Source organism: Faecalibacterium sp. I3-3-89 (assembly GCF_023347275.1).
Taxonomy (GTDB): domain Bacteria; phylum Bacillota; class Clostridia; order Oscillospirales; family Ruminococcaceae; genus Faecalibacterium; species Faecalibacterium butyricigenerans.
Genome location: NZ_CP094468.1, coordinates 2334269 through 2391139, shown reverse-complemented (window position 1 = coordinate 2391139; position 56871 = coordinate 2334269). Strand labels below are relative to the sequence as shown.

Genomic DNA, 56871 nt, shown 5'->3' with positions numbered 1-56871 from the left:
GGTCTGGGCAAGACGACGCTGGCCGGCATCATCGCCAACGAGATGGGGGTGCAGATCCGCATCACCAGCGGCCCGGCCATCGAGAAGCCCGGCGACCTCGCCGCCCTGCTGACCAATCTGCAGGAGGGCGACGTCCTCTTTATCGACGAGATCCACCGCCTTTCCCGGCAGGTGGAAGAGGTGCTCTACCCGGCGCTGGAGGATTACGCGCTGGACATCATGATCGGAAAAGGCCCCAGCGCCCAGAGCATCCGCATCAATCTGCCCCGCTTCACGCTGGTGGGCGCGACCACCCGCGCGGGCCAGATCACCGGCCCGCTGCGGGACCGCTTCGGCGTGCTGCTCAAGCTGGAGCTTTACAGCCCCGATGAGTTGAGCCGCATCATCATCCGGTCGGCAGGCATCCTTGACCAGCCCATCACCCCCGAGGGCGCTTACGAGCTGGCAAAGTGCAGCCGGGGCACGCCCCGCGTGGCGAACCGCTTCCTGAAGCGGGTCCGCGACTTTGCCACGGTGCTGGGCGACGGCGTCATCGATCAGGAAGTGGCGCTGCTGAGCCTCAAGCGGATGGACGTGGACACACTGGGTCTGGACGAACTGGACCGCAGCCTGCTGCGCGCCATCATCGAGATGTACAGCGGCGGGCCGGTGGGTCTGGAAACGCTGGCCGCTGCCCTCGGCGAGGAGGCTGTGACGCTGGAAGACCTGTGCGAGCCGTATCTGATGCAGATGGGCTTCCTGACCCGGACGCCGCGGGGCCGCTGCGCCACCCGGCTTGCTTACGAACACCTCGGCCTGAAAGCGCCTGAGAGCGGCAGCGCCGAGGACAATGGACAACAGAGCTTATTTTAAGCGAGGTATTTACTATGGGAAAGTATTTTGGTACCGATGGTGTGCGCGGCGTGGCCGGTGCAGATCTGACCTGTGAGATGGCGATGCTCATCGGACGCGGCGCTGCCGCCGTGCTGACCAGCAGCACCGGCCACAAGCCCCACATCCTCATCGGCAAGGACACCCGCCAGTCCGGCGATATGCTGGAAGCTGCCCTGACGGCCGGCCTGTGCAGTGTGGGCGCGGACGTCGAGAGTCTGGGCGTCGTGCCCACCCCCGCCGTAGCCTATCTGGTGCGCAAGTACAACGCCGACGCCGGTGTCGTCATCTCGGCCTCCCACAACCCGATGGAGTTCAACGGCATCAAGATCTTCGCCGGGACCGGCTACAAGCTGCCGGACGATGTGGAAGAGGAGATCGAGGCACACATCGACGACAAGTGTGCGGGCATCCCGCTGGCCACCGGCGACGGTGTGGGCCGTGTGACCTGCCGCATCGACGGCATCAAGGACTACGTCGAGCATCTGTATGAGTCCATCGGCGGCGACCTGTCGGGCCTGAACGTCTGTATCGACTGCGCCAACGGCGCGTCCGCCGAGGTGGCCCGGCAGCTGTTCCCCCGTCTGGGCGCAAAGTGCACCTTCCTCGGCGTCAGCCCCGACGGCAGGAACATCAACGCCGGTGTGGGCAGCACCCATCTGGACAATCTGGAAAAGGCTGTCGTCGAGGGCGGCTTCGACTGCGGCATCGCCTTTGACGGCGACGCCGACCGCTGCCTCGCCTGCGACGAGAAGGGGCAGGAGCTTGACGGCGACAAGATCATCGCCCTGCTGGCGATGGCGATGAAGGATAAGGGCCGTCTGGACGGCAACACCGCTGTCGTTACGGTCATGTCCAACCTCGGCTTCGTCAAGTATATGGAGTCTCAGGGCATCAACACCGAAAAGACCGCCGTAGGCGACCGCTACGTCCTCGAGAATATGCGGGAGAACGGCTACGCCATCGGCGGCGAGCAGAGCGGCCACGTCATCCTGCTCCACCACGCCACCACCGGCGACGGCGAGCTGACCGCAGGCAAGCTGCTCAGGCTGCTGGCCGAGAGCGGCAAGAAGATGAGCGAGCTGAACGGCATCTATGCCCAGTACCCGCAGGTGCTGGTGAATGTCGTGGCCAATGCTGCCCAGAAGGCTGCCTACAAGGCGGACGAGGTGCTGGCCGGTTTCATCGAGAACGAGGAGCAGAAGCTGATGGGCATGGGCCGCGTGCTGGTGCGGGTGTCCGGCACCGAACCGAAGATCCGCGTCATGGTGGAGGGTCAGGACCTCGAGGCCATCGATTGCTGCGCCAAGCGCATCGTGGAGAAGATCAACAAGCGCATCCTCGAGGGGCTCGAGGGTTAAGCTACAGACAAAAAGCAGGAAGGAGGACGCATATGCGCCCTGCAGATACATGGAAAGACTACGAGCTGCTGGATGCCACCGACGGCAACCGGCTGGAACGCTGGGGTGAGACGCTGCTGGTCCGGCCTGACCCGCAGGTGGTGTGGAAGACGCCCCAGCAAAGTCCTCTCTGGGCCAAGGCAGACGCCGTCTACCACCGCTCCAATCAGGGCGGTGGTGAGTGGGAGTATCGCCGCCGTCTGCCCGAGAAGTGGAAGATCAGCTGCGGCGAAGGGGAGGATAAGCTGACCCTCATCGTCAGCCCCACCGGCTTCAAGCACACCGGCGTCTTCCCCGAACAGGCCGTCAACTGGGCGTGGTACGCAAAGAAGATCCGCGCCGCAGGCCGCCCCATCAAGGTGCTGAACCTCTTCGGCTACACCGGCGGTGCCACGCTGGCCTGTGCGGCTGCCGGGGCCACCGTCTGCCATGTGGACGCCTCCAAGGGCATCGTGGCATGGGGCAAGGACAACGCCGCCGCCAGCGGCCTTGCAGACCGTCCCATCCGCTGGCTGGTGGACGACTGCGCCAAATTCGTCGCCCGCGAGAAGCGGCGGGGCAACACCTACGACGGCATCATCATGGACCCGCCCAGCTATGGCCGCGGCCCCGGCGGCGAGATCTGGAAGCTGGAAGACTGCATCTACGACCTTATCAGCCAGTGCGAGGAGGTCCTGAGCGATCAGCCGCTCTTCTTTGCCGTCAACAGCTACACCACCGGTCTGTCGCCCGCCGTCATGGAATATATGCTCAAGACGACGCTGGTGCCCCGCTTCGGCGGGCAGACCTCCTGCGACGAGATCGGCCTGCCCGTCTCCGCTACCGGCGGCGTCGTGCCCTGCGGCGCGACGGCGATCTGGGAGGAATAAAATTTTCAAACCGTAAGGGCAGGGGCCTTTGGGTCAGGCTGTCCTTCCATACAACCTCTCAGGCGCTTCGCGCCAGCTCCCCTAGTAGGGGAGCCTCTGGCGAAGAGGCGGAACTTTCCGGAATGCCAAGGCCTCTCCTCGATAGGAGAGGTGGCACGGCGTCAGCCGTGACGGAGAGGTTGACCACCTTATAGTATGGGGTACAGCCCCTTTCGGAGGGGCGCACCACCAGAAAGAGAAAACAAATGAGTGAAACGATACTGACAGCAGAAAATTTAAAGTTCCGCTATGACTCGGAGCAGCCGGGCTACGCGCTCAACGGCGTCTCCATGCAGGTCCGGCGGGGCGAGTTCGTGGCCGTGCTGGGCGCGAACGGCTGCGGCAAGTCTACCCTTGCCAAGCATTTCAATGCCATCCTCCTGCCGGAGGAGGGCAAGGTGTACGTCGAGGGGATGGACACCGCCGACGAGGACAAGCTCTACGACATTCGCCAGACCGTGGGCATGGTGTTCCAAAGCCCCGACAACCAGATCGTGGCGACGGTGGTGGAAGAGGACGTGGCCTTTGCGCTGGAAAACCTCGGCGTCCCGCCGGAGGAGATGCGCCGCCGCGTCGATGACGCCATGAAGATGGCGGGCATCTACGAGTTCCGGGAGCGGGCGCCCCACAACCTCTCAGGCGGCCAGAAGCAGCGCGTGGCCATCGCAGGCGTCGTTGCCATGCGGCCCGACTGCCTCATCCTCGACGAGGCCACCGCCATGCTCGACCCCCGGGGCCGTGAGCAGGTGATGCAGACCATCCACCACCTCAACAAGGACATGGGCATTACCGTGGTGTCCATCACCCACTACATGGAGGAGGCCGCACAGGCCGACCGTGTGCTGGTGATGAGCGGGGGCAAAGTGGTGATGGAGGGCACGCCGAAAGAGGTGTTCAGCCAGACCGAGAAGGTCCGCGCCCTCCGCCTCGATGTGCCGCAGGCCGCAGAGCTGCGGGATGAGCTGGTCAAGGCCGGCATCCCCCTGCCCGAGGGCATCATCGACACCGGCGAATGCGCACAGGCTCTGTATGAGCTGCTGAAATAAGGGGGGCGGAAGCATGGCAAGCATCATCAAAGTAGAACACCTGAGCTATGTCTACAATCCCGGTATGCCGAATGCGGTCACTGCGCTGGACGACGTGAGCTTTGAGGTGGAAGAGGGCGATTTCGTGGGCATCATCGGAGCCACCGGCTCCGGCAAGAGCACCCTCATCACCCATATGAACGGACTGAACAAGCCCACCAGCGGTAAGATCATCATTGATGGCCGCGACCTCTGGGCCGAGCCGGAAAAGATAAGAGATTTCCGTTTCCTGACGGGTCTGGTGTTCCAGTACCCGGAGTACCAGCTGTTTGAGGAGACCTGCTACAAGGACATCGCCTTTGGCCCCAAGAACATGGGGCTGGACGAGGCAGAGATCGACGCGCGCGTCCATGAGGCGGCCCGGTTCGTCGGCCTCGATGAAGCGCTTTTGGAGCGCAGCCCCTTCGAGCTGTCCGGCGGTCAGAAGCGCCGTGTGGCCGTGGCCGGCGTCATGGCCATGAAGCCCCGCATCCTCGTGCTGGACGAGCCTGCGGCGGGCCTCGACCCCGAGGGCAGAGATGAGATCCTCTCGGAAGTGAAGGACTACCACAAAAAGACCGGCACCACCGTGCTTCTCGTCTCCCACAGCATGGAGGACATCGCCAAGTACGCCGACAAGGTGCTGGTGATGAGCCGGAAGAAGATCGCCATGTACGATACGGTGGAAAAGGTCTTTGCCCGTGCGCCGGAGCTGCTGGAACTGGGCCTCTCCGTCCCGCAGGTGACGAAGATCTTCCTCAAGCTGCGGGAGATGGGGGTGGATGTCCCGGCGGACGTCTACACCATCCCCTACGCCGTCAAGACCATTCTGGCGGCAAAGGCCCGGCGGGATGCGGGAGAGACTCTCGTCCTGCCCCGGAATGAAAATACGCAGGAAGGGGGTGCAGCCGGATGCTGAGAGATATTACCATCGGCCAGCACTTCCCGGGCAACAGCCTCGTCCACCGGTTTGACCCCCGGCTCAAGCTGGTGCTGACCATCCTGTATATCGTGCTGCTCTTTGCGGCGTCGAACCCGCTGGGCCTTGCGCTTTCGCTGATCTTCCTCGCTGTGATGTATGCGGTGGCAAAGATCCCCTTCCGGCTCATCGTCAAGAGCCTGAAGCCCATCTTCCCCATCATCGTCTTTACGGCGGTGCTGAACCTCTTTTTCGTTTCAGGCGAGGGCGACCCGGTGTTTCAGTTCGGTTTTCTGACCGTTTACGCGGAGGGCATCCGGTATGCTGTGCTGATGGCCGTCCGTGTCATGGCCCTTATCGCAGGCACCAGCCTGCTGACCTACACCACCAGCCCCATCGTCCTGACGGATGCCATCGAGCAGCTGCTGAAGCCCCTCGGGAAGCTCCACTTCCCGGTGCACGAGCTGGCGATGATGATGAGCATTGCGCTGCGGTTCATCCCCACCCTCATCGAGGAGACCGATAAGATCATGAACGCCCAGAAGGCCCGCGGCGCACAGCTGGACAACGGCAAGATGACGGAGCGCATCAAGGCGCTGGTGCCGGTGCTGGTGCCCCTGTTCATCTCGGCTTTCCGCCGCGCTGACGAGCTGGCCATGGCCATGGAGTGCCGCTGCTACCGCGGCGGCGATGGCCGCACCCGCCTCAAGGTGCTGCGCTGCACGAGACAGGATTACATCGACCTCGCGGTCTGCCTCGCCTGCTTTGCAGTGATCCTGGCGTCGAGGCTGGTGTTCCCGAACTTCTAAAGAGCGAGGAATTTGTTCTCTTTTGGTGTCAAAAGAGAACCAGAAAACCACCAGCGATTTCGACGCGCTGGATCCACGAGAAAGGGGCTGCTCGCCCCTTTCAGACCCCAAAGAGGAAGTCGAAACGGAAAAAAGCTAAGCCGCTCCGCTAAAAGCTTTTTTCTCGTTTCTCCGATTTTGAATGATACGAACGGGAAAGTTGTAATTTCGTAGATGAACTATCTTCTTACTTTAGCCTACGATGGCACCAACTACTGCGGGTTTCAGGTGCAGCCCAACGGGCGGAGCGTGGCCGCTGCGTTTCAGGACGCCTTGGAGGCGGTGCTGGGCAGCCGCCCCGACATCAAGGGCTGCAGCCGCACCGACGCAGGCGTCCACGCGCTGGGCTTCATGCTCAACTTCCACGCCGACACCCGCATCCCGGCGGCAAAGCTGCCGCTGGCCCTCAATCAGCATCTTCCCCCGGACATCCGGGTGTTGGAGGCGCGGGTGGTGCCCGACGACTTCCACGCCCGCTATGCGGCCCACACAAAGACCTACCTCTACCGCATCCACAACAGTCCGATCGACTCGCCCTTCGCCTCCCGCTATTACACCAAGGTGCCGGGGCGGCTGGACGCCGACCGGATGCAGCAGGCGGCACAGTATTTTGTGGGGACGCACGATTTCCTTGCCCTCTGCGCCTCGGGCAGCTCGGCAGCCGCCCACGGCGACACCGTGCGCACCATCACGGCCTGTGAGGTCGAGCGCCGGGGCGACGACATCGACATCACGGTGACGGCAGATGGCTACCTCTACAACATGGTGCGCATCCTCGCGGGCACCCTCTGCGAGGCGGGCGCAGGCCGTCTTGCGCCCGAGGCGGTGCCGGGCATCCTCGCCAGCTGCGACCGGAAAAACGCCGGCCCGACGCTGGCGGCAAAGGGGCTTTTCCTCAAGAGCGTGGACTACAATTAACACAAACACGACCGGTGCTCCCGGAGGGGGAATGCCCCCTTTGGGAGCACTGTCGTTGCAGGAAGGGGACAGGAACGTATGAGAAAGAAGCATCGAGGCTTCCGGCCCGCGTCGGACGAGCCGCTTTCGGAGGGCCGGGTCGAGTACCTCGAGCAGGCCCGCGCCCGGGTGCGGAACCGGCGCATCCGGCGCACCGCGCTCATCGTCGCGGCGCTGACGCTGGTGGTGCTGTTCGCCACTGGCTTTGTGGGCAGCTCGGTGGCAATGGCCAAGGACTGGGCCGACACTGCCCGCATCCTGCTCTTTCCGGGGACGGGCTGGCCCCAGCAGACCGGCGTCATGGAGGTAGAGCAGCTTGCCGCCCTGAACGGAAGCTTTGTGGAGCTGGGCGAAGAGGGGTGCGTGGTCTGGTCCCGCACCGGCACCCGCCTCAACGCCATCCAGAGCGGCTACGCCCGGCCAGCGTTGGCGGCGGGCAAGAACCGCTTCGTGCTCTACAACCGCTCGGGCAATGAGCTGCGGGTGGAGAGCCGCACCCAGAACCTCTACACCAAGACGATGGAGAACAGCATCACCCTCTGCGCGATGGCCGACAACGGCACGCTGGCCGTCGTCACCGAAGACCCCGGCAGCGCCGCCAGACTGCGAATCTACTCCTCCTCGATGGAGGAGCAGCTGAGCTGGAGCCTCACCACCACCGACGGCACGCCGCTGCGGATGGCCTTTTCGCCGGATGGGCGGCGGCTGGCGGTGGCGGCGGTGACGGTCAGCGGCGGGCAGATGGTGACGAATTTCTACATCGTCACGCTGGCGCAGGGCGACCCTGTCCTTGTGGGCAGCGGCAGCGGTGCGGCCCAGTGGCTGAGCTGGCCCAGCGCCCAGAGTGTACTGGCCCTCTGCGACAGCCGCGCCGTCCTCTACAACGCATCGGGCGGCGAAAAAGCTGCCTACGACTTCACCGGCCAGACCCTCCGGGACATCTCGGTGGATGCCTCGGGCAATGCCGCCCTGCTGCTGGCCTCCGGCCAGCTCTGTCAGGCGGTGATGCTGGACCGTGAGCTGAACGTGGAGGGCACAGCGCAGGTGCAGGCGGCCAACCGCATCGTCCGGGCCGGGCAGAGCTTCTATCTGCTCACCGACAGCGGCGTGGAGTGTCTCTCCACCGACGGTGCCTCCCAGTGGCAGCAGAGCCTTTCCTCCCGGCCGCAGGGCCTGCTGGCCGACCGGAAGCAGCTGCTGGTCTTCTGCGGCAACACCGTGCAGGTGCTGACTCCTCCCGAGGCGGAGACCAGTGCCTCGGGCAATCCATGATAGAATAAGGAAAATAAGGTATGTTCAAGAATCCGTCATTTCTTTTTGATATAGTATGTACCGTGGTCTGGCTGCTGCTGGCCGTGCGCTACGCCCGCAAGGGCTTCCTCGCGGCCAGCGTCCAGCTGGGTGGGAACGTCTTCAGCCTCGTGGGTGCCCGGGTCTTTTCGGGCTGGGCTGCCGTCGAGGTGTTCCAGCGGTTTCTGGCCGGGAGCTTCCGCACCCAGATCGCCGAGAGCATCTCTGCCGGAGGGGTCGTTGACCTGACCGGCATCGCGGACAAGTACGCGGGCTTTCTGCCCGAGAGCTTCCGCGCCTCCATCGTGGAGGCCTGCGAGCGCTCCATCTCAGCCGTGCTCAGCGACAACGCCGTGGTGCTGGCGGACGTCATCGTCCAGAAGGTGCTGGCCCCGCTGCTGACGCCGGTCATCTCGGTGGTGCTCTTTTTCGTGACCTTTGCCCTGCTGCGGATGCTGGTGAGTATGCTGGTCACTGTGCTGGGCCTCGTCAACCGGCTGCCGGTCATCGGCACCGTCAACCGCTGGCTGGGCTGGCTCACCGGCTGCATCGCCAGCACGATGGACATCTACCTTGTGCTGTGCGTGGTGTGGGCCATCATCGTCATCACGGGCGGCAATCTGACCGTCCTGAACGACACGGTCATGAGCAGCAGCCTTTACTATAAAGCATTCAATCTGTTCAACCCCTTCCTGTAAAGGGGAGCTTAGGAGGAACCTATATGGTCTGCAGTCGCTGTCAGAAACGTCCGGCCATCATCTTCGTCCAGCGGATGGAGAACGGCCAGATGAAAAATGAAGGCTTTTGCCTGCACTGTGCCCGTGAACTGCACATCAAGCCCGTCGAGGACCTGATGAAGCAGTTCGGGATGTCCGACGAGGACATGGACAACATGGAAAACCGGATGGAGAGCATGATGGACGAGATGGGAGACGCGAACCCCCTCTCCCTCATGATGAATATGGGCCAGCCGACGGAGGGCGAGGAGAGCGAGGGAGATGACGACCTCGTGCCCGGCTCCAGCGCGACCTTCCCGCTGGGCGTCAAGGCGGAGGGCGAAGCCGGAAACGGCAAAAAGGCCCAGAAAAACGGCAAGAAGCCGCCCCGCCGCAAATTCCTCGATACCTATTGTGAGAATCTGACCCGCAAGGCCCGGGAGGGCAGGCTGGACGACATCGTGGGCCGCGACCGCGAAATTTATCGCACGATTCAGATTCTGAGCCGCCGCCAGAAGAACAACCCCTGCCTCATCGGCGAGGCGGGCGTCGGCAAGACGGCCATCGCTGAGGGCATCGCGGAGCGGATCGCCAAGGGCGATGTTCCCGTGGGCCTGAAGGACAAGGAAATTTTCCTGCTCGATCTGACCAGCCTCGTGGCCGGCACCCAGTTCCGGGGCCAGTTCGAACAGCGGGTCAAGGGCCTGCTCAGTGAGGTCAAGGCCGCGGGCAACATCATCCTCTTTATTGATGAGATCCACACCATCACCTCGGCGGGCGAGAGCGAGGGCGCGATGAACGCGGGCAACATCCTCAAGCCTGCCCTGTCCAGAGGCGAAATTCAGGTCATCGGCGCCACCACCTTCAACGAGTACCGCAAGTATATCGAGAAGGATCAGGCCCTTGAGCGCCGCTTCCAGCCCGTCCGGGTGGAGGAACCCAGCGTGGCCGATACGCTGGCCGTCATGAACGGCATCAAGAAGTATTACGAGGAGCACCACCATGTGCAGGTGGAGGCGGATGTCCTCTCGGCCATCGTCACCCTCAGTGAGCGGTACATCACCGACCGCTACCTCCCCGATAAGGCCATCGACCTGCTGGACGAGGCCTGCGCCTGCTGCAACCTTGCCCACCCGGTCATCTCGGAATACCTCGAGATGCAGAAGGAGCTGGACGGCCTGAAGCAGGAGGAGGCGGAGATGGAGTCTGCCGACGTCAACGAGGCCATCGACTATGAGCAGGTGGCCCAGCGGAAGACCCGCATCGCAAAGCTGGAAGCTGAGCTGCCCGCAAAGCAGGCCGCAGCCAGCGAGATCAGGGTCACGATGGATGATGTGGCCAAGGTCATCGAGCTGTGGACGGGCATCCCGGCAGTAAAAATTCAGGAGACGGAGTTCGCAAAGCTGGCCGGGCTGGAAGCGGAGCTGAAAAAGAAGATCATCGGTCAGGACGAGGCTGTCCATCTCGTGGCACAGGCCGTCAAGCGGAGCCGTGCCGACCTGTCGGGACGCCGTCGCCCGGCCAGTTTCATCTTCGTCGGCCCCACCGGCGTCGGCAAGACCGAGCTGGTCAAGCAGCTGGCAAACCAGCTCTTTGACGGCCCTGATCCCCTCATCCGCCTCGATATGAGCGAGTATATGGAGAAGTATGCGGTGTCCCGCATGATCGGCTCGCCTCCGGGCTATGTGGGCTACGAGGAGGCCGGTCAGCTCACCGAAAAGGTGCGCCGCCGCCCCTACAGCGTCGTCCTCTTCGATGAGATCGAAAAGGCCCACCCCGACGTCATGAACATCCTGCTCCAAATTCTGGACGAGGGAAAGATCAACGATGCACAGGGCCGGACGGTGGATTTCTCCAACACGGTCATCTGCATGACCTCCAACGCCGGAAGCGGCGACAAGAGCACCTCCGGACTCGGCTTCAACAAGAGCGAGGAGCAGCTGAGCGAGGAAAAGACCCGCAAGGCTCTGAGCCAGTTCCTGCGGCCCGAGTTCCTTGGCCGCGTGGATGAGGTCATCGCCTTCAAGCCCCTGAGCCAGCAGACGCTGGAGGGCATCGCGGCCCTCATGCTGGACGAGTACAAGCCCAGCATGGAATCGAAGGGCATCGCCTACCGCTACACCCCGGCGGCGCTGTCCGCCCTCGTGGCCAAGAGTCAGGGCGGCAAGTTCGGTGCCCGCGACCTCCGCCGCGTCATCCGCAAGGCGGTGGAAGACCCTGCCGCCGAGCGCATCATCGACGGCACCCTGAAGGCAGGCGGGAGCCTGACCGTGGACGCCGAGAACGGCGAAGTCATCCTGAAGTAAAGCACAAACGAAAAGGCACTCCGAAGCGCTTCGGAGTGCCTTTTATAGTACGCGGAAAACTCAGTCGAGGGATACCGGAACTTCGGGCTTGTTGGCGGTGCGGGCGCTGGTGCGGCCCTCGGGGATGATCTCCCCGGCGGCGGTCAGCGCCAGCTTGGTGAGGGTGGGGCCTACCAGCTCATACACCAGCACCGAGAAGAGCACCACGTTGCGCACCATGTGGCCGTCGGAAAGCTCGGCGGCCTCGGCGGCCATGCCCAGCGCCACCTGTGTGATGAGGGAAAGGCTGTCCACCTGTTCCAGCGTGCCGAAGCCGATGCCGAACACGCTCAGGCCCAGCCGTCCCAGAAAGAAGGGGCCGAGCAGCAGGCCCGCCAGCAGGTAGGACGTGACCGCTGGCAAATGGACTGCCTTTGCCAGACGCGACATCAGCAGACCTGCGATGAGCGCCGTGGAAAGGCAGATGAGAAGCTGTTCCATACGATATTGCGGGCAGCGGACGCACCGAGGCCGCCGCCCTTTCCTCCTTTTTCTCAGTCAGGCGTGTTCCCGGGCTGCTTGCCAAAACCCCTGAAAACACAGCACAATAAAGGATTATACTATCTCATCGCTTAAAAAGCAACATCTTTTCAGGCGGAATGATTGAAGAATCCTTAACAAATGACCGAAAAAAGCGAAAAACAGGGCCGCTGCCTGCGCAGCGGCCCTGTTGTATGCAACAATTGTGAATTTAGTTGAACTTAAAGATCTTCCGTGCGATGCGGTAGCCGCCCAGCACGATATCGTCGCCTTTGGGGAAGGGCAGGTTGGTCACGCCGCCGAAACCGAAGCGGATGGAGCGGTAGACCGCAGCGCTGGTGTGCTCGCGCAGGTACTGCCACAGGCCCTTCTGCTTCTCCTTGGCCTCGGCGCTGCCGTCCAGCAGCAGGAAGATGTCGCTGACCGCCATCATCATCGAGAGGTAGTGGAGCATATAGGCCCGAAGCTTCTTTTCGCCCTTGAGGGCGTCGAGGTCCTGACAGTCGATCATGTGCCGGGTGACGCGGAGCTGCTGATCCACGCGCTTGACCATGACGCTCTCATTGACGCTCTGGTCGGAGCGGCCGATGAAGTAGCGGTAGAGGTCGAGGTCCATATAATACATGGTCTTGACGAAGGGCAGGGGCTGGTAGACGAAGATGTTGTCCACATAGAAGGTGTGCTTGGGCAGCACCATGCCGCACTGGCGCAGCACCTCGGTGCGGTACAGGACCGAGTGCATCAGCAGGTTCTGGTCGGGGCGGAAGCGGCCCACGTGCATCCATGTGAAGAGCCGCTCCTGCGGGAAGACGTTGGTGTACCGCACGGTGTGGCTGGTGCCGTCCTCGGTGTGCTCATAGACGTAGTTGCAGATCATGAGGTCGGGGGCGGTGCCGCGGGTCACGAGGGCGTGCAGGCGGGAGAGCACCTTCTTGAGGGCGTCGGTGTCCAGCCAGTCGTCGCTGTCCACGACCTTGTAGTAGAGGCCGGTGGCGTTGCGGATGCCCTGATTGACGCCCTCACCATGGCCGCCGTTCTCCTGATGGATGGCTTTGACGATAGTGGGGTACTTGGCGGCGTACTCGTCGCAGATGGCTGGGGTCTCGTCTTTCACGGAACCGTCGTCCACAAGGATGATCTCGGCCTGCTCCCCGGCGGAGAGCAGGGTCTCGATGCAATGGCGCATATAGGCCGCCGAGTTGTAGCACGGGACGGCAAAGGTAATGAGTTTCTGCTGCATAATAATAAGCTCCTTATCGTGCTTGCCCGGCCTTGCGCAGAGCAAAAAATGGCCGGAGATGGAGATATGTACTCTTATTATATCATTTTCGCGCACAAAAAGCTAGGAAGACCAGCAAATACCTTCAAAAAACGACAGCAGAAAAGCATTTTGGTACCATTTCGGGCCGGGCTGTGCTATAATAGTACAGTTACAGGAACCAAAAAGCAGGAGGAGCACATGGCAGACCCGCATTCTATCTTAAAAAAAGTTTTTGGCTACGACAGCTTCCGCCCCGGGCAGGAGGAGATCGTCCGGCGGTTGCTGGACGGGCAGGATGTGCTGGCCGTGATGCCCACCGGCGCGGGCAAATCCATCTGCTATCAGGTGCCGGCCCTGCTGCTGCCCGGCATCACCATCGTGGTGTCGCCGCTGGTCAGCCTGATGAAGGATCAGGTGGGCGCGCTGGTGCAGGCCGGTGTGGCGGCGGCCTTCCTCAACAACAGCCTCACCGACAACCAGAAAGCCCTCATGCTCCACCGCGCCCGGGAGGGCTGGTATAAGATCATCTATGTCGCCCCGGAGCGGCTGGAGATGCCGGGCTTCCAGCGGTTCGCGCAGGAAAAACTTATCAGCATGGTCACGGTGGATGAGGCCCACTGCATCAGCCAGTGGGGACAGGACTTCCGCCCCAGCTATCTGCGGATCAAGGCGTTCGTGGACAGCCTGCCCAGCCGCCCGGTGGTGGGCGCGTTCACGGCCACCGCCACGGCCCGGGTGCGGGACGACATCCGCAGCCACCTCGACCTCCATCAGCCCTACGAAGTGACTACAGGTTTTGACCGGCCCAACCTCTACTTCGAGACCCGCCGCGCCCTGCCCAGCCAGAAACCGAAGGAGCTGCTGGACCTCGTGCTGCGGGAGGGAGACAACGCGGGCATCGTCTATTGCAGCACCACCAAGCAGGTGGACGAGACGGCCCGCCTGCTTCAGAGCCGGGGCATCCGGGCGGCGGCGTATCACGCCAAGCTGGACGCCGAGGTGCGGCGGAAGAATCAGGACGACTTCCTCTACGACCGGGTCCAGATCATGGTGGCGACGAATGCCTTCGGCATGGGCATCGACAAGCCCAATGTCCGGTTCGTCATCCACTACAATATGCCCAAGGACCTTGAGAGCTACTATCAGGAGGCGGGCCGTGCAGGCCGCGATGGTCTGCCGTCCCGCTGCATCCTGCTCTACTCCGGTACGGACGTGCGGACCATCCGCTTTTTCATCGACAAGGAGATGGAGGCCGACAACGGCCTGCCCGCCGACGTCAAGGCCGAAGCTGCCCGCAAGGCGGAGGAACGGCTCAAATATATGACCTTCTACTCCACCACCTCAAAATGTCTGCGGCGGTTCATGCTGAACTACTTCGGGGAGGCTGCACCCGAGAAGTGCGGCAACTGCTCCTGCTGCCTCTTTGCCGAGCAGAATGCGCAGGAGGTGGAAGAGCGGGCCGCTGCCGCGAAGCAGCGCGCTGCGGCCAACTCCCGGCGGCTGTCTGCCCGCCGTGCTGCCGCCAACACCGACCTCAGTGAGGCCGACGAAAAGCTTCTGGCGGCGCTCTACGCTCTGCGCAAGCGTCTCGCTGCAAAGCAGAACGTCCCGGCGTATATGGTGTTCAGCGACGCCACCCTCCGGGAGATGGTCCAGAGCAAGCCTCTGAGCATGGACGAATTCCTGAACATCACCGGCGTCGGCGAGAAGAAGGCCGCGCGGTATGGCATGGCTTTCCTGCGGGTCATCGAGGAGATGGTCAACTCGCGGTGAGCAGGGCCGGAACTGTAAATTTTCTGCGTTCTGCTTGACTTTTCCGGGATTTTGCATATACTGAAGATAGTGAATGTGGTAATTCACACATAGGACTCACGAAGAAAGAACAACCCCCCTCAGAGAGCTGCAATCTCTCAAAAGGGGGGTCATTCTTTTAGTGCTTGCTGTCCTTGAACCAGCCGCCAAGCCACTTGTAGACGAAGTTTGCGACAACGCCTGCTGCGACGGACAGGATGAATGTGGTAATATCCATAGGAACTCACCTCCTTCCAACTGGACGGAGAAGGCCAGCGTCTTTAGTATATCATAAGCCTCGACAAAAAGATAGAAAAAGAGCGCGAATCTTCCACGATGAGCCACTCGGCTCATGGAAAGGTCTGCGCTCTTTTTGTCATTCCATCGTATGGGTGGAGAAGACCTTTTCGTCCTGCCACCAAACCGGCTGCCCGGCGGCGAGGGACTTGGGCACATCCAGCAGACGCTGGTTCCGGCTGCCCCGGAAACGGAGGGAGATGTCGTGCTCAGCCTCCACGAAGCGGCCATCCACCAGCACGTCCAGCAGACGCAGCAGCTCGTCGGTGACTTCACACCGTGCGTGACAGGGAACCTTGCCGGTCAGCTGTTCCCATGTGTAGCCGGAGTAGCACCAGACGGTCTTCTTCGGGTAGAGGGCCTTGAAGTTCTGGACGAAAGTCACCAGTTCCCGCTGGTTCTCCGGCTCCATCGGTTCGCCGCCCAGCAGGGAGAGGCCCGCGATATAATCCGGCTTGCAGGAGGCGAATACCTCGTTGCGGACGGGCTTGTCGAAGGGGGAACCGTAACCGAAGTCCCATGCCACCTCGTTGAAGCAGCCGGGGCAGTGGTGGCGGCACCCGGAGACGAAGACGCTGGTGCGAACCCCCGGCCCGTTGGCGATGTCATAATATTTAATGGTTGCGTAGTTCATTACAAGTGTAACACCCGATCCTTGATCTCCTGCGTCCGGCCCTGATTCCAGAACTGGGTGCCGATATAGCCGCAGGTACGGCGGGCGACATTCAGCTTGTTCTGGTCACGGTTGCCGCACTTGGGGCACTCCCACACCAGCTTGCCGTCGTCTTCGACGATCTTGATCTCGCCGTCGTAGCCGCAGCACTGGCAGTAATCCGACTTGGTATTCAACTCGGCGTACATGATGTTGTCGTAGATGAACTGCAGCACGCTCATCACGGCCTCAAGATTGTCCTGCATATTGGGGACTTCCACATAGCTGATGGCACCGCCCGGGGACAGCTTCTGGAACTCGCTCTCGAACTTCAGCTTGGTGAACGCATCGATCGTCTCCGAAACATGGACGTGATAGCTGTTGGTGATATAGTTCTTGTCGGTGATGCCGGGCACGATGCCAAACCGCTTCTGCAGGCACTTGGCGAATTTGTAGGTGGTGGATTCCAGCGGAGTGCCGTAGAGGGAATAGTCCATGTTTTCGGCCTTCTTCCACTCGTTGCACTTGTCGTTCATATGCTGCATCACACTGAGGGCGAAGGGCTTTGCACCGGCGTCAGTGTGGCTCTTGCCGGTCATATACTTCACGCACTCATACAGGCCGGCGTAGCCGAGACTGATGGTGGAGTAGCCGCCAAAGAGGAGTTTGTCGATCTTCTCGCCTTTCTTGAGGCGGGCCAGTGCGCCATACTGCCACAGAATGGGGGCGGCATCGCTGGGGGTGCCCAGCAGGCGCTTGTGGCGGGCCTGCAGAGCGCGGTGGCAGAGCGCCAGACGCTCGTCGAAGATCTTCCAGAACTTGTCGAAGTTGCCGCCGGAGCTGAGGGCCACATCCACCAGATTGATGGTCACGACGCCCTGATTGAAGCGGCCGTAATACTTGGGCTTGCCGGTCTCGGGGTCCACATAAGGGGTGAGGAAGCTGCGGCAGCCCATGCAGGTGTAGCAGTGGCCCTCGCCGTTCTTGTCTACCTTCAGCTCGAGCATCTTCTTCTCGGAGATATAGTCGGGTACCATCCGCTTGGCGGTGCACTTGGCAGCCAGCTCAGTCAGATAGTAGTAGGGGTCGCCGGGGTGGATGTTGTCCTCCTCCAGCACATAGATGAGCTTGGGGAAGGCGGGGGTGATCCAGACACCGGCCTCATTCTTCACGCCCTGATAGCGCTGGCGGATGGTCTCCTCGATGATGATGGCAAGGTCGGCCTTCTCCTGCGCGTTGCGGGCCTCACCCAGATACATGAAGACGGTGATGAAGGGAGCCTGACCGTTGGTGGTCATAAGGGTGACGACCTGATACTGGATGGTCTGGACGCCGCGGTTGATCTCATTGCGCAGGCGGCGCTCCACGATCTCGCGCTTGCGCTCGGCAGAAACATCCAGACCCTCCATCTCAGCCTCGACCTCAGCGGCGATCTTCTTGCGGGAGACGTCTACGAAGGGGGCAAGGTGGGTCAGGCTGATGCTCTGGCCGCCGTACTGGTTGGAGGCCACCTGCGCGATGATCTGGGTGGCGATGTTGCAGGCGGTGGAGAAACTGTGGGGCTTCTCGATATAGGTGCCCGAGATGACCGTGCCATTCTGGAGCATATCGTCCAGATTGATGAGGTCGCAGTTGTGCATATGCTGGGCAAAGTAGTCGGAGTCGTGGAAGTGGATGAGACCCTCCTGATGAGCCTTGACGATCTCGGGGTCCAGCAGCAGGCGGGCGGTCAGATCCTTGGAGATCTCACCGGCCATGTAGTCGCGCTGGACGCTGTTGACGGTGGGGTTCTTGTTGGCGTTCTCCTGCTTGACTTCCTCGTTCTGGCACTCGATAAGGCTCAGGATGCGCTCGTCGGTGGTGTTGGTTTGGCGCTTGAGGCTCTGGATATAGCGGTAAGTGATATAGTGGCGGGCGATGTCATGGGCCTTGATGTCCATGAGCTGGTTCTCCACCATATCCTGTATCTCTTCCACGCTGATGGCGCGGTTGAGTGCCTGACACTGATCGGTCACGGCTGCGGCGATGTCGGTGATCTGCTCCCGGGAGAGACGGGCCTTGCCGCCCACCGAATCGCTGGCTTTGGTGACAGCGGTGATGATCTTGGTAATATCGAAAGGTACTTCAGCACCGTTGCGTTTGATGATCTTCATAGCGCTCCTCCTGTGTCGCATATACAGTGTGAACGGGTGTCTCCTTGTGCAAGAGGCACCCGCAAGTCTCGTGATTCATTGATACTATCATATCACTATTTAGTGATATGTCAATGGAAGAACCACTACATTTTGTGTTTTGTAGCTTTCGCCAAAAATAACGGAGAATTTCCGGAACAAAATTTGAGACGGAACCTCTTGACAATTTGTGCAAGGGAAGCGGGCGCTTTCCTTGGCGTAATAAAGGCCGTCGTCTATACTTTGCCCTTTATATAATACATTATAACAGACAAAGAGTCTCGGCCTGAAAAATACAAGGAGATGAAGCCGATTTCAGTCAGCGCGAAAAAACTTGAAAAAAAGAAGTAAAAAAGTGTTGACATCCGGGCGGTGATGTGGTATTATACTTGAGCGCCAAGCGCTGAGACAAAAGAATGACTTCTGAGTCTTAGCTAGAAGTAAAGCGAAAAGAACCAATAGATGCGAGAAAGTCCGGCAGGAATGCGAGAGACTTTCGAGATGCTCCAAGTTCGGTAAGAAACGAAAAACTTCGAAAAAATAAAGCTTGACAAAAAACCACTTCTGTGGTAAAATAATTAAGCTGTCAGCCGCTTGGCTGAGGCGCTACAGGACCTTGAAAATTGAACAATATCGAAAAACTTGTAACGGAACCTATTTTCGTGTTGGAAAAACACGTTAAACAATTCCAAACAAAGTAATTCACACAGGACGCAAGCGATTGCGTGCTGAGCGAAGAGAGATTTAACACTTTTTAAGTGATAAATATCATTTAATAAAGAGTTTGATCCTGGCTCAGGACGAACGCTGGCGGCGCGCCTAACACATGCAAGTCGAACGAGAGAGAAGGAGCTTGCTTCTTCGATCGAGTGGCGAACGGGTGAGTAACGCGTGAGGAACCTGCCTCAAAGAGGGGGACAACAGTTGGAAACGACTGCTAATACCGCATAAGCCCACGGGTCGGCATCGACCTGAGGGAAAAGGAGCAATCCGCTTTGAGATGGCCTCGCGTCCGATTAGCTAGTTGGTGAGGTAACGGCCCACCAAGGCGACGATCGGTAGCCGGACTGAGAGGTTGAACGGCCACATTGGGACTGAGACACGGCCCAGACTCCTACGGGAGGCAGCAGTGGGGAATATTGCACAATGGGGGAAACCCTGATGCAGCGACGCCGCGTGGAGGAAGAAGGTCTTCGGATTGTAAACTCCTGTTGTTGAGGAAGATAATGACGGTACTCAACAAGGAAGTGACGGCTAACTACGTGCCAGCAGCCGCGGTAAAACGTAGGTCACAAGCGTTGTCCGGAATTACTGGGTGTAAAGGGAGCGCAGGCGGGAAGACAAGTTGGAAGTGAAATCTATGGGCTCAACCCATAAACTGCTTTCAAAACTGTTTTTCTTGAGTAGTGCAGAGGTAGGCGGAATTCCCGGTGTAGCGGTGGAATGCGTAGATATCGGGAGGAACACCAGTGGCGAAGGCGGCCTACTGGGCACCAACTGACGCTGAGGCTCGAAAGTGTGGGTAGCAAACAGGATTAGATACCCTGGTAGTCCACACCGTAAACGATGATTACTAGGTGTTGGAGGATTGACCCCTTCAGTGCCGCAGTTAACACAATAAGTAATCCACCTGGGGAGTACGACCGCAAGGTTGAAACTCAAAGGAATTGACGGGGGCCCGCACAAGCAGTGGAGTATGTGGTTTAATTCGACGCAACGCGAAGAACCTTACCAAGTCTTGACATCCCTTGACGAACATAGAAATATGTTTTCTCTTCGGAGCAAGGAGACAGGTGGTGCATGGTTGTCGTCAGCTCGTGTCGTGAGATGTTGGGTTAAGTCCCGCAACGAGCGCAACCCTTATGGTCAGTTACTACGCAAGAGGACTCTGGCCAGACTGCCGTTGACAAAACGGAGGAAGGTGGGGATGACGTCAAATCATCATGCCCTTTATGACTTGGGCTACACACGTACTACAATGGCGTTAAACAAAGAGAAGCAAGACCGCGAGGTGGAGCAAAACTCAGAAACAACGTCCCAGTTCGGACTGCAGGCTGCAACTCGCCTGCACGAAGTCGGAATTGCTAGTAATCGTGGATCAGCATGCCACGGTGAATACGTTCCCGGGCCTTGTACACACCGCCCGTCACACCATGAGAGCCGGGGGGACCCGAAGTCGGTAGTCTAACCGCAAGGAGGACGCCGCCGAAGGTAAAACTGGTGATTGGGGTGAAGTCGTAACAAGGTAGCCGTAGGAGAACCTGCGGCTGGATCACCTCCTTTCTAAGGAGTCAGGCAAGAACGAAACATCGAAGATGGTTTGTTCTTGGAACAGGTGACAGAGACAAGTTGATTAGATATTGTTCGATTTTGAGGGCCCTGAAAAGGGGTTACTCAAAACCTAATGTGGGGGTTTAGCTCAGCTGGGAGAGCACCTGCTTTGCAAGCAGGGGGTCAAGGGTTCGATTCCCTTAATCTCCACCACATGGGCCAATAGCTCAGCTGGCTAGAGCACACGACTGATAATCGTGAGGTCGATGGTTCGAGTCCATTTTGGCCCACCATGTGATGAAGAGCAGAGTTTCGGGAGACCGGGCTTTGCAGGACATCACCAAGACGTACCTTGAAAACTGAATAATAACTGCGAAACAAAGATTATAGTAAGTTCTTTTTAAGAAATATTACAATTTCAAAAGGAAGGGTAACAATAATCTTCGTTGGCAAGAGAGAATCAAGAGGATACAAGCCATTCTCGAGAGAGAATAGTTTGATATGGTCAAGCGAACAAGGGCGCAGGGCGAATGCCTTGGCACTGGGAGCCGATGAAAGACGTGATAAGCTGCGATAAGCTTCGGGGAGCTGCAAATAAGCATTGATCCGGAGATTTCTGAATGAGGAAACTCACTCAGGTTCATACCTGAGTACGTTGCACTGAAATTCAAAATAGGTGCATCGGGGGAACCGCCTGAACTGAAACATCTAAGTAGGGCGAGGAAGAGACATCAAACGAGATTCCGTAAGTAGTGGCGAGCGAACGCGGAAGAGGGCAAACCGGGAGTAGAAATACTTCCGGGGTACGGACTGCTTTTAGGACTCAATCTGTTAACCGAACGGCATGGGAAGGCCGGTCAGAGAGTGTGAGAACCACGTAGGTGAAAACGGAGAGAGCTGCGCAGATTCCAGAGTACGGCCAGACACGTGAAACCTGGTCGGAAGATGGGGGGACCACCCTCCAACCCTAAATACTACCCAGTGACCGATAGCGTATAGTACTGTGAAGGAAAGGTGAAAAGCACCCCGGGAGGGGAGTGAAAAAGAACCTGAAACCCTGTGCCTACAAGCACCTAGAGCGCGTCAATGTGTGATAGGGTACTTTTTGTAGAACGGTCCGGCGAGCGATTGTATGCAGCAAGGTTAAGGACTTAAGGTCTGGAGCCGAAGCGAAAGCGAGTTTGAAAAGGGCGTTAAGTTGCATATAATGGGCCCGAAACCGGGTGACCTACCCATGGTCAGGTTGAAGTGGAAGTAAAATTCCATGGAGGACCGAACCGACCTCCGTTGAAAAGGCGGCGGATGAACTGTGGGTAGCGGAGAAATTCCAATCGAACCCGGAGATAGCTGGTTCTCCCCGAAATAGTTTTAGGACTAGCCTCAAGTTAGATACCTGGAGGTAAAGCACTGAATAGCCTAGCGGCCGAGAGGTTAGCGAAGCTTATCAAACTCAGAATGCCAGAGTATTGATGCTTGGGAGTCAGACAGTGTCAGATAAATGTCATTGTCAAAAGGGAAACAGCCCAGATCTACAGCTAAGGTCCCAAAGTCAGGTTAAGTGGAAAACGATGTGAAGATACGCAGACAACCAGGATGTTGGCTCAGAAGCAGCCACTCATTCAAAGAGTGCGTAATAGCTCACTGGTCGAGCGTCTTTGCGCGGAGAATTTAACGGGGCTAAACCTGACACCGAAGCTTAGGCAATCCAGTAATGGATTGGGTAGGGGAGCGTTGTATACGCGGAGAAACAGTAGCGTAAGCGGCTGTGGAGTGTATAGAAGTGAGAATGCCGGAATGAGTAGCGCGAATGCAGTGAGAATCTGCATGGCCGAAAGCCTCAGGTTTTTGGAGGAAGGTTCGTCCGCTCCAAGTTAGTCGGGAGCTAAGGTGAGGCCGGAAGGCGTAGCCGATGCACAGACGGTAGAGATTCCGTCACCACCAAAAGAGTTAAGCACAGGGACACATTTGAAGTCTCAGAGCCGGGTGTTGGTTCCGGTAGAGATCGAGGGAAGTTAGTACCGAAGTCTGGGATGGAAGATGGCGAGAAAAGCTGTGTGTATTTCTGAGGTGCCCGTACCGCAAACCGACACAGGTAGGTAGGAAGAAGATTCTAAGGCCAACGGGAGAAGGGTTGTTAAGGAACTCGGCAAATTGACCCCGTAACTTCGGGAGAAGGGGTGCTCCAGAGATGGAGCCGCAGAGAATCGGCCCAAGCAACTGTTTACCAAAAACACAGGTTTGTGCTAAATCGAAAGATGACGTATACGAGCTGACGCCTGCCCGGTGCTGGAAGGTTAAGAGGAGATGTGCAAGCATTGAATCGAAGCCCCAGTGAACGGCGGCCGTAACTATAACGGTCCTAAGGTAGCGAAATTCCTTGTCAGGTAAGTTCTGACCCGCATGAAAGGCGTAATGATTTGGGCACTGTCTCAACAGCCCGCCCGGCGAAATTGTAGTACCGGTGAAGATGCCGGTTACCCGCGACAAGACGGAAAGACCCCATGGAGCTTTACTGTAGCCTAATATTGGGTTTCGATGTTGCATGCACAGGATAGATGGGACACAGGGAAACAGGAGCTTTGGCTTCTGCGGAGTGGCCGTTGGGATACCATCCTTGCGATATTGGAATTCTAACCTGCGGCTCTGAATCGAGTCGGGGGACATTGTTAGGTGGGCAGTTTGACTGGGGCGGTCGCCTCCTAAAAAGTAACGGAGGCGTTCAAAGGTTCGCTCAGCTTGAACGGAAATCAAGCAAAAGAGTGCAAACGCAGAAGCGAGCCTAACTGCGAGACTGACGGGTCGAGCAGTAACGAAAGTTGGAGTTAGTGATCCGGTGGTATGTGAGTGGAAATGCCATCGCTCAACGGATAAAAGTTACCCTGGGGATAACAGGCTGATCTCCCCCAAGAGTCCACATCGACGGGGAGGTTTGGCACCTCGATGTCGGCTCATCGCATCCTGGGGCTGTATTCGGTCCCAAGGGTTTGGCTGTTCGCCAATTAAAGCGGTACGCGAGCTGGGTTCAGAACGTCGTGAGACAGTTCGGTCCCTATCTGTCGTGGGCGCAGGATATTTGATGGGAGCTGTCCCTAGTACGAGAGGACCGGGACGGACGTACCTCTGGCGCACCAGTTGTTCCGCCAGGAGCATAGCTGGGCAACTACGTACGGATCGGATAAACGCTGAAAGCATCTAAGCGTGAAGCCGACCCAAAGATAAGATATCCCATTGTTTTAAACAAGTAAGACCCCTTGAAGACTACAAGGTCGATAGGCACGATGTGTAAGTGGAGCGATCCATTCAGCAAGCGTGTACTAATAGGTCGAGGGCTTGACCACAATTCGCTTGAGACTCTTAGAGTCAACGAAAAAATGTAAGCAGTGATTATTCAGTTTTGAAGGCACGTCCTTCTAGAAATACTAGACAAAGTAGATCAGAAATGATATACTTAGCTAGTCATATGGTCGGTGACGATGACGGTGAGGTTCCACCTGTTCCCATTCCGAACACAGCAGTTAAGCTCACTCGTGCCCAAGATAGTTAGCTGGAAACGGCTTGTGAAAATAGGTAGTCGCCGACTTGAATATGCCGCTTTGAGAGTCCTCAGGGCGGTTTTTGTTGTGTCTGCGGATTATAATTTCTGTCTGAAATTGTTATAATGGATAAAATCAGAAAGGGGAAGCGCATGATGGGAAATGAGGAAAATAAAACACTTTATGATATTTATCGGGGGATACTCTGCAATAACCAGAGCTTTCAACTCGGAAAGCAGGCACAGGTAGAATATCGTTTTGACTGCCCGGAGTATGCAGAGCTGAAAGAAAAATATCATCTCAATGAAATTGCCGGAAACGGGACAGAGCTGGAGCACAGTGTGCGGCTGTTGAAGTATCTTGCCCCGAAACTGACACACAGTGCGTGGTACGATAACAGCGTTCCGTGCAATGGGCTGGCGCTGCTGGAATACAGTCTGGAGCAGCCGGAGCATGGGATCAATTGTCTGAACAAATCCAAGATACTGGAGGAATGCTGTCTGGCACTGGGGATCTACGCCCGGAGAGTGAGAATGCTGCCCTATTCGCCCTTTGACAGCGACTGTCATGTCGTGACAGAGATTTTTGACAGGACTCTGGGAAAATGGTGTATGCTCGACCCCACGACCAACGGCTATCTGGTCGATGAAACGGGCAGCGTTCTCTCTTTGCTGGAAGCCAGAGAGAGGATGGCGCAGGCAGGGTTTGTGACGTTCTGCCGAGCGGATGAGACGGTGCAGGACCTGCATGAAGTGGCTCAGAAAGAAATGGAATGGAGCGTGTATTTTGCCAAAAATCTGTTCCGGCTCCAGATCGACGCGGTTTCTCAGTTTGGAGAGACAGGGAAATGGCTGGATGTGATCCCGGAACACTTTTCGGTCCGACAGTGGAGCAAGGCAAAGGCGGAGTACCGCATCACGATGGCACCGGAGTATGCAAAAACAGAGAATGGCTTTGAGATGGCGAAGATGCTTCCGCTCTTTCAGAAAGCAGTAAAAGAAGCAGAGACGATGCAGGAGCCGGAGAGCATTTCGGTGCGATGCATAGCAGATGCCCCTCAATAAAAAGATAAAACAAGAGCGACCCCGCTGTGCTGAGTTCAACACAGCGGGGTCGCTCTTTCTATCAGGTGGAGTATTGTTCAGAAGGACAGCTTCGGCTTAGCCCTTGCCTGCGCAGCCGAACAGCTCGATCTTCTCCTTGCACTTGGCCTCGATGGCCTTTGCGCCGGGAGCCAGCAGCTTGCGGGGGTCGAAGCCCTTGCCCTGCTGATCCTTGCCCTCTTCGATGTACTTGCGGGTGGCCTCAGCGAAGACCAGCTGGCACTCGGTGTTGATGTTGATCTTGGAGACGCCGAGGCTGATGGCCTTGGCGATCATGTCGTCGGGGATGCCGGTGCCGCCATGCAGGACCAGAGGAATGTTGTTGGTAGCCTTGTGGATGCGGTCCAGAGCCTCGAAGTCCAGACCCTTCCAGTTGGCCGGGTAGACGCCGTGGATGTTGCCGATGCCGGCAGCGAGGAAATCGATGCCCAGATCGGTGATCTTTGCGCACTCTGCGGGGTCAGCGATCTCACCATTGCCCACAACGCCGTCCTCGACGCCGCCGATGGAACCGACCTCGGCCTCGATGCTCATGCCCTTGGAGTGTGCCAGAGCGACCAGCTCCGTGGTCTTGGCGACATTCTCCTCGATGGAGTAGTGGCTGCCGTCGAACATGATGGAGGAGAAGCCAGCCTCAACGCAGGCCTTGCAGCCCTCGTAGGTGCCGTGATCCAGATGCAGAGCGACCGGAACGGTGATGCCCATCGAATCGACCATTGCGTCCACCATTGCGGCGACGGTCTTGAAGCCGGTCATGTACTTGCCGGCACCCTCGGAGACGCCCAGAATGACGGGACTCTTCATCTCCTCGCAGGCGGTCAGGACAGCCTTGGTCCACTCCAGATTGTTGATGTTGAACTGAGGCACACCGTAGTGGCCGTCACGGGCTTTGATGAGCATTTCGGTTGCATTTACCAACATATTATTTACCTCCAAAATTTATCGGGGTCTCTTCGTACCCACACAGCACTTCGTGTATGGTTTAACGAAGTTACAACCTAAGTATACCCCAAACAGAGGGCAAAATCAATCCACTAGAGAGTTTTTGTAATCAAACCGAAGCTTTCTTGGCCGGAAATGCAGTCGAAAAATGGAAAAACGAGTGAAATGCAACATTTTTACAAGCGACGACAACATCTGAGCAGAGGAACGAGAGAGGGACAAAAGGGGACGATTTTCAACAGAAGACTGCATTCGTCAAAATGATATTGGATAAAAAGGCAAAAGAATGGCTGCTTCGATTCAAAAATTTGTCATAATTCTGACTTGAAAATTACAAAATGTATGCAAGGTTCTGAGCTTGTCGAGATGAGAATGTGGAAAACCTCGTGGAAAGTGTGGAATTCAACCTGAAAAACAGGCATGAGTGCTTGAGTTTTGAACTCTTTCCACAGGGTTTTCAACTTGTGGAAAAAACAGGGCCGATATACGATGGGTAAAGCGCTTTGGATGTGGAAAACTTTTGCCTCCGGCAAAAAGACGGATGCTCGGTGTGCAGAGAGACGACACTTACCCCATGCGGTGCTGTCCGGACCGTAGCACAGAAATTTCACGGGAGAAAAATCACAATTCTATGGCGAACACCGGCTTCTTATGTTATACTTCAAGATGAGTCATCATCGCCTGCCGCACTGCGGCATGGAAAGATTTGCTGAATGAAACACAACGGCGCCGGGCCGGAAGAGCCACGGCGTCCTGCGATAGAAATGGAAGGAGCACTTCATGGAAGAACGCAATACGTCCCGCCGCCCCCGCCGCGAAAAGGCCGAGGAGCAGCCCCGGAACGAGAGCCTTGTTTACGGAAAGAACCCGGTCACGGAGCTGCTGAAGAGCGGCTCCGGCGTGGATACCGTGCTGCTGGCAGAGGGCATGGCCCCCGCTGTGGCGGCCTACTACACCGCAATGGCTAAGGAGGCCGGTGCCACCGTCAAGCGGGTGCACCCCAATAAGTTGCGCCTCATGACCGGCACCGAGAGCCATCAGGGCGTAGCTGCCTTTGCCAGCGAGATCGAATACGCAACGGTGGAGGACCTGCTGGCCGCAGCCAAGGAGAAGGGCGAACCGCCCTTCCTCGTGCTGAGTGACGGCATCGAGGACCCACACAATCTGGGCGCAGTCATGCGCTCGGCCCTGCTGTGCGGCGCACACGGCATCGTCATCCCCAAGCGGGGCGGCGCATCCGTGACCCCCACCGTCATCAAGTCCAGCGCCGGTGCTGCGGAGCGACTGCCCGTGGCCCGGGTGGCCAACATCGGCGAGACCATCCGCCGCCTTAAGGAGCAGGGCGTTTTCGTCTACTGCGCCGATATGGATGGCGTGTCCCTGCGCCGGAACAACCTCACCGGCCCCATCGCGCTGGTGCTGGGCAGTGAGGGCAGCGGCGTGTCGCAGCTGGTGAAGAAGCTCTGCGACGGCGTGGTGAGCCTCGATATGGCTGCACGAGGCACCGGTGTGGACAGCTTCAACGTCTCGGTGGCGGCTGGCATCATCCTGTATGAGATCCAGAGCCAGCGTGCCGCACAGGGCTGAGACGCCCTCAATAAGAGATCAGGGAGGGAAGACAGCAGATGCCAAAGGATGAAGAGCGGAAGGAACTGACGCAGGAAGAGATCGACGCCCGCGACGAGAAATTCCGTACCTTTTTTACGACCAGTGTGGCGCAGGTTCCGGAGGAGATGACCCGACGGGACGATGGAGCGGCCGAAAAGCCTAATAAAGGCCTGTTCGGTCGGCTGTTCCGCCGCGAGAAAACGGAGCCGCAGGCCGACGGTGCAGTGGAAGAGAGCAGCACCGGCGAGATCCGGCTGGGCGGTGAGGAGCAGGAGAAACCCTCCGAGCTGGAGCTTGTCCTGAAGCTGGAAGAGGAGACAGAGCCTTCGAAGCCTGAGACGCCGGAGCCGGCGGGAGTGGCGAGTGCGCCCCGGCCGGAACCGGAAAAGCCCCAAGTGTCCCAGCCCAAAGCGCCGGAGACGCCTGCCCCCCAGCCGGACAAAAAGCCAACGGAAAAACAGTCCGCCTCCCGGAAAAAGGCCGTCCAGTACGGCCCGCGCACCCCGCAGGAGCAGTACGAGGACCGGGAGATGCAGGCGCTGAAGGCCATGCTCTTCGGCCCGAAGCCTCAGCCGGAGGCCGAAAAGCCGGAGAAGAGCGTCCCGGAAGCCCCGGCTGTCCAGAAGCCGGGACCAGAAAAAGAGCCGGATGCCAAGCCGGAGAGGCCTGCTGCGCCGCTGCCCGAGCTGGTATTTGCGGAGGACAAGACGGCGAAGCCCCATGCAGCCCCGGCCATGCACTTCTTCGGCAAGGGGGAGGACGAGGAAACGCCCTCGGCCCCCACCCGCACGACGCCGCCCAGCAGCGACGACAGCATGAGCCTGCCGCTCATTGACCTGAACGACGACGGGCCTGCTCCCGCAGAGACGCTGGACGCCGAAGCGCCTGCGCAGCCTGCCGCAGAGGAAGCCGCCCCCGCAGAAGAGGCGGCCACCGAGGCGGAAAAGACCCCCGAAGCGCCTGAGCAGATGGGCGACCGGCTGCGCCGGATGAGCGCAGCCCTTACCCTGCGCTGTGCGCTGGGCGGCATCCTCGCGCTGGTGCTGCTCCACTTCGGCCTTGCCGCAGAGGGCCTTGTCGGCCCGCTGGCCGGGCTGGACCCCGTGACTGCCCCGGCGGCGTTCTACGCTGCCAACCTGCTCTTCTACGCCTTGGCACTGGCCGTGGGCTGGCCCGTCCTGCGGGACGGCCTGCAGGGCCTGCGGGGCCGTCCCAGCATGGAGACGATGCCCGCGCTGGCCGCTTGTGCCGCCCTGCTGCAGGCCGCTGTGGCCCTGCTGAACGCCAAGAGCTATCAGCCGTCCAGCTTCACCCTCCTGTCCGGCATCGCGGCGCTGGGACTCTTCCTTGCGCTGCTGGGCGACCGGGTGCTGCTGGCCTCGGTGCAGGGCGGATTTGCGCTGGCGCAGGCCGCACCGGAGCGGCGCGGCGCGTTCCGCGCCAAGGACAAGGAGCTTGTCCGGGTGCTGGCTAAGAATATGGAAGAAAAAGACCCGTGGGTGCTGCTCAGCCGCCCCACCGAGTGGGACGACGCGATGGTGGAACAGGGCTTTGGCCCCCGTGCCTGTGAGCGCCGCGCCCGCAAAACGAACTATATCCTGCTGGGCGTGGCCCTTCTGGCCGGATTCGTATTCCTCGTCATGGGCGGCGGCGTCAACGGCAGCGCGGCGGCCCTGACCGCCGTGCTCTGCATGGGGTCGCCCCTGTCCTCCACCCTCATCTCCGGCCTTGCGTCTCTGCGGCTGCAGCAGACCGCAGCTGCCTCGGGCGCTGTGGTGCCCGGCTGGGCGGCCATCGAGGAGCTGGGCGGTGTGGACACGGTGCAGGCCGACGCCGACGAGCTGTTCACGCCGGACAGCGCCCTGCTGGAGGACATCCGCATCTTCAAGGGCGGCCGCATCGACCGGGCCATCCTCTATTCGGCCAGCGTCCTCAGCCAGTGCTGCAATACCCTGAGCGGCCTGTTCCGCCAGATCATCGAGGACCGCACCGACATCCTCTACCCCGTCAAGGATCTGGAAGTCCATCGGGGCCTCGGCTTCTCCGCGTGGTGCGACAACAACCGTGTCCTCATCGGCTCCCGCGCATACATGGAAAAGGAAGATGTGCCCCTGCCCGACGAGGAGTATGAGGCCAAGCACTCGAAAAACGGCGAGCTGCAGATCCTGTATCTGGCCGTCTCCGGCAGTCTGCACGCCATGTTCGTGCTCCGGTATGTGGGCGGGCGGAATGCGGCCCGTGGGCTGGAACAGCTCCAGAAGGAGAACATCCAGCTGCTGGTGTCCTGTCAGGACCCCAGCCTGACGGCACGGCAGATCACCGACGCCTACCACCTGCCCGAGGGGATGGTCGTCCTGCTGGATCAGGAGCAGTGTGCCGCGCTGGATGCCGCCACCGCCCAGAACACCGGCTCCGAGGACTGCTGCATCCTCTGCACCAATGGCTTTGCCAGCCTGACCGGCGGTCTGCGGGCCGCAGAGCAGGCCCAGAACGCCGAGACGACTGCCACCACGGTACAGCTGGTGTCGGTGTGGTTCTCGGTGGCCATTGCCGTCCTGCTGACCTATGCGGGCAGCGTGGGGATGCTGAGCGTGGCCGCAGTGCTGATGTATCAGGCCGCGTGGAGCGCCCTCAGCATCGCCGTCTGTGCCCTCAAGCAGCACAGTTGAAAAAATAAATAGGAATTATTCTTGATTTCTGCCCCAAATTCTGTTATACTATCCTCAGAGAGAAACAAGACCTAGCGCACACCCGGTACCGAACAAAGCGGGCTGCGCGTAGAATAAACCAAACCCGACATGGCCTATACTGGCAGTGTCAACACATCAGAGAGGAGAACAGAATATGGAACTCAAGGGCACCAAGACCGAGAAAAACCTGATGGAAGCCTTCGCCGGTGAGAGCATGGCCCGCAACAAGTACACCTTCTTTGCAAGCGTCGCAAGGAAAGAGGGCTACGAGCAGCTGGCCGCTATCTTTGAGGAGACCGCCGGCAACGAGAAAGAGCACGCCAAGCTGTGGTTCAAGGCCCTGTGCGGCGGCGCGCTCCCCGACACCATGACCTGCCTTGAGATGGCTGCAAGCGGTGAGAACGACGAGTGGACCGAGATGTACCCCCGGATGGCCGCGGAGGCCAAGGAGGAGGGCTTTGCCCAGCTGGCTGCCCTCTTCACGATGGTGGGACAGATCGAGAAGGAGCACGAGGAGCGCTACCGCGCCCTCGCTGCCAACCTCAAGGAGGGCAAGGTCTTTGCCCGGGAAGAGCAGCAGGTGTGGGTCTGCCGGAACTGCGGCTACACCCATATCGGCAAGTCTGCACCCCTCAAGTGCCCGGTCTGCGCCCATCCCCAGAGCTATTTTGAGCTGAAGGCCAAGAACTACTGATTTTTACGGTATCTGAGAGCCGCCGCACCTTTCTGAGGGTGCGGCGGCTCTTTCGTCCGGCGGCAAAATGCAGTCTGCACGTTTTGTATAAATTTGAGGGTGGTGTTTTAGTGCCTTTCACGAAAAGATGCGCGAAATTGTGACACTTCTGGCGAAGAACTTGACCCTTCTTTGGGGGACGTGTACAATAAACGAGTAGTGAGTGGAATTATGTGCAGTGCACATTGCGATAGACGGAATGATACGAAGGAGGGAAGTGCTACCCTATGAACAAGATCACACGGCTTGCGGCTGCCCTCGTGCTGAGCGGGCTGCTTCTGGCGGCTCCCGCCGCACAGGCTGCGCCGTCGCTTCTGGGACAGTCTTCGAACTTTGAGCTGGAAGTGAGCGAGATGGAGCTGGAGATCACGGCCGACGACCCCCGGCCCAAAGCCTATCTCTACACCGGCGGACAGAGCGACTACTACTTTATCGTCTGGATGAGCAGCAACCCCACCGTGGCCACTGTGGACGGCGATGGCCGCGTTACGGGACGCAGCGCCGGTGAGGCGACCATCAGCGCCATCACCGACCGGGGCGAGTATGCCGCCTGCAGGGTGACGGTCCGCAAGGAAAGCGGGGACGCGGCCAGCAAAAAGCCGGCCCTCGACCATGTCACCCTCAACCTCATCATCCAGTACGACAACGCCCACCCCAGCCAGAAGCTGCAGCTCATCAACACGAGCGGCTCCTTTATCTACGCCTACCAGTGGATGAGCAGCGACCCTGAGGTGGCGACGGTGGACACGGAGGGCCTTGTCACGGCCCAGAAACCCGGCACTACCACCATCACCGCGCTGGCGTCCAACGGTCAGGCTCTCCGCTGTGCCGTCACCGTCACCAGCGACGTGGGCAAAGTGACCCTGAATAAGCACGACCTGCTGCTCCGCACCGTGGGCGCAAAGGAAGCCCTGACGGCCTCTGTGGCCGTGGAGGGGGGCGTCAGCGTCCCCATCACATGGGTCAGCAGCAACCCCGGCGTCGCTACAGTGGACGCCTCTGGCGTCGTGACCGCTGTTGCGGACGGTGAGGCGAAGATCACCGCCCTCTCGCCGGATGGCCGCTTCGACAGCTGCAGCATCTTTGTGGGCCTTGCCGCCGACAAATACAGCAGCGAAGAGGATCTGGCCGAGGAACTCAAGCTTCCCGATCCCTATGTGGCCGTCCGGATGAACCGGCTGAGCTGAGAAAAGATCTGCAAATGAAACGCCCCACACTTGTCGAAAGACAGGTGTGGGGCGTTTGTTTATTGCTCCACCAGCGCAATGAAGGCCTTCATCTGGGGCGTGAGCCATTTATCCTTGTGGTAGAACAGCTGGCGGTGCATGGTGACGGTGCAGTCGGGAACGCGAAGGCGGGCCAGACGCCCGGCGGAGAGGGCCGGGCAGACGATGTACTCGGGCAGGAAGGAGAGGCCCATCCCACGCTCTACCATCTGGCAGAGCAGGGAGGCACTGCCCAGCTCGATGTAGGGATGGATGGCCAGCCCCCGGGCCGCAAGGCGCTGGTCGAGGGCGTCGCGGTAGCTCATGCCCCGCTCCGTGAGAAGAAATTCCTGCTGGGCCAGCACATCCAGCGGCACGGCCTCGGCCTCGGCCAGCGGGTGTCCGGCGGGGGCTACGAAGCAGACCGGCTCCGGCACGTTGACGGCCAGCGTCAGGCTGGGCAGGAGCAGAGGCTGGTCGAGGGTGTAGGCGAGGTCGATCTGGTTGGCTCCCAGCAGCCGCAGCATCTCGTCTGCGGTGGCGGTCCGAAGCACCAGCTCCACCTGCGGACAGAGGGCGTGGAACTGCTGCAGCAGGTCGGGCAGGAAGGTGCTGCACACCGAGTCTGCCAGCGCCACCCGCAGAGTGCCGCTGACGGCCCGGGCGGGCATCAGCGCGGCCTTGGCCTGCTGGGCCGTGATGAGAAGGGTGCGGGCGTAGCTCTGGAAGGTCTGGCCCGCGTCGGTGAGGCGGACGGTCTTTCCTACCCGGTCGAAGAGGGGCGTGCCAAGCTCTGCTTCCAGCTGTGCGATCTGGGCCGACACCGCCGACTGAGAGTAACCCAGCTCCCGCGCAGCGCTGGAAAAGCTGTGCAGCTCGGCGATGTGGAGGAAAGTGTTGATATTTCGCAGCTCCATTGCAGTCCCTCCGGCGTCAGCAGTGGTCGATGCCGGTGACGGTCAGCGTCTCGCCGTCCACCTTGAAGTGGACTTCCAGACCGCCGAACTCCATGCCGTAGACCCGCTCGGGGTCGTGCTGGTAGGAGGGGCGGGGGTCGTTTTCCAGCACGCCCCGCAGCGCCGCCTGCTGGTCGGCAGGCACTTTGGTCCAGAGGGCGTCGCCGCAGACCATGTTCAGGTGGTGGGACCGGGTCTGCGCTGTGAAACCTGCGGAGGCATCAGGGTGGCAGTCGGCGTAGGGGATATAGGGTTTGATGTCGTAGATGGGGGTACCGTCCATCAGGTCGGCGCCCCGCACGATGAGGACGGGGCCGACGTCGGGCCGGTGTTCGATGGCCTCCAGCCGGACGCTGGACAGGCCCAGAGGGTTGGGCCGGAAGGGGGAGCGGGTGGCAAAAACGCCCATCCGGGTGTTGCCGCCGAGACGGGGCGGGCGGACGGTGGGCGACCAGCCCTCCCGTACCGCGCCGGAGAACTGCCACACCAGCCAGATGTGGCTGAAATCTTCCAGCCCGCGCACGGCGTCGGCGCAGCGGTATTCGGGGGTGAAGATGACCTCGCCCCGCAGACTGTCCACCAGCCCGCTCTGGCGGGGGATGCCGAATTTGGTGGGGAAGGCGGTGCGGATATGGGCGATGACCTTGAGGGCCATTTCTTCGGGTGCAGACATAAGCAGTTCTCCTTATTATAAACCGCGGCAGAAGCCCACGGCGCGGCCCTCGATCTGGATCTCCTCGAGCTGGGGGCCGGCGAAGATCATGGGCGGGCAGACGGCGGCGTTGTCGGCCAGCAGCATCACGGTCTCGCCCTGCCGGTGAAAGTGCTTGAGGGTGGCTTCTTCACCGATGCGGACTGCGGCGATCTCCCCCTGCTCCACCTCGGGCTGACGGCGGATGCAGACGATGTCGCCGTCGCAGATGGTGGGGGCCATGCTGCTGCCATGGCAGGTGAGGGCAAAGTCAGCGTGCCACGCGGCAGGGACGCCGATGTAGCACTCGATGTTCTGTTCGGCGGTGATGGGGGTCCCGCAGGCGATGGAGCCTACAAGGGGCACCCGCACCATCTCGGGCAGCGGCTCGAAGCCCGGCGGCGGGCTGAGCAGATCTACAAGGCCCATCAACCACGCAGGGGTAGTGTTCAGCGCCGCCGCCAGCTCCTCGAGCTTGGCCCGGGGCAGGTCGTTGATGCCTTTTTCCAGCTTGGTGATGGAGGATTTGGAACGGTATCCCATTCGGGCGGCCAGCTCTTCCTGCGACAGGCCCAGCTGCTCCCGGCGCTGCCGGATGCGGCCGGATAGATCGGTGTCAGACATAAAGGGCCTCGCTTTCTATCTCGATGCACGATTTTCGGTGTTCTGAGGCTAGTATAACAAAAAATTTACTATAAATCAACTTTTAATCGGCTATTTCGCAAATAATGTTGACAAATAATCAACCGAGGAATATAATACAACTAATGATTGTACTGCACACTTGAAACGTAAAACGGAAAGGAGAAACGCCTATGACCGACACCATGATGCTCCGCGACTGCATCCGCAGCCGCGGCGTAAAGCTGGGCCATGTGGCCCATGTTCTGGGCATCAGCAGCGGCACGCTCCGCTGCAAGCTGGAAAACGAGCGCGAATTCAAGCTGAGTGAGGCCGAAAAACTTTCGAAGATGCTGGGGATGACCACCGAGCAGCGTGACCGCTGCTTCTTCGGCCCGGCGGGCTGAGAGCGGGAAGGGAGAAGGAGCGATGACACAGGAGCAGCGTCGGAAGACAAAGGAGGCCCTCGGCTTTTATGGGCAGCGGAACTGGGTCTACGGCCCCCGCAACTGGGGGTGGAAGAAAGCCATTGAGCAAACGGAGGCGTATTACCGGGAGGCAGACCCCGGCCTGCGGGGCGGCATCCTGCAGCTGCGCTACATGGAGAGACGGACGCGGGAAGAGGTGATGGACAAGCTGAACATCAGCTACAGCACCTATCAGAAAGCTCACAGCGACCTTCTGAGCACTATCGCGGTCTTTGCTGCCCATTACGGCGAGCTGTGACGCAAAAATGCCCTCCGGCCAGAGCGGCCGGAGGGCATTCGTGTGCTCAGTGTTTCTTTTCAGGGGTGTCGCAGTGCTGGTGGCAGGAGGCACAGTTGCCGCCGCAGCCCTCGCCCTTCCAGCCGCCTTGCTTGGATACCCAAACTACGGCCAGTGCGAACAGGACCGCCAGTACCAGCAAGGTGATGATACCGCGTACAGTGATCATAAAAAGACCTCTCTTTCGAAAGAATTCCAGCCCCAGTATACACCATTTGACGCCGAAGAGCAATCGAAAAGCACTGTTGCTCCAAACTTTTTGCAAAAATCGAAAATTGGGGCTTGCATTTGGGCCTGTGCAGTGATATAATAAGCGTGTTCCGATTCGGAGGATTAGCTCAGCTGGTTAGAGCACCTGCATCACACGCAGGGGGTCTGGGGTTCGAGTCCCTAATTCTCCACCATACAGTTCGTACTCGAACCCGATTCTTTACGAGAAAGGGTTTGGGTACGTTTTTTGTTTACAAGAGGTTCTGCGGCGAGCGTACGCGGAGCGGTAAACGAGCAAGGGCAGGGTATCATCATTACGATGGTATCCTGCCTTTTGCTTTGCGGAATCAAGTTCGCTTTGTGCGAACTTGATCATCCCCCTATATGGCGCGTTTGGGGGTAATCGTTGCGTACGTGCGTACCGGGAGCCTGTACACCTCTGACAATGTGTAACACACTAGACTTTGTTCCAAAGTCCGTGTGCTAAGGGGCAGGCCCCTTAGAATTCCTGTGGAGTGTGTACGCACGTACGCAGGAAAACGGCAAAATTTCACTATATCGGGGTGTTCTTTCATTGGAGAGTATGATATACTCGGCTTAGTTCAACAAATCGGAATTGAGGGAGTAGGAGAAATCGAGATTGGAGGATAAGTTGGTGAACAAGATTTTCAAAGGTCTTATTCGATTTTTGATAGAAGTGATAGTTATGACTGTTTTGATTGTTGGGATCAACATATTTACGAATGGTATGTATCTTTGGGGATTGCCCCGCATAAATGATATTCAGTCTGTAAATATCACGTATCCGAGTGTCACGGATGATGTTAAAGAAATTTCGAGCAGTGAGGACATTGAGTTAGCCTTAAAGCTAACGGGATTTCTGAAATATGATTTATTTGGGGAAGTGAATAGCGAAGAAGAACCCGCTATTACAATTACTTATTTTCTCAAGGATGGAACAAGCAAAACAATCTCCGCTAATAACACTACTGTCTGGTGGAACAATAAAATTCATGTAATCAAGGACAAGGAAATGTTTGTCAACCTAACAGAGGGAATTTTCTTTCTGGAAGATTTACAAACAAAGTAAATCAATTCCAGTTTGCTGTACTCGTTCCTAGCAGGGTTTGGGGCAGGCACGCCCCAACAAGAAGCTGTCCCAAAGGGGCAAGAATTTTCGAGAATTGAAAATTTGTGGCCACGGGACGATTCTTGCTCTCACCTTTTTCGCTGCGTTTCGCAATTTTCACATTTCAATCTGCTCGCAGATTGTTGACAAGCTGCGCTTGACCCGATACTATAAAGGCAAGTCGAATACACGCCAAGGAGGTGCAACCATGACCGCCGTGATCTACGCCCGCTATTCATCCGACAGCCAGCGTGAAGCGTCCATTGAGGGACAGCTGCGCGACTGCAAGGATTACGCCGAGAAGAACGGCATCACTGTGGTCGGCACTTACATTGACCGTGCCTACTCTGCCAAAACGGATGACCGCCCGGACTTCCAGCGGATGATAAAGGACAGCGCAAAGAAAATTTTCGATGTGGTTCTGGTCTGGAAACTTGACCGCTTTGCCCGGAATCGGTTCGATGCCGTGAACTACAAGTACCAGCTGGAAAAGAACAGTGTCCATCTGGTGTCTGCCATGGAACCCATTTCGCAGGGGCCTGAAGGCATTATGGTGGAGAGTATGCTTATTGGCATGGCGGAATACTATTCCGCCGAACTCGCCCTGAAGGTAGCGCGCGGTGAGCGCGAAAACGCCCTCCAGTGCAAGTACAACGGCGGTGTGGTGCCGCTGGGCTTCACCATTGGCAAGGAGGACAGGCTGTACCATATCGACCCGGAAACGGCTCCTATTGTGCAGGAGATCTTCAGCCGGTACGCCGACGGCGAACCGGCTGAGAAGATTGCCGCATCCCTGAACGAGCGCGGCCTGCGTACCCGCACCGGGAAACCGTTCGTAAAGAACAGCTTCTTCCAGATCTTCCGCAACCGCCGCTACATCGGCGAATACCGCTACAAGGACATTGTGACGCCGGGCGGCATTCCGGCTATTGTTGATCAGGACTTGTTCGACCGGGTGCAGCAGCGTTTCGAGCAAAACAGGATCGCCCATGGTCGGCCTGCAAAAGAGGATGTGAGCTATCTGCTGACCACTAAGCTGTTCTGCGGCAAGTGCGGCACCCTGATGGGCGGCGAAAGCGGCACCAGCCACATGGGAAACACCTACTATTACTACAAGTGCGGCAACGCCAAACGCCACGGCAAGGCGCACTGCGACCTGAAAGCCATCCGCAAAGAGCCTCTGGAACGGTTCGTGGTGGAAACTGCTATTAAGGTGATTTTCAGCGATGAAATCATCGAACAGCTGATAGATTTGATTATGGAAGCCCAGCAGCAGGAGAACACCCGCCTGCCCGTTCTGAAAGACCAGCTCCGGGATACAGAGAAGCGGCTGGCAAATCTTCTGGAAGCCATTGAACAGGGCATCCTGACCCCGACCACCAAGCAGCGGCTGGACGAATTGGAAGCCCGGAAAGAAGCCCTGAACACCAGCATTCTGGAAGAAGAGCTGAAAAAGCCCGTCCTGACCCGCGAATGGATGCGGTTCTGGTTTGAAAAATTCCGCAAGGGTGACATGAGAGACATGGAACACCAGCGGCAGATCATTGATACCTTTGTCAACTCGGTCTACGTCTTTGACGACCGGGTCGTGCTCAATTTCAACTTCACGGATGATTCCAAAACCATCTCCCGTGAAGAGGTGTTAGGTTCGAGTGCTGTGGACAATGCTCCACTTAAAGATCCGTTGTCATTCGACAGCGGATTTTTTATTTATCAGAATTTCTTGAATGGAAAACGCAGCGGCATGGAATGGAATGCCGCTGCGTTTTTTGTTAAGGTCAGACGGTGCTGCCCTGAAAGAGTGAAGACGTAAAATTTTATCGCGGAATTTTGTGCAGGGTGATAAAATTGAACTGCGGGTATGGAATCCTCCAAAAGGAGAGGGAGGATATGCTATAATGGAACAAATCGAGGGGATGTCGGATGTGGGCGCTGCTTGATAAGAGCGCTCACGAGAGGAGGCGGCAGCGGATGGACCTACATTCGGAGCGACTGGAAGCAAAGCTGAACGCGGTGGACTGGGCGGTGCGGGATGTGCTGGTCGGGACGGTGCGCAGCCCGCAGCAGCTGGATATATGCCGGAGGCACCGGTTCTATTATATCCCGGCGGAGCAGCTGGGAGACGAAGCCTTTTCGGTCCGCATTGTCGCCCTTTACCAGTCCCAATATGTATTCGGCCCACAGGCAGGCGTCCAGTACTACGGCGAGGTCACGAAGTGCAGCCCGGTCTGCCGGGGCGACATCACGGAGCTTCGGGCACGGAAGGGGACAGAGCAGAACCTTTATTATCGCTTTGAGATCCGGGAATGGAAGCGGCTGAACCGGCCCATTGCGGCACGGGAGAGCTGCTTTGTAAAAGGCCTCACCAGTCGGTTCCAGCTGGAACACAGTGCAGAAACGCCGGAACTCTGGCTTCGCTCGCAAGAGGAATACCGGCTCTGTCTGAACCTGAGACAAGCGCTCGCCGACACCTCCATCAACGAGGCGGACAACGACCTTGGCTTTGCGTTCCGGGATTTCGCGGTGCGCTTCGAGGGAGGAAAGATCCTTGTTTCGGACAAGGGATGGGTCTTCGCGCAGTACGAGACCGCCGACTTCCTCCAAAATGCGGAGGGCGTGCTCCGAAAGCTGTACAGGGAGTGCGTCCAGAGGGATTCCATGAATGAACTCTCCAAAATTTGAGAGAGGACAGCAGCTTTATTTCTGCACACCGGCGGCGCACTGCTCGATGAACTGCTTGGCGACGCGGGGGCTGCGGCCTCCGGCCCGGATAGCAAAGGCCTCGGCCTTGGTCAGCAGCTGGTCGTGGGGCATCTCGATGCCGTGCTGCTTGGCCAGCTCGGTGAGGATGACTTCGAAGCGGGCTTTTTCGGGCCGCTGGAAGGTGACGGTGAGGCCGAAGCGGGCCGAGAGGCTCATCAGCTCCTGACGGGTGTCGGCCTCGTGGATGTCGTCACCCGAGCGGTCAGAGAGCGTCTCCTTGATGAGGTGGCGGCGGTTGGAGGTGGCGTAGACGGCGATGTTCTTGGCCCGTCCGCCTACGCTGCCCTCGAGGATGGCTTTCAGGGCCGCGAAGTTATCGTCGTTGGCCGTGAAGCTCAGGTCGTCGATGAAGAGGACGAACTTCAGCGGGTTCGCGGCCAGCTTGTCCATCAGGTCGGGGATCTGGTAGAGCTGATTCTTCTTGACCTCCACCAGCCGCAGGCCGTCGGCGGCAAACTCGTTGGCGATGGCCTTGACGGTGCTGGACTTTCCGGTACCGGCATCGCCGTAGAGCAGCACATTGTTGGCGGGCATTCCGGCCAACAGGGCGCGGGTGTTGGCGATGACCTTCTCCCGCTCCTGCTCATAGCCCGGCAGCTCGTCGAGGCGCTGGGGGTCGGGGTAGCGCACCGGCACCAGTTGTCCGTTCTCAACGGTAAAGACGTGGTGCTTGGCGAACATCCCATAGCCCTTTTTGCCTACCTCGCTCATCCGCTGGGCATAGGCGGCGCGGAGGTCGATGTCCTTCGTCTCCCACCGGGGCAGGAAGGGCAGCGGGTCGGCGGCGTCGGCAGCTTCCAGCAGACCGTCCAGCGTCAGGCCGCACAGCCGCTGCAAAAAGTCCAGCTCACCGTCCAGCGCCTTCTGAAGGACGGGCGGCACCTTGCTCACCGCTGCCTGCCGGACGCAGACCGTTTCGGCTTCGAGGACGGCGGCGGAGAGATATTCGCCGAAGTTGGTGGTGTGCTCGAAGAGGGCGGATTCAAAGGAGGCTGCAGCACCGCATACTGCCCCTGTGCTCCGGGGGGCTGCCGCCATCCGGTCGGTGAGGTCTACGAGCTTTGCGATGACGTCATCGTCCAGCAGTGCGCGGAAGATGACCAGCCCGTGGAGACGGGCGTTCCATTCGTTAAGATTCATAATGTATCCTCTTTTGTTATACAGTCTCTTGAAATGTGGCAAGGCTCTCCCTTTGGGAGAGCTGGCGCGGGAGCGCCTGAGAGGGCAGGCTTTGCACGATAGAGCCGCTGCACAGCGATCGAAAGCGGCTTTTGTCAGAGCGATGCTATCGCTGCGTCTATGCCTCTCGGCGAGCGACCTTGCCCTCTCCGTCACCTTTGGTGACACCTCTCCCAAGGGGAGAGGCTTTTGCTCGCGTGCGGGCCGCAGCCTGAAAATTAAGCGAGTACTCCCAAAGTATACAGCGATGTAAGTTCCTGCGCAAGATGGTGTTTAATTATCTTCATCTTTGCCGTGATTCACGTTACAAATCGTCGATTGACAACGGCCCGATTTATAGTATAATTGACCCAACAAATGCACAGATGGGAAAAAGTAACGCAGGATACCTGCTTTTCAGAGAGCTGCCGGGGGATGCAAGGCAGCAGGCAGACCATGCGCGAAATCCTCCCGGAGCAGCCTGCTGAAGGACGATTTATGGGACGTCTGCTAAGCAGCGCCGGTGGCAGCCGTTAGCGTGCAGGGCTTTGATGGAAGTCCGTGAGAGGGCGCAGTTGCGTCAACGAGAGTGGTACCGCAGAGAGCTTTTGGATTCATTCCGGGTCTTTGTCTCTTGGATAAGGGGACAGAGACCTTTTATTTATCAGGTGCTGCCCCCGGAGAAGCCGTTTTCCTCTAAGCGCTGCACGGGCAAGCTCCCTCGTCGTCCGGCGCACCCTGCTCACGGAAACAGCTTCTGAGCGTGTTGGGAAAAAAGTGTGTAAAGTGGAAATTGGAACGGAACAGGAGAAACTCACCATGCAGTTGAACGGTTCTCAAATCTTTGTGGAGGTGCTCTGTGAGCAGGGGGTGGACACCATCTTCGGCTACCCCGGCGGCGCAGTGCTGAACCTCTACGACGAGCTGTACAGAAATACCGACCGCATCACCCATGTGCTGACGGCCCACGAGCAGGGCGCGTCCCACGCGGCGGACGGCTACGCCCGCGCAACGGGCCGCACCGGCGTGGTGCTGGCCACCAGCGGCCCGGGCGCAACGAACCTCGTCACCGGCATCGCCACCGCTTACATGGACTCGGTGCCGATGGTAGCCTTCACCGGCAACGTGACCACGGATGGTCTGGGCAGTGACAGCTTTCAGGAGGCCTATATCGAGGGCATTACGATGCCCATCACCAAGCACAACTTCACGGTGCGCCGGGTCGAAGACCTCGCAGACACCATGCGCGCGGCCTTCCGCATCGCTCAGAGCGGCCGCAAAGGCCCGGTGCTGGTGGACATCCCGAAGGACATCACCGCTGCGGTGTGCGAGTTTACCCCGAAAAAGCCCGAACCCATCCGCACGGTGGTCACATTCGACGAGCAGCAGGTCAAGTGGGCGGCAGACATCATCAACGGTGCCCAGCGGCCTCTGGTCTACTTCGGCGGCGGCGTCCGCTCGGCGGCCAGCTGCCAGCCCCTGCGGGATCTGCTGAAAAAAGCGGAGATCCCCGCCACCCATACCCTGATGGCCGCAGGCGTCGTGCCCTACGGCGACCCGATGAACATCGGCATGGTGGGTATGCACGGCTGCTACACCTCGAACCGGGCCGTGGCAGACTGTGACGTCCTCATCGCGGTGGGCACCCGCTTCTCGGACCGTGTGGCCCTGAACCCCAAGACCTTCGCCAAGAATGCGACCATCATCCAGATCGACATCGACGCCAGCGAGCTTGGCAAAAACGTGGACGTGGACCTGTCCATCGTGGGCGATGCCGCCTATGTGCTGAACGCCATGCTGCCGCTGGTGGAAGAGAAAAAGCACCCCGACTGGATGAAGATGATCCACGAGTGGCAGGCGCAGGATTACCACCCGGTGTCCGACGCTTCCCGACTGATGCCCCATCAGGTCATCGGCGAGGTCTGCAACCAGTGCGGCCCCGAGGCCGTCTACGTCACCGACGTGGGCCAGCACCAGATGTGGGCAGCGCAGTACATCCGCCACACCAAGAGCCGCGGCTTCATCACCAGCGGCGGTCTGGGCACCATGGGCTTCGGCTACGGTGCGGCCATCGGCGCACAGATGGCACTGGGCCGTGACCAGCGGGTGGTCATGTTCACCGGCGACGGCTCCTTCCATATGAACCTCAACGAGGCTTGCACCGCCGTCAGCTACGAGCTGCCCATCATCACCGTCATTTTCAACAATCAGGTGCTTGGCATGGTGCGCCAGTGGCAGACCGCTTTCTACGGTAAGCGCTTTTCCCAGACCGACCCCCACCGCAAGACCAACTTCGTCAAGCTGGCCGAGGGCTTCGGCCTCAAGGGCTACCACTGCGAGAACCTCGCCCAGTTTCAGGAGGCTTTCGCCGACGCCCTCAAGCAGAAGGGGCCGACATGGATCGAGTGCATGATCGACAAGGACGAAAAAGTCCTGCCCATGATCCCCGGCGGCGGCGACATCAACGACATCATCATGAAATAAGGAGGACACAGCGACATGGAATCCAATCAGCGCAGGGTCATCAGCCTGCTGGTGGACAACCAGAGCGGCGTTCTGGCCCGGGTGTCCAGCCTGTTCTGCCGCAGAGGCTTCAACATCGACAGTCTGACCGTCTCGGCCACCAACGACCCCACGGTCAGCCGCATCACCGTATCCGTCTCGGGCACGGAGAAGGAGCTGCAGCAGCTCATCCTCCAGACCGAGCGGCTGGAAGTCACTCGTCAGGTCTTCGTGCTCAACGAGTCCACCGCCCTCGAGCGGGAGCTGCTCCTGCTCAAGGTCGTGGCGAACGTCACCAACCGCGCCGAGCTGCGGGAGATCGCCGGTATCTATAAAGCAAAGATCATCGACCTGTCGCCGGACAGCATGGTCTTTGAGCTGACGGGCCGCCCCGAGAAGATCGACGCCTTCCTGAAGCTCATGGCCGACTACCAGATCCTCGAGCAGTGCCGCACCGGCGTCACCGCCCTCGAGCGGGGCGGGATGCATCAGCATATGCAGAAGCCCTCGCAGGAAGTCCGGGCCGCGCAGTTCCCTCTGCCGGGCACGCGGTGCCATTAAAGCCCTCTCAGTCTGCTCCGCAGACAGCTCCCCCAAAGGGGGAGCCATTGGCAAACTTGCTTTTCCGCTCCCCAGTGAGCGAAAAATATACGATGCTTACATTTATCCTACACTGAAATAACGACATCAAAAGGAGAACACTATCATGGCGATCAAGAAATACTACGATTCCGACTGCAACCTCGGCGTGCTGGACGGCAAGACCGTTGCTGTCATCGGCTTCGGCAGTCAGGGCCACGCTCATTCCGAGAACCTCGCCGAGAGCGGCGTCAATGTCGTCGTCGGCCTGCGCAAGGGTTCCGCTCACTGGGAAAAGGCTTCGGAGTTCGCAGCAACGCACGAGAACTTCAAGGTCATGGAGGTCGAGGAGGCTGCCAAGGCAGGCGACGTCGTCATGATGCTGGTCCCCGATGAGCTGTGCGCTGACATCTACAACAAGCAGGTCGCTCCTTACATGACCGAGGGCAAGGCTCTGGCCTTCGCACACGGCTTCAACATCCACTTCAAGACCATCACCGCTCCGAAGAATGTCGACGTCATCATGATCGCTCCCAAAGGCCCCGGCCACATCGTCCGCCGCCTGTACACCGAGGGTGAGGGCTGCCCCTCTCTGATCTGCGTCGAGCAGGACTTCACCGGTAAGGCAAAGGACATCGCTCTGGCATACGCTTCCGGCATCGGTGCCGGCCGCGCAGGCATCCTCGAGACCACCTTCAAGGAGGAGACCGAGACCGACCTGTTCGGCGAGCAGGCAGTGCTTTGCGGCGGCGTCTGCGAGCTGATCCACGCAGGCTTCGACACGCTGGTCGAGGCTGGCTACGAGCCTGAGATGGCCTACTTCGAGACCTGCCACGAGATGAAGCTGATCGTTGACCTCATCAACGAGGGCGGCTTCTCCAAGATGCGCTACTCCATCTCCAACACCGCAGAGTACGGCGACTACCGCACCGGCAAGCGCCTCATCACCGCCGAGACCCGCAAGGAGATGAAGAAGGTCCTGACCGAGATCCAGGACGGCACCTTCGCTTCCGAGTTCCTGACCGAGATGAGCCCCAACGGCGGCCGCAAGGTCCACTTCCTCGCTCAGCGCCGCATGGAGGCCGAGCATCCCATCGAGAAGGTGGGCGCAGAGCTGCGCAGCATGATGAGCTGGCTGAAGAAGTAAGAAAATCAGCAAAACCTCTCCGTCAGCGCTGACGCGCTGCCACCTCCCCTAGCGAGGGGAGGCCTTGGCATATCGTAAAGCCTCATCTCTTCGCCAGAGGCTCCCCTCGGTAGGGAAGCTGTCTGCGAAGCAGACTGAGAGGTTGAGTTTTTGAGCGTCGGTTTTAGCAGAAAAGCTGCTGACTCCGGCGCTTTTTGCATCAGGAGGATAAAATGAGAAGTGACAACGTGACTAAAGGCTCGGAGCGCGCGCCCAACCGCAGCCTGTTTTACGCTTTGGGCTACACCCCGGAAGAGCTGGACCGCCCCCTTATCGGCGTGGTGAGCGCCTACAGCGAGATCGTCCCCGGCCACATGAATCTGGATAAGGTCGCCGAGGCCGTCAAGGCCGGTGTCCAGATGGCAGGCGGCACCCCCATCCTCATCCCGGCCATCGGCGTCTGCGACGGCATCGCCATGGGCCATGTGGGCATGAAGTACAGCCTCGCCTCCCGCGAGCTGATCTGCGACAGCGTGGAGACCATGCTGATGGCCCATCAGCTGGACGGTCTGGTGCTGGTGCCCAACTGCGATAAGATCGTCCCCGGTATGGTCATGGCCGCCGTCCGGATGGATGTGCCCGCCGTGGTCTGCTCCGGCGGCCCCATGCTGGCCGGTACTTACGGCGGCGAGGAGGTCAGCCTCTCCAAGATGTTCGAGGCCGTCGGTGCCTATAAGGCCGGCATGATCTCCGACGAGCAGCTGGAAGACTGCACCTGCAACTGCTGCCCCAGCTGCGGCAGCTGCTCCGGTATGTACACCGCCAACAGCATGAACTGCCTGTGCGAGGCCATCGGCATCGCCCTGCCCGGCAACGGCACCATCCCCGCCGTCTACTCCAAGCGCCTCCAGCTGGCAAAGCACGCCGGTATGGCCATCATGGAGATGGTAAAGAAGGGCATCACCGCCCGCCAGATCATCAACGAGCGCTCCATCCGCAACGCGCTGACCTGCGATATGGCGCTGGGCTGCTCCACCAACACCGTCCTCCACCTGCTGGCCATCGCCTACGAGGCCGGTGTGCCCATCGACCTGAAGCTCTTCAATGAGATCAGCGCCAAGACCCCGAACCTCTGCCATCTGGCTCCCGCAGGCCCCACCCATATGCCCGACCTCTACGCCGCTGGCGGCATCCCCGCCGTGCAGGCTGAGCTGGCCAAGAAGGGCCTGCTGGACCTCGACGTCCCCACCGTCACCGGTAAGACCCTCGGTGAGAACATCAAGGGTGCTCATATCCTGAACGACAAGGCCATCCGTCCCATCGAGGATCCGTATTCCCCGACCGGCGGCCTGCAGATCCTCTGGGGCAACATCGCCCCCGACGGCTGCGTCGTCAAGCGCAGCGCCGTCGCCCCCGAGATGCAGGAGCACTCCGGCCCGGCCCGCGTCTTCAACAGCGAGGAGACGGCCATCGCCGCCATCTATGCGGGCAAGATCGTCCCGGGCGACGTGGTGGTCATCCGCTACGAAGGCCCCAAGGGCGGCCCCGGTATGCGTGAGATGCTGAACCCCACCTCCGCGCTGGCCGGCATGAAGCTGGACAAGACCGTGGCCCTCATCACCGACGGCCGCTTCTCCGGCGCTTCCCGTGGCGCGGCCATCGGCCACGTCAGCCCGGAGGCCGCTTCCGGCGGCCCCATCGGCCTCATCGAGGAGGGCGATACCATCCACATCGACATCCCCAACGCCAGCATCACGCTGGAGGTTTCGGATGAGGTGTTGGCCGAGCGCAAGGCCAAGTACGTCGCCCCCGAACCCAACATCAAGACCGGCTGGCTGTCCCGCTACGCCCGCATGGTCACCAGTGCAAACCTCGGCGCAGTGCTGAAGTAAGCACGCCGTAGAACCAGACAGCTACAGAAAAAGCGCCCTGCCGATGACCCGGCAGGGCGCTTTGGTCTGCTATGATATTCCAGCTTACTTGGTGCCGTAGATACGGTCGCCTGCGTCGCCCAGACCGGGGACGATGTAGCCGTTCTCGTTCAGGTGGTCGTCCTGTGCGCCGAGGTAGATGTCCACGTCGGGGTGTGCCTCGTGCAGGGCCTTGATGCCTTCGGGAGCAGCGATGAGGCCGATGAACTTGATGCGCTTTGCGCCGTGCTTCTTGATCTGGGTGATGGCGTCGATGGCGCTGCCGCCGGTCGCCAGCATCGGGTCAAGCACCAGAACGTCGCGCTCGGCGATGTCCTGCGGCAGCTTGCAGAAGTACTCTACGGGCTGCAGGGTGGTCTCGTCGCGGTAGAGGCCGATGAAGCCCACCTTTGCAGCGGGCAGCAGGGTCAGCATACCGTCCAGCATACCCATGCCGGCGCGGAGGATGGGCACCAGAGCCAGCTTGCGGCCTGCGAGGACCTTGGTCTTTGCCATCGTGATGGGAGTCTCGATCTCCACCTCTTCCAGAGGCAGGTCACGGGTAGCCTCGTAGCACAGCAGGGTTGCGATCTCGCCCACGAGGTCACGGAACTCCTTGGTGCCGGTCTGCTTGTTGCGCAGAATGCTCAGTTTGTGCTGCAGCAGCGGATGCTCAACGATCATAGGGGTCATAATACACGCTCCTTATATTGTGAATAAAAATATGGAACACGAAGGGATAACCTCTCAGTCTCGCTCGCGCTCGACAAGGCCGGGACGGAGAGGTTAACGGTTTTCAATGGCCATCAGCTTGGCGATGCGCTTTTCGTGGCGGCCGCCCTCGAACTCGGTGTTGAGAAAGAGATCTACCAGCTGGCAGGCGAGGCCGGGGCCGACGACGCGGCCGCCCATGCACAGGGCGTTCGCGTCGTTGTGGCGGCGGGTATACTCACAGCTGAAGCTGTCAGAGCAGCAGCAGGCGCGGATGCCCTTGACCTTGTTGGCCGCCATGCTGATGCCCACGCCGGTGCCGCAGAAGAGCAGCGCCTTGCTGCACTGGCCGCTCACCACAGCGTCGCAGGCGGGCAGGGCCATGTCGGGGTAGTCCACACTGGCGGTGCTGTGGGTGCCGAAATCGATGTATTCCAGCCCCAGCTCGTCCAAATGTGCCTTGACGGCCTCTTTCAGTTCAAATCCGCCGTGGTCGGCGGCAAGTGCGATGGGTTTTGCCATTGGTGTCAATCCTTTCCCTTTGCAGTATCTTCGGGTGTTTCGGTACGGGCGGCCTCTGCGGCCAGACGCTCGGCCCGCTCCCGCTCGGCCTGACTCAGCCGGTGGTAGTCCGGCAGCAGGGCCTCGGGCAGGACGGCTTCGCCCCGCTGGGCCATCTGCTTTGCCACATAGGCCACCGCAGCGGCGCGGCCATTGCGGAGGGCCGGGGGCACGCAGAGCACGCCCGGGACGCCGCTGTATTTATTATAGCACAGAGCCGCGCCATCACCAACAAAAAACAGGGGCTTTTTGCAATTTTCTACGAACTCTGCAAGGTCTGCCACGGCCCGGGCGTCGTCGTCCAGCAGGCGCTCATGGGTCTCGAGGTCAAAGGCGGCGCTGTATACCTGCGCGCGGCGGGCGTCCAGTGCACAGAGCACGGTGCCGCTGCCGGTGTGGGCCGCTGCCAGCGCTTCCAGCGTGGACACCGGGGCGCAGAGGGTCTCCCGGGGGAAGGCCAGCCCCTTGACCGCCGCCAGTCCGATGCGCAGCCCGGTGAAGCTGCCGGGGCCTGCATTGACGCCGTAGAGGTCGATGTCCCCGCAGCCCATGCCGCAGAGGCTGAGGCAATGATCGACGAGGGGCATCAGGGTCTCACTGTGGGTCATGCCCGCGTCGAGATAGCATTCGTAGAGCAGGCGGTCATCCTGCAGCAGGGCCACGCCCAGCGTCTTGCCCGCCGTATCCACGGCTAAGATGTTCATACTTCTGCCCCCTCGATGGTGATGCGGCGGGTGGTGTCGTCCACACGCTCGATGTTGATGCGGATGGGGTCTTCCAGTGCCAGCAGGTCGGCGAAGTTCTCGCTCCACTCTGCCGCCACCACAGCACCCTCATCCAGATAGTCGTAGAAACCGGCCGCGCACAGGTCGTTCTCCGTAGAGATGCGGTACAGGTCAAAGTGCGCGAAGGGCCGCGGCCCGCGGTAATAATTCACGATGGCGAAGGTGGGGCTGCTGACCGGGTCGGTACAGCCGAGGCCCTTGGCCAGACCCTCACAGAAGGCCGTCTTGCCCGCGCCAAGCCCGCCGGTGAAGGCGATGAGCGCGCCGGGTGCAAGATGCTGTGCCAGCCGCTCGCCCAGCGCCACCGTCTCCTCGCGGGAGTGGGTGATAAATTCAGACATGGGTATCCTACCTCATATGTTCCGATGTAAAAAAGGGATGGCATATCACTGCCATCCCTTAGTATAAACGATTTTCATCAAAAGTGCAACGCTCAGGCGGCACGATCCAGAACTTCTCCGATGATGTCGTCCACGGTGATCTCGTCCGCACGCTGGGCCAACGAGTAGTTGGTCGGCACGTTCAGGCGGGCGTTTGGGTCGCCGTAGAGCACCAGATAGGCCGCTGCGGCGTGGGGGCGGCGGCCGCCCTGCTCGGTGTACCAGATGATGTCGTTCTCGCCGTAGGTGTCCTTGGCGTGGGTCACGGCCCCGCCGATGGTCATTCCCATGCCGAGATGGTTGACGGTGTCCCAGAGCATACTGCGGGAGTAGACGGTGTAGACGTTGTTCACATAGCCCAGCACAGCCCGTGCGCCTCCAGCCAGCAGAGCCTCGGCCATCGACTCGTCCACGCTGCCCGTGACGCCCAGAAACTCGCAGGTCTCGGAGTAGACGATGGTGCTGCTGAGCTGGCCAGCGCGGTAAGCATTGCGGAAGAAATCCGCTGTGGCGCAGTAGAGGCCGTTCATCTTGATGACCCGGTGGGACAGCAGCTCGAAGCTGTAGATGATGTCCTTATAAAATGTGGACTCCTCCGTCAGCAGGATGATGGGTTCGGTGCGGGTGCGCTTCCAGAGGGCACCGTAGCTGTAGGTGTAATAGGCACCGTGGGCGCTCAGGATGCACAGGTCGTACCGGTCCATCCGGCGCAGGTCAGCCAGCGTCACCCGGGTGTTCATGGTCGTGCGGATGCCCATGCCCTCCCAGAAGCCCTGCATATAGGAATAATAGGGGAAGCGGGAGCTGTTCACCGTGTTGTCAAAGGCGTAGTAAATGGCAGCGCGGCCAATGGTGTCGGGCAGGGCGTTTTCGTCGCTCTGCCGGGCGTTCTGCCGGGCCGCTGCAGCCTCCCGGACGTCCTCCGTCAGGGGCATCTCCGCACAGGGGGAGGCCTCGGCGAGGCCGCGCGGGGGGCGCAGGCCGTTCTCCCCGGCGTCAAGGGTCATCTCCTCCAGCTCGTCGGCGGGGGTGAACAGGATACCGCCCAGCACGCCGCAGCTGTAGGTGAAGCTGACGATGCCGTTCTCCTCATCGGTGCGGATGGAGCTGCGCCGCACCAGCCCTTTCCGGGCCAGCCCGTCCAGCTCATCCAGAGCCGCAGCGCGCCGCTGTTCCCGGGACATCTGCTCGTATTCTTCGCTGCCGGTGAGGGCTGTGACAGCGGCGTCCGCCTGCTGCATCTGGGCGGCATCGTCGGCAGTGAGGGTGGTCTTTGCCTCAGCCTGTGCCTCGTCCGTCCCCTCGGCTGCCCACGCAGCAGGGGCCAGAACGGCCGTCAGCACCAGTGCCAGTGCGCAGACCGCGCACAAAAATCGATGGCGTTGTTCCTTCATATATAATATTTGTTCCTCCAAGAACGCCGGACAGCGGCCATCTGCCGCCCCGGTATGTCTCATTGTAGAGGCCCGGTCTGCCTTTGTCAAGCGTTCTGCGCCGATTTTGCAAAGCTGTCACAACCGGCCATCTTGCGCCCCCTCTCTGCCTGCTGTATAATAAAGCAGAGGGATATTGCGCCCGGCTGTGAGGCGGGACTTTTGAGATACCAGAAAGGTGGTGCTTTTTTGGAAAGCATTCAGCGATATTGGAAGCGGACGGACAAGGTCTATCTTCTGCTCTGCCTGTTCAGCAGCGGGATGGCCGTGCTGGCACTGGCATCGTGGGCCGCAAAGCAGGGAAACGGCTTCGCCGTAGATGGCCTGACCGGTCAGATCACCGGCATCGGCGACTACCGCCGGGCCATGGTGCAGGCGGGCGCGTCCGCCATCGGCATCGTGGTGGCCATCCTCCTGTCCAACATCGACTACCGCAGCCTCGTCAATGTCTGGCCCGTCCATGTGGCTCTTACGTGGGGCCTCGTGCTGCCCACGCTGGTCATCCGCAACGTGAGCATCGGCCCGCTGACCATCGGCTACAACGCAGGCGACACCGACAACTACTCGTGGTATAAGCTGGGCGGCTTCACCTTCCAGCCCACTGAGCTGGCGAAGATCAGCTTCATCCTCACCTTTGCCATGCACCTGAACAACGTCCGCAGCCGGCTCAACGAGCCGAAGGAGCTGGGCAAGCTGCTGCTCCACCTCTTTGTGCCCATCGCCATCATCCACATTCAGGGCGATGACGGTACGGCCATCATCTACGGCATCATCGGCTGCTGTATGCTGTTTGCAGCCGGTCTGAGCTGGAAGTATATCATCGGGGCGGCGTCCGCCCTCGCGGCGGCGATGGCCGTGGCCTTCGCCTTTTTCAGCGACAAGATCGGCAAAGGCTACCAGTGGTACCGCATCCTCGCGGTCATCGACCCCAACAATGAGACAGGCTGGGCACCCAGCGAGACGGTCTGGAAGAACATCATCTATCAGCAGCAGCGGGGCGAGATCGCCATCGGCTCGGGCGGCATCTTCGGCAACGGTTTTTTCGAGGGCCGCTACTACAGCGTCCCCAACGCCCACAACGACTTTATCCTTTGCTGGATCGGCAACGCGGCGGGCTTCGTAGGCTGCTGCGTGGTGCTGGGCGTCCTGCTGGCCATCATCATCAAGACCTTCGCCACCGGCGCAGGCAGCGAGGATATGCTGGGTTCCTTCATCTGCGCGGGCATCGGCGGCGCGCTCATGGCCCAGATCTTCGTCAATGTGGGGATGAACCTTCGGGTCCTGCCCGTCATCGGTGTCACCCTGCCCTTCTACTCGGCGGGCGGCAGCTCGGTGCTCATGCTGTATATCTGCGTGGGTCTGGTGCTGTCGGTGTATATGCACAACACGAAAAAGCTGTTTGGGTAACGCACTCGCAAAAAAAGCAGGCGCTGGTTCACAGTGCCTGCTTTTTCGCGCCCTTATTGCCCCAGAAGCCTTGTAATACGACGAAAGTCGTGATAAAATGTTCGAGTATTTTATCTATATTTCTTGACTTTTTCAGGAGGTCTCCATGAAGCGTAACTCTCTCTCTAAGCTGCTGCGCCGCATCGCCTGCGCGCTGGCGGCACTGGTCATCGCGCTGGCCGTCGCCGTGTTCGCCCTCTGGCACAACGAGCTGACGACCCTCGCCTCGTTCCAAAAGCTCTCCGACCGGGACGAAGCCCACCGCGACGGCGCGGTCTACCAGATCAACTTCTCGGGCGATTACTTCTTCGACGAGTTTCTGTCGCAGGGCGGCGCATCCAACGATGCGGAGCTGATCTCTTTCGTCACCCGGAGCATCACCAAAGGCATCATTCCCATGCACATCAAGACCAGCAGCATCGCCTGCTCGGCCTTTACGGCGGACACCCAGAGCGGCGACCGGGTCTTTGGCCGCAACTACGATTTCTCGGCCACCAATACGGCCATCGTCTATACGGACCCCGGCGAGGGCCGCCATGCCTCCTACTCCACCATCGACCTGAGCTTCCTCGGCCTCGACGCGGACAAGGACGTGGAGACCATCGGCCAGAAGCTCCTGACCCTCGCGGCTCCCTATGTGCCGCTGGACGGCATCAACGACGCAGGTGTGGCCTGCGGCATCTTCATGTCCTATCAGGGCGAGGGCAAGGGCACGCCCACCGATACCCAGACCGACAGGCCCGACATCACCTCCACCACCCTGCTCCGCCTCATTCTCGACTATGCGGACTCGGTAGAGGACGCCGTGGCGCTGGCCCAGCAGTACGACCTTCATGACTCGGCCAGCAGCTGCTTCCATTATATGGTCGCCGACTCCACCGGCCGCAGCGCCATCCTCGAGTGGGTGGGCACCGACGCAGACCACGACGCCGACGGCGCACAGCGCCAGCTGAACGTCCTCTGGAACGACACCGACGCCCTCTCGGATTCCGCCGACTGGCAGGTCGTGACCAACTTCATCAAGACCCCCGGCTACTACGACGGCACGACCGCAGAGAGGAAGGGCCTCGACCGCTACGAGCACCTCGCCGCAGCCCTGCGGGAGACGGACGGCATCGTAGCGGACAAGGACGCCGCAATGGACCTGCTGGCCTCGGTGGGACGCCGCACCTGGAACAACGACGACTCCAACAGCAACACCGTCCACAGCGTGGTCTACGACCTTACCGACAAGTCCGTCCTCTGGGTGGGCAATGAGCATTACGGCGAGGAGGCCTACACCTTCGAGTTCCAGCTGGGCAGATAAGGAGCCGCTTATCGGCGGCGCTTTAAGATCTCGTCCAGAATGGCGTCTGCCACATCGTCCTTGCTCATCAGGGGCAGCTCCCGTGCGCCGTCCGGGGTGATGAAGGTGACGACGTTGGTGTCCACGCCGAAGCCGGCACCGGCCACCTTCAGGTTGTTGGCCACCACCATGTCGAGGTTCTTCTTCTCGAGCTTGGCCGAGGAGTTGGCCAGCATATCCCGCGTCTCCATCGAGAAGCCGCAGAGGAACTGTCCCTTCTTTTTGGGGCCGATGGTGCCGAGGATGTCGGGCGTCCGCTCCACGGCGATGGAGAGGTCGCCGTCCTTCTTCTTGATCTTGTCGTCGGCCACGGCGGCGGGACGGTAGTCGGCCACGGCAGCGGCCATGACCAGCACGTCCATCTCGTCAAAGCGGCTCGTCACGGCCTCGTACATCTGCTGGGCCGTCGTGATGGGCACATCCTCCGTGAACCGCACCGGCTGCAGGGCCGTGGGGCCGTGGATGAGGGTGACGGCTGCGCCCCGCATCGCGGCGGCGCGGGCCACGGCGTAGCCCATCTTGCCGGTGGAGTGGTTGGTCAGGTAGCGCACAGGGTCCAGCGGCTCCTGCGTGGGTCCGGCGGTGACAGCGATGCGCAGACCGGCCAGATCCTTCGGCTTTGCAATGGCCCGGAAGATATAGTCCAGCAGGACGTCCTCCTTCGGCAGGCGGCCGCTGCCCACATCCTTGCAGGCCAGCACGCCGCTCTCGGAGGGGATGACCGTGAAGCCGTAGCGCTCCAGCGTGGAGATGTTGTCCTGCGTGATGGGATTCTCCAGCATCCCGGTGTTCATGGCGGGGGAGACCAGCTTTGGGCACTTCGCAGCCAGCACCACCGTGGTGAGCATATCGTCGGCGATGCCGTGGGCCATCTTGGCGATGACGTTGGCCGTGGCAGGGGCCACAAGGATGACGTCGGCCTTCTTTGCCAGCGAGATGTGGGTGACTTCGAACTTGAAATCACGGTCAAAGGTGTCCACCATGCACTTGTGGCCCGTCAGGGTCTCGAACGTGATGGGGGTGATGAACTGGGTGGCGTTTTTGGTCATGATGACCTCCACGTCGGCCCCCAGCTTGCGCAGTGCGCTGGCCACGTTGGCCATTTTATAGGCGGCGATGCCGCCGCTGACGCCCAAAAGGACGCATTTTCCCTTCAGATCCATCCAGATGCCTCCTATAAACAGGGATGATATAGCTACAGTATAATGCAAAAACGCTCAGAGCACAACAAAATCTTTGGTTGGGGTTGTATCTTGGCTCAAAATGCGGTAAAATACAGCTTGACTTATCAATAGAAAATCTCTCCGTCGGCGCAGACGTATGCAGGCCTCTCCCAAAGGGGGAGCCTTTCAGGGAGAGGTTCGACCCTACGAGGAACTGAATTATGATTTTAGCCATTGATATAGGCAACACCACCGTCGCCCTTGGGGGCATCCGGGACGGACGTGTATGCTTTGTGGCCCACATGGACACGGTGCGCACCCGCACGGCGGCGGAGTACCGCGCCGAGATGGAAAAGGTGTTCGCCCACCGGAGGCATCCGGAAAAGCCCATCCGCTTCGAGGGCGCTGTCCTCACCAGCGTCGTCCCCCAGATCACGGGGGCGCTGGCCGAGTGCGCCCGCTACTACACCGGCAAAAAGCCGGTCATCGTTTCGCCCGACATCCGCACCGGACTGACGATGGGGGTGCCCGACCCCCACGCCGTCGGCAAAGACCGCCTCGTGGATGCGGCCTACGCGGCGGCGAACTTCCCGCTGCCGGTGGTCACGGTAGACCTCGGCACCGCCACCACCTTCAACGTGGTGGATGAGGATAAGGTCTTCCGGGGCGGCGTCATCTGCCCCGGCCTTTCCACCGGTCTGCGGGCGCTGGGGGAGAGGTGCGCCCAGCTGCCACAGGTGCATCTTTCGTCCCCCAAAAGCGCCATCGGCGTCGATACCGAGAAGTGTATGCTTTCCGGCTCGGTGCTGGGTGCGGCTGTCCTGCTGGACGGCATCACCCAGCGCATCGAGGAGGAGCTGGGCCGTCCGGTCACGCTGGTGGTCACGGGCGGTCTGGCAAAGTACGTCATCCCCCTCTGCCGCCACCCGCTCACCTACGACCCTGAGCTGCTGCTGAAGGGGCTGGCCCTCCTGTATCAGCTCAATGCCCCCCAGCATGAGCACCGCCATGAGCCGCGGAACGAGGGAGAGCACCGTCGTCCCGGCCCCCGCCCGGCAGGACGCCGCCCCCACAGCGGCAGCAGTCCCCGCCGTCATGGCCGCAGCGGCCGCCGTCCCCGCCGGGACGGTGAGGCCAAGGCGGGCTAAGACTGAAAAGGAGAAACCTTATGATGAAATTAGGCATTCTCGGCGCAGGCATGATCGTCCGGGAGTTCCTGCCTTGGCTCACAGGGCCGGAAAGCCCCTTCAAGGTCGAGGCCCTCTGCAGCACTGAGCGGAGCGCTGAGGAGGCGCAGGCCCTCTGCGGTCAGTACGGCGTGGCCCGCCACACCACCCGCTACGACGAGCTGCTGAGCTGGGTAGACGTGGTGTATATCGCGGTGCCGAATATCCTGCACGTAAAATACACCCGTGCCGCCCTCGAGGCCGGACGCCATGTGATCGTGGAAAAGCCGATGGCTCCCACGGCGGCGCAGGCCGAAGAGCTGGCCGAGCTGGCCCGGAGCAAAAAGCTCTTCCTCTTCGAGGCCGTCACCACCCAGTATCAGGACAACTACGCCAAGCTCCGTGAGATGCTGCCCAAGGTGGGCGCTGTCACCATGGTGCAGTGCAATTTCAGCCAGTATTCCAGCCGGTATGACGATTTCTGCATCGGCAGGGTCTGGCCGTCTTTCGACCCGGCCTGTGCCGGCGGCGCGCTGATGGACCTCGGCGTCTACAACGTCAGCTATGTGGTGGGCCTTTTCGGCGCACCCAACAAAGTCCACTATGCGGCCAACATCGCCCGCGGCATCGACACCAGCGGCGTGCTGACGATGGAGTATCGCAGCTTCAAGGCCGTGAGCATCAACGCCAAGGACAGCAGCTCTCCGGCCCGGTACATCATTCAGGGCACCAAGGGCTATCTGCTCCAGAAATCCACCGCCAACTTCTGCGGCGGCGTCACCTTCCACCCCTATAAGGGCAGGGAAGAGCACTTCAACCTCAGCGCAGGCCGCCCCCGGCAGGCGGCAGAGTTCCACGCCATCGCCCGCGCCATCGAGAGCGGGGATCAGGAGCTGTGCAGCCGGATGCTGGACACCTCGGTGGCCGTCAGCCGGGTGCTGGAGACGGCCCGCCGCGACGCGGGCATCCGCTTCCCCAGCGAATTTTGATGCTATCCCCGGGAGTTCCCTGACACAACGACCGGTATATTTTAGATTCGATTCAACAAAAGACCCCGTGTGATTCACGGGCAGGTTTGCGCCGTATCCGATAGTTAAGGCGGAACGGCAGCAAGGAGGAAAACTGAATTATGAAAAACAACGATCTTCGCACCCTCACCCGGCTGGCACTGCTGGTCGCCATTGAGCTGGTCATGAAGGCCATCGGCCTCGGCAGTGTGCCCGTAGGCCCGCTTTACATGAGCTTTTTGACCCTGCCGATCGCTGTGGGGGCCATCACCATGGGTCCCGCAGCAGGTGCCATCCTCGGCGGCGTGTTCGGTGCGGTGAGCTTCTATGACGCTGTCACCGGCGCCTCTGCCATGACCGGCGCGCTGTTTCAGGTCAGCCCCGTCAACACCTTCATCCTCTGCGTGGGT

At 59.9% G+C, this 56871-nt stretch carries 46 protein-coding genes, 3 tRNA genes, 3 rRNA genes and 1 other annotated feature (2 of these 53 only partly in view); of the genes, 36 read left to right on the top strand and 16 right to left on the bottom strand.

Annotated elements, in window-relative coordinates:
- The 10 genes from ruvB to MTP38_RS11520 all read left to right on the top strand — a co-directional run.
- Window positions 1–852, top strand: partial view of a Holliday junction branch migration DNA helicase RuvB gene (ruvB, locus tag MTP38_RS11565; protein ID WP_249233645.1) — the 3' portion only. It extends 204 nt beyond the left edge of the window; 852 of the gene's 1056 nt are visible here — the last part of the coding sequence; its start codon lies off the left edge, out of view; it ends in the stop codon at window positions 850–852.
- A 14-nt stretch (window positions 853–866) separates the two neighbouring features.
- The gene (gene glmM, locus MTP38_RS11560) at window positions 867–2231 is read left to right on the top strand and encodes a phosphoglucosamine mutase (protein WP_249233644.1); all 1365 of its coding nucleotides are present in this window, start codon (window positions 867–869) and stop codon (window positions 2229–2231) included.
- A gap of 32 nt (window positions 2232–2263) precedes the next feature.
- Window positions 2264–3139 (top strand): class I SAM-dependent methyltransferase, encoded by an 876-nt coding sequence (locus tag MTP38_RS11555; protein ID WP_249233643.1) that lies wholly within the window; start codon window positions 2264–2266, stop codon window positions 3137–3139.
- Window positions 3140–3384: 245 nt separating this feature from the next.
- Window positions 3385–4224 (top strand): energy-coupling factor transporter ATPase, encoded by an 840-nt coding sequence (locus MTP38_RS11550; protein ID WP_227621419.1) that lies wholly within the window; start codon window positions 3385–3387, stop codon window positions 4222–4224.
- 13 nt (window positions 4225–4237) lie between these two features.
- Entirely contained in the window at window positions 4238–5161 is a 924-nt protein-coding gene (locus MTP38_RS11545) for an energy-coupling factor transporter ATPase (RefSeq protein WP_249233642.1), read from the top strand.
- Window positions 5155–5970: an energy-coupling factor transporter transmembrane component T family protein gene (locus MTP38_RS11540; protein WP_249233641.1), complete on the top strand. Its 816-nt coding sequence runs from the start codon at window positions 5155–5157 to the stop codon at window positions 5968–5970. Before MTP38_RS11545 ends, MTP38_RS11540 begins: the two co-directional genes overlap by 7 nt.
- A 213-nt stretch (window positions 5971–6183) precedes the next feature.
- The gene (gene truA / locus MTP38_RS11535) at window positions 6184–6927 is read left to right on the top strand and encodes a tRNA pseudouridine(38-40) synthase TruA (RefSeq protein WP_249233640.1); all 744 of its coding nucleotides are present in this window, start codon (window positions 6184–6186) and stop codon (window positions 6925–6927) included.
- Between the two features lie 78 nt (window positions 6928–7005).
- Window positions 7006–8238, top strand: coding sequence for a DUF5711 family protein (locus MTP38_RS11530; protein WP_249233639.1), 1233 nt, complete (start codon window positions 7006–7008; stop codon window positions 8236–8238).
- Window positions 8239–8258: 20 nt separating this feature from the next.
- A complete protein-coding gene (locus MTP38_RS11525) occupies window positions 8259–8954 on the top strand; it encodes a hypothetical protein (protein WP_249233638.1) in 696 nt (231 codons plus the stop codon).
- 23 nt (window positions 8955–8977) lie between these two features.
- Window positions 8978–11278, top strand: coding sequence for an ATP-dependent Clp protease ATP-binding subunit (locus tag MTP38_RS11520; RefSeq protein WP_249233637.1), 2301 nt, complete (start codon window positions 8978–8980; stop codon window positions 11276–11278).
- A gap of 60 nt (window positions 11279–11338) precedes the next feature.
- On the opposite strand, the gene MTP38_RS11515 is transcribed toward MTP38_RS11520, so the two are convergent.
- Both MTP38_RS11515 and MTP38_RS11510 read right to left on the bottom strand, forming a co-directional pair.
- A complete protein-coding gene (locus tag MTP38_RS11515; RefSeq protein WP_249233636.1) occupies window positions 11339–11758 on the bottom strand; it encodes a hypothetical protein in 420 nt (139 codons plus the stop codon).
- A gap of 250 nt (window positions 11759–12008) precedes the next feature.
- Window positions 12009–13037, bottom strand: a complete 1029-nt coding sequence (locus MTP38_RS11510; RefSeq protein ID WP_249233635.1) for a glycosyltransferase family 2 protein — start codon at window positions 13035–13037, stop codon at window positions 12009–12011.
- Window positions 13038–13256: 219 nt separating this feature from the next.
- On the opposite strand from MTP38_RS11510, the gene MTP38_RS11505 reads away from it, so the two are divergent.
- Window positions 13257–14831, top strand: a complete 1575-nt coding sequence (locus MTP38_RS11505) for a RecQ family ATP-dependent DNA helicase (protein WP_249233634.1) — start codon at window positions 13257–13259, stop codon at window positions 14829–14831.
- Between the two features lie 394 nt (window positions 14832–15225).
- Here MTP38_RS11505 and nrdG read toward each other — a convergent pair whose 3' ends face one another.
- Together nrdG and nrdD are read right to left on the bottom strand one after the other, a co-directional pair.
- Window positions 15226–15780 (bottom strand): anaerobic ribonucleoside-triphosphate reductase activating protein, encoded by a 555-nt coding sequence (gene nrdG, locus MTP38_RS11500; protein WP_249233633.1) that lies wholly within the window; start codon window positions 15778–15780, stop codon window positions 15226–15228.
- Complete coding sequence (nrdD, locus tag MTP38_RS11495; RefSeq protein ID WP_227621430.1) at window positions 15780–17951, bottom strand: anaerobic ribonucleoside-triphosphate reductase; 2172 nt, start codon at window positions 17949–17951, stop codon at window positions 15780–15782. Before nrdD ends, nrdG begins: the two co-directional genes overlap by 1 nt.
- A gap of 790 nt (window positions 17952–18741) precedes the next feature.
- Between nrdD and MTP38_RS11490 the strand changes: the two genes are divergently transcribed.
- The 6 genes from MTP38_RS11490 (at window position 18742) to MTP38_RS11465 (ending at window position 24837) form a co-directional block, all read left to right on the top strand.
- Window positions 18742–20252, top strand: a 16S ribosomal RNA gene (locus MTP38_RS11490).
- Window positions 20253–20377: 125 nt separating this feature from the next.
- Window positions 20378–20453, top strand: a tRNA-Ala gene (locus MTP38_RS11485).
- Window positions 20454–20456: 3 nt separating this feature from the next.
- Window positions 20457–20533 (top strand) — tRNA-Ile (locus tag MTP38_RS11480).
- Between the two features lie 210 nt (window positions 20534–20743).
- A 23S ribosomal RNA gene (locus tag MTP38_RS11475) occupies window positions 20744–23578 on the top strand.
- Window positions 23579–23703: 125 nt separating this feature from the next.
- A 5S ribosomal RNA gene (gene rrf / locus MTP38_RS11470) occupies window positions 23704–23820 on the top strand.
- The 16S, 23S and 5S rRNA genes sit together here with 2 tRNA genes alongside, the layout of an rRNA operon.
- Before the next feature lie 105 nt (window positions 23821–23925).
- Entirely contained in the window at window positions 23926–24837 is a 912-nt protein-coding gene (locus MTP38_RS11465; RefSeq protein ID WP_249233632.1) for a hypothetical protein, read from the top strand.
- Window positions 24838–24933: 96 nt separating this feature from the next.
- On the opposite strand, the gene fba is transcribed toward MTP38_RS11465, so the two are convergent.
- Window positions 24934–25797 (bottom strand): class II fructose-1,6-bisphosphate aldolase, encoded by an 864-nt coding sequence (gene fba, locus MTP38_RS11460; RefSeq protein WP_227621804.1) that lies wholly within the window; start codon window positions 25795–25797, stop codon window positions 24934–24936.
- An 801-nt stretch (window positions 25798–26598) separates the two neighbouring features.
- On the opposite strand from fba, the gene rlmB reads away from it, so the two are divergent.
- The 4 genes from rlmB to MTP38_RS11440 all read left to right on the top strand — a co-directional run bounded on the left by rlmB (window position 26599) and on the right by MTP38_RS11440 (window position 32036).
- On the top strand, window positions 26599–27405 hold the full coding sequence (gene rlmB, locus MTP38_RS11455; protein ID WP_227621803.1) for a 23S rRNA (guanosine(2251)-2'-O)-methyltransferase RlmB: 807 nt from the start codon (window positions 26599–26601) through the stop codon (window positions 27403–27405).
- A 38-nt stretch (window positions 27406–27443) separates the two neighbouring features.
- Window positions 27444–30095, top strand: a complete 2652-nt coding sequence (locus tag MTP38_RS11450) for a cell envelope biogenesis protein OmpA (protein ID WP_249233631.1) — start codon at window positions 27444–27446, stop codon at window positions 30093–30095.
- A 175-nt stretch (window positions 30096–30270) separates the two neighbouring features.
- Window positions 30271–30810, top strand: coding sequence for a rubrerythrin (gene rbr / locus MTP38_RS11445; RefSeq protein ID WP_227621801.1), 540 nt, complete (start codon window positions 30271–30273; stop codon window positions 30808–30810).
- Window positions 30811–31076: 266 nt separating this feature from the next.
- The gene (locus MTP38_RS11440) at window positions 31077–32036 is read left to right on the top strand and encodes an Ig-like domain-containing protein (protein ID WP_227621800.1); all 960 of its coding nucleotides are present in this window, start codon (window positions 31077–31079) and stop codon (window positions 32034–32036) included.
- A 59-nt stretch (window positions 32037–32095) separates the two neighbouring features.
- On the opposite strand, the gene MTP38_RS11435 is transcribed toward MTP38_RS11440, so the two are convergent.
- From MTP38_RS11435 to MTP38_RS11425, 3 genes are read right to left on the bottom strand one after another with little or no spacing between them, the layout of a single operon-like run.
- Window positions 32096–32971 (bottom strand): LysR family transcriptional regulator, encoded by an 876-nt coding sequence (locus MTP38_RS11435; protein ID WP_249233630.1) that lies wholly within the window; start codon window positions 32969–32971, stop codon window positions 32096–32098.
- A 16-nt stretch (window positions 32972–32987) separates the two neighbouring features.
- On the bottom strand, window positions 32988–33683 hold the full coding sequence (gene tsaA / locus MTP38_RS11430) for a tRNA (N6-threonylcarbamoyladenosine(37)-N6)-methyltransferase TrmO (protein WP_249233629.1): 696 nt from the start codon (window positions 33681–33683) through the stop codon (window positions 32988–32990).
- A gap of 15 nt (window positions 33684–33698) precedes the next feature.
- Window positions 33699–34325, bottom strand: coding sequence for a LexA family protein (locus MTP38_RS11425; RefSeq protein WP_249233628.1), 627 nt, complete (start codon window positions 34323–34325; stop codon window positions 33699–33701).
- Window positions 34326–34516: 191 nt separating this feature from the next.
- Between MTP38_RS11425 and MTP38_RS11420 the strand changes: the two genes are divergently transcribed.
- Complete coding sequence (locus MTP38_RS11420; protein WP_227621796.1) at window positions 34517–34729, top strand: helix-turn-helix domain-containing protein; 213 nt, start codon at window positions 34517–34519, stop codon at window positions 34727–34729.
- 22 nt (window positions 34730–34751) lie between these two features.
- A complete protein-coding gene (locus MTP38_RS11415; RefSeq protein ID WP_227621795.1) occupies window positions 34752–35048 on the top strand; it encodes a DUF1492 domain-containing protein in 297 nt (98 codons plus the stop codon).
- A gap of 46 nt (window positions 35049–35094) precedes the next feature.
- Here the strand turns inward: MTP38_RS11415 and MTP38_RS11410 are convergent, their stop codons facing one another.
- The gene (locus MTP38_RS11410) at window positions 35095–35256 is read right to left on the bottom strand and encodes a FeoB-associated Cys-rich membrane protein (protein ID WP_227621794.1); all 162 of its coding nucleotides are present in this window, start codon (window positions 35254–35256) and stop codon (window positions 35095–35097) included.
- Between the two features lie 158 nt (window positions 35257–35414).
- Between MTP38_RS11410 and MTP38_RS11405 the strand changes: the two genes are divergently transcribed.
- The 4 genes from MTP38_RS11405 (at window position 35415) to MTP38_RS11390 (ending at window position 39108) form a co-directional block, all read left to right on the top strand.
- Window positions 35415–35491, top strand: a tRNA-Val gene (locus MTP38_RS11405).
- 446 nt (window positions 35492–35937) lie between these two features.
- On the top strand, window positions 35938–36387 hold the full coding sequence (locus tag MTP38_RS11400) for a hypothetical protein (RefSeq protein WP_055190176.1): 450 nt from the start codon (window positions 35938–35940) through the stop codon (window positions 36385–36387).
- A gap of 247 nt (window positions 36388–36634) precedes the next feature.
- Complete coding sequence (locus MTP38_RS11395; protein WP_249233627.1) at window positions 36635–38239, top strand: recombinase family protein; 1605 nt, start codon at window positions 36635–36637, stop codon at window positions 38237–38239.
- Between the two features lie 158 nt (window positions 38240–38397).
- A complete protein-coding gene (locus MTP38_RS11390; protein WP_249233626.1) occupies window positions 38398–39108 on the top strand; it encodes a hypothetical protein in 711 nt (236 codons plus the stop codon).
- Between the two features lie 15 nt (window positions 39109–39123).
- On the opposite strand, the gene MTP38_RS11385 is transcribed toward MTP38_RS11390, so the two are convergent.
- Window positions 39124–40329, bottom strand: coding sequence for an ATP-binding protein (locus tag MTP38_RS11385; protein WP_249233625.1), 1206 nt, complete (start codon window positions 40327–40329; stop codon window positions 39124–39126).
- A 392-nt stretch (window positions 40330–40721) separates the two neighbouring features.
- Window positions 40722–40985, top strand: a binding site (T-box leader).
- Between the two features lie 181 nt (window positions 40986–41166).
- Between MTP38_RS11385 and ilvB the strand changes: the two genes are divergently transcribed.
- The 4 genes from ilvB to ilvD all read left to right on the top strand — a co-directional run bounded on the left by ilvB (window position 41167) and on the right by ilvD (window position 46446).
- Window positions 41167–42831, top strand: coding sequence for a biosynthetic-type acetolactate synthase large subunit (gene ilvB / locus MTP38_RS11380; RefSeq protein WP_249233624.1), 1665 nt, complete (start codon window positions 41167–41169; stop codon window positions 42829–42831).
- Window positions 42832–42846: 15 nt separating this feature from the next.
- A complete protein-coding gene (gene ilvN, locus MTP38_RS11375; RefSeq protein ID WP_249233623.1) occupies window positions 42847–43410 on the top strand; it encodes an acetolactate synthase small subunit in 564 nt (187 codons plus the stop codon).
- Between the two features lie 145 nt (window positions 43411–43555).
- Window positions 43556–44575, top strand: a complete 1020-nt coding sequence (ilvC, locus tag MTP38_RS11370) for a ketol-acid reductoisomerase (protein WP_227621202.1) — start codon at window positions 43556–43558, stop codon at window positions 44573–44575.
- Window positions 44576–44787: 212 nt separating this feature from the next.
- Window positions 44788–46446: a dihydroxy-acid dehydratase gene (gene ilvD, locus MTP38_RS11365; protein ID WP_227621203.1), complete on the top strand. Its 1659-nt coding sequence runs from the start codon at window positions 44788–44790 to the stop codon at window positions 46444–46446.
- Between the two features lie 84 nt (window positions 46447–46530).
- On the opposite strand, the gene upp is transcribed toward ilvD, so the two are convergent.
- The 5 genes from upp to MTP38_RS11340 form a co-directional block, all read right to left on the bottom strand.
- Complete coding sequence (gene upp / locus MTP38_RS11360) at window positions 46531–47157, bottom strand: uracil phosphoribosyltransferase (protein ID WP_015565513.1); 627 nt, start codon at window positions 47155–47157, stop codon at window positions 46531–46533.
- 93 nt (window positions 47158–47250) lie between these two features.
- On the bottom strand, window positions 47251–47697 hold the full coding sequence (gene rpiB, locus MTP38_RS11355) for a ribose 5-phosphate isomerase B (protein WP_227621204.1): 447 nt from the start codon (window positions 47695–47697) through the stop codon (window positions 47251–47253).
- Between the two features lie 5 nt (window positions 47698–47702).
- Window positions 47703–48440, bottom strand: a complete 738-nt coding sequence (gene tsaB / locus MTP38_RS11350) for a tRNA (adenosine(37)-N6)-threonylcarbamoyltransferase complex dimerization subunit type 1 TsaB (protein ID WP_227621205.1) — start codon at window positions 48438–48440, stop codon at window positions 47703–47705.
- On the bottom strand, window positions 48437–48862 hold the full coding sequence (gene tsaE / locus MTP38_RS11345) for a tRNA (adenosine(37)-N6)-threonylcarbamoyltransferase complex ATPase subunit type 1 TsaE (protein ID WP_227621206.1): 426 nt from the start codon (window positions 48860–48862) through the stop codon (window positions 48437–48439). The genes tsaB and tsaE overlap by 4 nt, the downstream gene beginning before the upstream one ends.
- Window positions 48863–48954: 92 nt before the next feature.
- Window positions 48955–50295 carry a C25 family cysteine peptidase gene (locus MTP38_RS11340; protein ID WP_249233622.1) on the bottom strand — a complete coding sequence of 447 codons (1341 nt, stop codon included), beginning with the start codon at window positions 50293–50295 and terminating at the stop codon, window positions 48955–48957.
- A 228-nt stretch (window positions 50296–50523) separates the two neighbouring features.
- Here MTP38_RS11340 and MTP38_RS11335 point away from each other — a divergent pair, with 228 nt between their 5' ends.
- Both MTP38_RS11335 and MTP38_RS11330 read left to right on the top strand, forming a co-directional pair.
- A complete protein-coding gene (locus MTP38_RS11335; RefSeq protein ID WP_249233621.1) occupies window positions 50524–51741 on the top strand; it encodes an FtsW/RodA/SpoVE family cell cycle protein in 1218 nt (405 codons plus the stop codon).
- A gap of 145 nt (window positions 51742–51886) precedes the next feature.
- The gene (locus MTP38_RS11330) at window positions 51887–53086 is read left to right on the top strand and encodes a carcinine hydrolase/isopenicillin-N N-acyltransferase family protein (RefSeq protein ID WP_249233620.1); all 1200 of its coding nucleotides are present in this window, start codon (window positions 51887–51889) and stop codon (window positions 53084–53086) included.
- Between the two features lie 8 nt (window positions 53087–53094).
- Here MTP38_RS11330 and coaBC read toward each other — a convergent pair whose 3' ends face one another.
- On the bottom strand, window positions 53095–54288 hold the full coding sequence (gene coaBC / locus MTP38_RS11325; protein WP_227621210.1) for a bifunctional phosphopantothenoylcysteine decarboxylase/phosphopantothenate--cysteine ligase CoaBC: 1194 nt from the start codon (window positions 54286–54288) through the stop codon (window positions 53095–53097).
- A 221-nt stretch (window positions 54289–54509) separates the two neighbouring features.
- Here coaBC and MTP38_RS11320 point away from each other — a divergent pair, with 221 nt between their 5' ends.
- The 3 genes from MTP38_RS11320 to MTP38_RS11310 all read left to right on the top strand — a co-directional run.
- Window positions 54510–55436, top strand: a complete 927-nt coding sequence (locus tag MTP38_RS11320; RefSeq protein ID WP_227621211.1) for a type III pantothenate kinase — start codon at window positions 54510–54512, stop codon at window positions 55434–55436.
- Window positions 55437–55456: 20 nt separating this feature from the next.
- Window positions 55457–56443 carry a Gfo/Idh/MocA family protein gene (locus MTP38_RS11315; protein ID WP_249233619.1) on the top strand — a complete coding sequence of 329 codons (987 nt, stop codon included), beginning with the start codon at window positions 55457–55459 and terminating at the stop codon, window positions 56441–56443.
- A gap of 140 nt (window positions 56444–56583) precedes the next feature.
- A protein-coding gene (locus MTP38_RS11310; protein ID WP_249233618.1) for an ECF transporter S component crosses the window boundary here: on the top strand, window positions 56584–56871 show its beginning. It continues 312 nt past the right edge of the window; only the first 288 of its 600 coding nucleotides appear in the window; the start codon lies at window positions 56584–56586; the stop codon falls past the right edge of the window.

What these genes read in the sequence shown, in the direction of transcription:
- coaBC (WP_227621210.1), bottom strand. Translation starts at nt 54,288, where the DNA reads ATGGATCTGAAGGGAAAATGCGTCCTTTTGGGCGTCAGCGGCGGCATC.
- tsaE (WP_227621206.1), bottom strand. Translation starts at nt 48,862, where the DNA reads ATGTCTGAATTTATCACCCACTCCCGCGAGGAGACGGTGGCGCTGGGC.
- MTP38_RS11530 (WP_249233639.1), top strand. Translation starts at nt 7,006, where the DNA reads ATGAGAAAGAAGCATCGAGGCTTCCGGCCCGCGTCGGACGAGCCGCTT.
- rbr (WP_227621801.1), top strand. Translation starts at nt 30,271, where the DNA reads ATGGAACTCAAGGGCACCAAGACCGAGAAAAACCTGATGGAAGCCTTC.
- MTP38_RS11450 (WP_249233631.1), top strand. Translation starts at nt 27,444, where the DNA reads ATGCCAAAGGATGAAGAGCGGAAGGAACTGACGCAGGAAGAGATCGAC.
- MTP38_RS11435 (WP_249233630.1), bottom strand. Translation starts at nt 32,971, where the DNA reads ATGGAGCTGCGAAATATCAACACTTTCCTCCACATCGCCGAGCTGCAC.
- fba (WP_227621804.1), bottom strand. Translation starts at nt 25,797, where the DNA reads ATGTTGGTAAATGCAACCGAAATGCTCATCAAAGCCCGTGACGGCCAC.
- MTP38_RS11390 (WP_249233626.1), top strand. Translation starts at nt 38,398, where the DNA reads ATGGACCTACATTCGGAGCGACTGGAAGCAAAGCTGAACGCGGTGGAC.
- MTP38_RS11555 (WP_249233643.1), top strand. Translation starts at nt 2,264, where the DNA reads ATGCGCCCTGCAGATACATGGAAAGACTACGAGCTGCTGGATGCCACC.
- MTP38_RS11515 (WP_249233636.1), bottom strand. Translation starts at nt 11,758, where the DNA reads ATGGAACAGCTTCTCATCTGCCTTTCCACGGCGCTCATCGCAGGTCTG.
- ilvC (WP_227621202.1), top strand. Translation starts at nt 43,556, where the DNA reads ATGGCGATCAAGAAATACTACGATTCCGACTGCAACCTCGGCGTGCTG.
- MTP38_RS11520 (WP_249233637.1), top strand. Translation starts at nt 8,978, where the DNA reads ATGGTCTGCAGTCGCTGTCAGAAACGTCCGGCCATCATCTTCGTCCAG.
- MTP38_RS11550 (WP_227621419.1), top strand. Translation starts at nt 3,385, where the DNA reads ATGAGTGAAACGATACTGACAGCAGAAAATTTAAAGTTCCGCTATGAC.
- MTP38_RS11340 (WP_249233622.1), bottom strand. Translation starts at nt 50,295, where the DNA reads ATGAAGGAACAACGCCATCGATTTTTGTGCGCGGTCTGCGCACTGGCA.
- MTP38_RS11320 (WP_227621211.1), top strand. Translation starts at nt 54,510, where the DNA reads ATGATTTTAGCCATTGATATAGGCAACACCACCGTCGCCCTTGGGGGC.
- MTP38_RS11525 (WP_249233638.1), top strand. Translation starts at nt 8,259, where the DNA reads ATGTTCAAGAATCCGTCATTTCTTTTTGATATAGTATGTACCGTGGTC.
- MTP38_RS11315 (WP_249233619.1), top strand. Translation starts at nt 55,457, where the DNA reads ATGATGAAATTAGGCATTCTCGGCGCAGGCATGATCGTCCGGGAGTTC.
- MTP38_RS11385 (WP_249233625.1), bottom strand. Translation starts at nt 40,329, where the DNA reads ATGAATCTTAACGAATGGAACGCCCGTCTCCACGGGCTGGTCATCTTC.
- MTP38_RS11510 (WP_249233635.1), bottom strand. Translation starts at nt 13,037, where the DNA reads ATGCAGCAGAAACTCATTACCTTTGCCGTCCCGTGCTACAACTCGGCG.
- MTP38_RS11545 (WP_249233642.1), top strand. Translation starts at nt 4,238, where the DNA reads ATGGCAAGCATCATCAAAGTAGAACACCTGAGCTATGTCTACAATCCC.
- MTP38_RS11420 (WP_227621796.1), top strand. Translation starts at nt 34,517, where the DNA reads ATGACCGACACCATGATGCTCCGCGACTGCATCCGCAGCCGCGGCGTA.
- ilvD (WP_227621203.1), top strand. Translation starts at nt 44,788, where the DNA reads ATGAGAAGTGACAACGTGACTAAAGGCTCGGAGCGCGCGCCCAACCGC.
- rpiB (WP_227621204.1), bottom strand. Translation starts at nt 47,697, where the DNA reads ATGGCAAAACCCATCGCACTTGCCGCCGACCACGGCGGATTTGAACTG.
- MTP38_RS11540 (WP_249233641.1), top strand. Translation starts at nt 5,155, where the DNA reads ATGCTGAGAGATATTACCATCGGCCAGCACTTCCCGGGCAACAGCCTC.
- MTP38_RS11505 (WP_249233634.1), top strand. Translation starts at nt 13,257, where the DNA reads ATGGCAGACCCGCATTCTATCTTAAAAAAAGTTTTTGGCTACGACAGC.
- nrdD (WP_227621430.1), bottom strand. Translation starts at nt 17,951, where the DNA reads ATGAAGATCATCAAACGCAACGGTGCTGAAGTACCTTTCGATATTACC.
- rlmB (WP_227621803.1), top strand. Translation starts at nt 26,599, where the DNA reads ATGGAAGAACGCAATACGTCCCGCCGCCCCCGCCGCGAAAAGGCCGAG.
- MTP38_RS11330 (WP_249233620.1), top strand. Translation starts at nt 51,887, where the DNA reads ATGAAGCGTAACTCTCTCTCTAAGCTGCTGCGCCGCATCGCCTGCGCG.
- glmM (WP_249233644.1), top strand. Translation starts at nt 867, where the DNA reads ATGGGAAAGTATTTTGGTACCGATGGTGTGCGCGGCGTGGCCGGTGCA.
- MTP38_RS11410 (WP_227621794.1), bottom strand. Translation starts at nt 35,256, where the DNA reads ATGATCACTGTACGCGGTATCATCACCTTGCTGGTACTGGCGGTCCTG.
- upp (WP_015565513.1), bottom strand. Translation starts at nt 47,157, where the DNA reads ATGACCCCTATGATCGTTGAGCATCCGCTGCTGCAGCACAAACTGAGC.
- ilvN (WP_249233623.1), top strand. Translation starts at nt 42,847, where the DNA reads ATGGAATCCAATCAGCGCAGGGTCATCAGCCTGCTGGTGGACAACCAG.
- truA (WP_249233640.1), top strand. Translation starts at nt 6,184, where the DNA reads ATGAACTATCTTCTTACTTTAGCCTACGATGGCACCAACTACTGCGGG.
- MTP38_RS11425 (WP_249233628.1), bottom strand. Translation starts at nt 34,325, where the DNA reads ATGTCTGACACCGATCTATCCGGCCGCATCCGGCAGCGCCGGGAGCAG.
- ilvB (WP_249233624.1), top strand. Translation starts at nt 41,167, where the DNA reads ATGCAGTTGAACGGTTCTCAAATCTTTGTGGAGGTGCTCTGTGAGCAG.
- MTP38_RS11440 (WP_227621800.1), top strand. Translation starts at nt 31,077, where the DNA reads ATGAACAAGATCACACGGCTTGCGGCTGCCCTCGTGCTGAGCGGGCTG.
- MTP38_RS11415 (WP_227621795.1), top strand. Translation starts at nt 34,752, where the DNA reads ATGACACAGGAGCAGCGTCGGAAGACAAAGGAGGCCCTCGGCTTTTAT.
- nrdG (WP_249233633.1), bottom strand. Translation starts at nt 15,780, where the DNA reads ATGAACTACGCAACCATTAAATATTATGACATCGCCAACGGGCCGGGG.
- tsaB (WP_227621205.1), bottom strand. Translation starts at nt 48,440, where the DNA reads ATGAACATCTTAGCCGTGGATACGGCGGGCAAGACGCTGGGCGTGGCC.
- MTP38_RS11465 (WP_249233632.1), top strand. Translation starts at nt 23,926, where the DNA reads ATGATGGGAAATGAGGAAAATAAAACACTTTATGATATTTATCGGGGG.
- tsaA (WP_249233629.1), bottom strand. Translation starts at nt 33,683, where the DNA reads ATGTCTGCACCCGAAGAAATGGCCCTCAAGGTCATCGCCCATATCCGC.
- MTP38_RS11395 (WP_249233627.1), top strand. Translation starts at nt 36,635, where the DNA reads ATGACCGCCGTGATCTACGCCCGCTATTCATCCGACAGCCAGCGTGAA.